Annotated in this window: 51 protein-coding genes; 25 read left to right on the plus strand and 26 right to left on the minus strand. The window is 66.0% G+C overall.

Annotation, left to right across the window (positions count from 1 at the left end; translation table 11 throughout):
* From NBRGI_RS46070 to NBRGI_RS03050, 8 genes are all read left to right on the plus strand, one after another.
* The coding region (locus tag NBRGI_RS46070; RefSeq protein WP_200882110.1) for a NucA/NucB deoxyribonuclease domain-containing protein at window positions 1-443 on the plus strand (443 nt) is incomplete at its 5' end.
* 73 nt (window positions 444-516) lie between these two features.
* Window positions 517-849, plus strand: coding sequence for a hypothetical protein (locus tag NBRGI_RS03015; protein ID WP_148310662.1), 333 nt, complete (start codon window positions 517-519; stop codon window positions 847-849).
* Window positions 850-2,008: 1,159 nt separating this feature from the next.
* Window positions 2,009-3,076: a DUF4192 domain-containing protein gene (locus tag NBRGI_RS03020; RefSeq protein WP_029892707.1), complete on the plus strand. Its 1,068-nt coding sequence runs from the start codon at window positions 2,009-2,011 to the stop codon at window positions 3,074-3,076.
* A 184-nt stretch (window positions 3,077-3,260) separates the two neighbouring features.
* Window positions 3,261-3,488, plus strand: a complete 228-nt coding sequence (locus NBRGI_RS03025) for a hypothetical protein (RefSeq protein WP_029892708.1) — start codon at window positions 3,261-3,263, stop codon at window positions 3,486-3,488.
* A 104-nt stretch (window positions 3,489-3,592) separates the two neighbouring features.
* Entirely contained in the window at window positions 3,593-5,281 is a 1,689-nt protein-coding gene (locus NBRGI_RS47965; protein WP_029892709.1) for a hypothetical protein, read from the plus strand.
* Between the two features lie 159 nt (window positions 5,282-5,440).
* Entirely contained in the window at window positions 5,441-6,424 is a 984-nt protein-coding gene (locus NBRGI_RS46075) for an NADAR family protein (protein WP_051727464.1), read from the plus strand.
* 222 nt (window positions 6,425-6,646) lie between these two features.
* Window positions 6,647-7,000 (plus strand): hypothetical protein, encoded by a 354-nt coding sequence (locus tag NBRGI_RS03045; RefSeq protein ID WP_029892710.1) that lies wholly within the window; start codon window positions 6,647-6,649, stop codon window positions 6,998-7,000.
* A 269-nt stretch (window positions 7,001-7,269) separates the two neighbouring features.
* Window positions 7,270-7,776 (plus strand): single-stranded DNA-binding protein, encoded by a 507-nt coding sequence (locus NBRGI_RS03050; protein ID WP_029892711.1) that lies wholly within the window; start codon window positions 7,270-7,272, stop codon window positions 7,774-7,776.
* A gap of 155 nt (window positions 7,777-7,931) precedes the next feature.
* Here the strand turns inward: NBRGI_RS03050 and NBRGI_RS49565 are convergent, their stop codons facing one another.
* Window positions 7,932-8,060, minus strand: a complete 129-nt coding sequence (locus NBRGI_RS49565) for a hypothetical protein (RefSeq protein WP_268808371.1) — start codon at window positions 8,058-8,060, stop codon at window positions 7,932-7,934.
* 59 nt (window positions 8,061-8,119) lie between these two features.
* On the opposite strand from NBRGI_RS49565, the gene NBRGI_RS03055 reads away from it, so the two are divergent.
* The 5 genes from NBRGI_RS03055 (at window position 8,120) to NBRGI_RS03075 (ending at window position 19,329) form a co-directional block, all read left to right on the plus strand.
* Entirely contained in the window at window positions 8,120-9,667 is a 1,548-nt protein-coding gene (locus NBRGI_RS03055; RefSeq protein ID WP_029892712.1) for a hypothetical protein, read from the plus strand.
* Window positions 9,668-9,985: 318 nt separating this feature from the next.
* The gene (locus NBRGI_RS03060) at window positions 9,986-11,128 is read left to right on the plus strand and encodes a hypothetical protein (protein WP_148310663.1); all 1,143 of its coding nucleotides are present in this window, start codon (window positions 9,986-9,988) and stop codon (window positions 11,126-11,128) included.
* Window positions 11,129-11,479: 351 nt separating this feature from the next.
* Window positions 11,480-17,440: a MobF family relaxase gene (mobF, locus tag NBRGI_RS43350; RefSeq protein ID WP_081877902.1), complete on the plus strand. Its 5,961-nt coding sequence runs from the start codon at window positions 11,480-11,482 to the stop codon at window positions 17,438-17,440.
* Between the two features lie 404 nt (window positions 17,441-17,844).
* Entirely contained in the window at window positions 17,845-18,702 is an 858-nt protein-coding gene (locus tag NBRGI_RS03070) for an SAM-dependent methyltransferase (protein WP_029892715.1), read from the plus strand.
* Between the two features lie 390 nt (window positions 18,703-19,092).
* Window positions 19,093-19,329 carry a hypothetical protein gene (locus tag NBRGI_RS03075; RefSeq protein ID WP_029892716.1) on the plus strand — a complete coding sequence of 79 codons (237 nt, stop codon included), beginning with the start codon at window positions 19,093-19,095 and terminating at the stop codon, window positions 19,327-19,329.
* A 443-nt stretch (window positions 19,330-19,772) separates the two neighbouring features.
* On the opposite strand, the gene NBRGI_RS03080 is transcribed toward NBRGI_RS03075, so the two are convergent.
* Genes NBRGI_RS03080 through NBRGI_RS03090 form a run of 3 tightly spaced genes read right to left on the minus strand, consistent with a single transcriptional unit; the run spans window position 19,773 to window position 22,896 of the window.
* Window positions 19,773-21,119, minus strand: coding sequence for a phosphomannomutase/phosphoglucomutase (locus NBRGI_RS03080; RefSeq protein WP_029892717.1), 1,347 nt, complete (start codon window positions 21,117-21,119; stop codon window positions 19,773-19,775).
* Window positions 21,119-22,165 carry a mevalonate kinase family protein gene (locus tag NBRGI_RS03085; protein WP_081877903.1) on the minus strand — a complete coding sequence of 349 codons (1,047 nt, stop codon included), beginning with the start codon at window positions 22,163-22,165 and terminating at the stop codon, window positions 21,119-21,121. Before NBRGI_RS03085 ends, NBRGI_RS03080 begins: the two co-directional genes overlap by 1 nt.
* Window positions 22,165-22,896, minus strand: a complete 732-nt coding sequence (locus NBRGI_RS03090; RefSeq protein ID WP_158439763.1) for a radical SAM/SPASM domain-containing protein — start codon at window positions 22,894-22,896, stop codon at window positions 22,165-22,167. Before NBRGI_RS03090 ends, NBRGI_RS03085 begins: the two co-directional genes overlap by 1 nt.
* 281 nt (window positions 22,897-23,177) lie before the next feature.
* Here NBRGI_RS03090 and NBRGI_RS03095 point away from each other — a divergent pair, with 281 nt between their 5' ends.
* The 4 genes from NBRGI_RS03095 (at window position 23,178) to NBRGI_RS03110 (ending at window position 25,227) form a co-directional block, all read left to right on the plus strand.
* A complete protein-coding gene (locus tag NBRGI_RS03095) occupies window positions 23,178-24,251 on the plus strand; it encodes a helix-turn-helix domain-containing protein (RefSeq protein WP_148310664.1) in 1,074 nt (357 codons plus the stop codon).
* A 191-nt stretch (window positions 24,252-24,442) separates the two neighbouring features.
* Entirely contained in the window at window positions 24,443-24,724 is a 282-nt protein-coding gene (locus tag NBRGI_RS03100; protein ID WP_029892721.1) for a hypothetical protein, read from the plus strand.
* Window positions 24,721-24,933, plus strand: coding sequence for a hypothetical protein (locus NBRGI_RS03105; protein WP_029892722.1), 213 nt, complete (start codon window positions 24,721-24,723; stop codon window positions 24,931-24,933). The genes NBRGI_RS03100 and NBRGI_RS03105 overlap by 4 nt, the downstream gene beginning before the upstream one ends.
* 6 nt (window positions 24,934-24,939) lie before the next feature.
* Entirely contained in the window at window positions 24,940-25,227 is a 288-nt protein-coding gene (locus tag NBRGI_RS03110; protein WP_029892723.1) for a hypothetical protein, read from the plus strand.
* 849 nt (window positions 25,228-26,076) lie between these two features.
* Here NBRGI_RS03110 and NBRGI_RS03125 read toward each other — a convergent pair.
* Genes NBRGI_RS03125 through NBRGI_RS03135 form a run of 3 tightly spaced genes read right to left on the minus strand, consistent with a single transcriptional unit; the run spans window position 26,077 to window position 27,778 of the window.
* A complete protein-coding gene (locus tag NBRGI_RS03125) occupies window positions 26,077-26,883 on the minus strand; it encodes a helix-turn-helix domain-containing protein (protein WP_235210836.1) in 807 nt (268 codons plus the stop codon).
* A 30-nt stretch (window positions 26,884-26,913) separates the two neighbouring features.
* Window positions 26,914-27,456, minus strand: coding sequence for a DUF6879 family protein (locus NBRGI_RS03130; protein ID WP_051727467.1), 543 nt, complete (start codon window positions 27,454-27,456; stop codon window positions 26,914-26,916).
* A gap of 4 nt (window positions 27,457-27,460) precedes the next feature.
* A complete protein-coding gene (locus NBRGI_RS03135) occupies window positions 27,461-27,778 on the minus strand; it encodes a hypothetical protein (protein ID WP_036557225.1) in 318 nt (105 codons plus the stop codon).
* Between the two features lie 204 nt (window positions 27,779-27,982).
* Between NBRGI_RS03135 and NBRGI_RS03140 the strand changes: the two genes are divergently transcribed.
* The 7 genes from NBRGI_RS03140 (at window position 27,983) to NBRGI_RS03175 (ending at window position 34,442) form a co-directional block, all read left to right on the plus strand.
* A complete protein-coding gene (locus NBRGI_RS03140) occupies window positions 27,983-28,225 on the plus strand; it encodes a hypothetical protein (RefSeq protein ID WP_029892728.1) in 243 nt (80 codons plus the stop codon).
* Between the two features lie 160 nt (window positions 28,226-28,385).
* Complete coding sequence (locus NBRGI_RS03150) at window positions 28,386-29,351, plus strand: SAM-dependent methyltransferase (RefSeq protein WP_081877907.1); 966 nt, start codon at window positions 28,386-28,388, stop codon at window positions 29,349-29,351.
* Window positions 29,339-30,130 (plus strand): SAM-dependent methyltransferase, encoded by a 792-nt coding sequence (locus tag NBRGI_RS03155; protein ID WP_029892730.1) that lies wholly within the window; start codon window positions 29,339-29,341, stop codon window positions 30,128-30,130. Before NBRGI_RS03150 ends, NBRGI_RS03155 begins: the two co-directional genes overlap by 13 nt.
* Window positions 30,131-30,241: 111 nt before the next feature.
* A complete protein-coding gene (locus tag NBRGI_RS03160) occupies window positions 30,242-31,033 on the plus strand; it encodes a hypothetical protein (protein ID WP_029892731.1) in 792 nt (263 codons plus the stop codon).
* Window positions 31,034-31,040: 7 nt separating this feature from the next.
* Window positions 31,041-32,102: a hypothetical protein gene (locus tag NBRGI_RS03165; protein ID WP_029892732.1), complete on the plus strand. Its 1,062-nt coding sequence runs from the start codon at window positions 31,041-31,043 to the stop codon at window positions 32,100-32,102.
* A gap of 388 nt (window positions 32,103-32,490) precedes the next feature.
* Window positions 32,491-33,408 carry a nucleoside hydrolase gene (locus NBRGI_RS44910; RefSeq protein WP_051727468.1) on the plus strand — a complete coding sequence of 306 codons (918 nt, stop codon included), beginning with the start codon at window positions 32,491-32,493 and terminating at the stop codon, window positions 33,406-33,408.
* Between the two features lie 167 nt (window positions 33,409-33,575).
* A complete protein-coding gene (locus NBRGI_RS03175; protein ID WP_029892734.1) occupies window positions 33,576-34,442 on the plus strand; it encodes a hypothetical protein in 867 nt (288 codons plus the stop codon).
* A gap of 156 nt (window positions 34,443-34,598) precedes the next feature.
* Here NBRGI_RS03175 and NBRGI_RS03180 read toward each other — a convergent pair whose 3' ends face one another.
* A complete protein-coding gene (locus tag NBRGI_RS03180) occupies window positions 34,599-35,267 on the minus strand; it encodes a hypothetical protein (RefSeq protein WP_148310665.1) in 669 nt (222 codons plus the stop codon).
* 536 nt (window positions 35,268-35,803) lie between these two features.
* Between NBRGI_RS03180 and NBRGI_RS03185 the strand changes: the two genes are divergently transcribed.
* Window positions 35,804-36,301, plus strand: coding sequence for a hypothetical protein (locus tag NBRGI_RS03185; protein ID WP_148310666.1), 498 nt, complete (start codon window positions 35,804-35,806; stop codon window positions 36,299-36,301).
* Window positions 36,302-36,338: 37 nt separating this feature from the next.
* Here the strand turns inward: NBRGI_RS03185 and NBRGI_RS46085 are convergent, their stop codons facing one another.
* The 18 genes from NBRGI_RS46085 to NBRGI_RS03270 form a co-directional block, all read right to left on the minus strand.
* Window positions 36,339-37,937: a flavin-containing monooxygenase gene (locus NBRGI_RS46085; RefSeq protein WP_081877906.1), complete on the minus strand. Its 1,599-nt coding sequence runs from the start codon at window positions 37,935-37,937 to the stop codon at window positions 36,339-36,341.
* Window positions 37,938-38,118: 181 nt separating this feature from the next.
* Window positions 38,119-38,283, minus strand: coding sequence for a hypothetical protein (locus NBRGI_RS47975; RefSeq protein WP_158439767.1), 165 nt, complete (start codon window positions 38,281-38,283; stop codon window positions 38,119-38,121).
* 119 nt (window positions 38,284-38,402) lie between these two features.
* On the minus strand, window positions 38,403-39,272 hold the full coding sequence (locus NBRGI_RS03195; RefSeq protein ID WP_051727469.1) for an MBL fold metallo-hydrolase: 870 nt from the start codon (window positions 39,270-39,272) through the stop codon (window positions 38,403-38,405).
* 226 nt (window positions 39,273-39,498) lie between these two features.
* Window positions 39,499-40,740 carry a hypothetical protein gene (locus NBRGI_RS03200; protein ID WP_148310667.1) on the minus strand — a complete coding sequence of 414 codons (1,242 nt, stop codon included), beginning with the start codon at window positions 40,738-40,740 and terminating at the stop codon, window positions 39,499-39,501.
* Window positions 40,741-40,758: 18 nt separating this feature from the next.
* Window positions 40,759-41,706: a hypothetical protein gene (locus tag NBRGI_RS03205; RefSeq protein WP_148310668.1), complete on the minus strand. Its 948-nt coding sequence runs from the start codon at window positions 41,704-41,706 to the stop codon at window positions 40,759-40,761.
* On the minus strand, window positions 41,691-42,632 hold the full coding sequence (locus tag NBRGI_RS03210; RefSeq protein ID WP_029892741.1) for a hypothetical protein: 942 nt from the start codon (window positions 42,630-42,632) through the stop codon (window positions 41,691-41,693). Before NBRGI_RS03210 ends, NBRGI_RS03205 begins: the two co-directional genes overlap by 16 nt.
* Window positions 42,629-43,486 (minus strand): DUF4913 domain-containing protein, encoded by an 858-nt coding sequence (locus tag NBRGI_RS44915; protein ID WP_051727470.1) that lies wholly within the window; start codon window positions 43,484-43,486, stop codon window positions 42,629-42,631. The genes NBRGI_RS03210 and NBRGI_RS44915 overlap by 4 nt, the downstream gene beginning before the upstream one ends.
* On the minus strand, window positions 43,483-45,360 hold the full coding sequence (locus NBRGI_RS03220; RefSeq protein ID WP_051727471.1) for a type IV secretory system conjugative DNA transfer family protein: 1,878 nt from the start codon (window positions 45,358-45,360) through the stop codon (window positions 43,483-43,485). Before NBRGI_RS03220 ends, NBRGI_RS44915 begins: the two co-directional genes overlap by 4 nt.
* A 43-nt stretch (window positions 45,361-45,403) precedes the next feature.
* Window positions 45,404-46,621 carry a hypothetical protein gene (locus NBRGI_RS03225; RefSeq protein ID WP_029892744.1) on the minus strand — a complete coding sequence of 406 codons (1,218 nt, stop codon included), beginning with the start codon at window positions 46,619-46,621 and terminating at the stop codon, window positions 45,404-45,406.
* Between the two features lie 254 nt (window positions 46,622-46,875).
* A complete protein-coding gene (locus tag NBRGI_RS03230; protein ID WP_148310669.1) occupies window positions 46,876-47,829 on the minus strand; it encodes a hypothetical protein in 954 nt (317 codons plus the stop codon).
* A 12-nt stretch (window positions 47,830-47,841) separates the two neighbouring features.
* The gene (locus NBRGI_RS03235) at window positions 47,842-48,756 is read right to left on the minus strand and encodes a hypothetical protein (RefSeq protein ID WP_029892746.1); all 915 of its coding nucleotides are present in this window, start codon (window positions 48,754-48,756) and stop codon (window positions 47,842-47,844) included.
* 64 nt (window positions 48,757-48,820) lie between these two features.
* The gene (locus NBRGI_RS03240) at window positions 48,821-49,720 is read right to left on the minus strand and encodes a hypothetical protein (protein WP_148310670.1); all 900 of its coding nucleotides are present in this window, start codon (window positions 49,718-49,720) and stop codon (window positions 48,821-48,823) included.
* A gap of 24 nt (window positions 49,721-49,744) precedes the next feature.
* The gene (locus tag NBRGI_RS03245; RefSeq protein ID WP_029892748.1) at window positions 49,745-50,728 is read right to left on the minus strand and encodes a hypothetical protein; all 984 of its coding nucleotides are present in this window, start codon (window positions 50,726-50,728) and stop codon (window positions 49,745-49,747) included.
* Window positions 50,725-51,264 (minus strand): hypothetical protein, encoded by a 540-nt coding sequence (locus NBRGI_RS03250; RefSeq protein WP_029892749.1) that lies wholly within the window; start codon window positions 51,262-51,264, stop codon window positions 50,725-50,727. The genes NBRGI_RS03245 and NBRGI_RS03250 overlap by 4 nt, the downstream gene beginning before the upstream one ends.
* Window positions 51,261-51,929 (minus strand): hypothetical protein, encoded by a 669-nt coding sequence (locus NBRGI_RS03255; RefSeq protein ID WP_148310671.1) that lies wholly within the window; start codon window positions 51,927-51,929, stop codon window positions 51,261-51,263. Before NBRGI_RS03255 ends, NBRGI_RS03250 begins: the two co-directional genes overlap by 4 nt.
* A gap of 106 nt (window positions 51,930-52,035) precedes the next feature.
* Window positions 52,036-52,917 (minus strand): hypothetical protein, encoded by an 882-nt coding sequence (locus NBRGI_RS03260; protein ID WP_148310672.1) that lies wholly within the window; start codon window positions 52,915-52,917, stop codon window positions 52,036-52,038.
* A 158-nt stretch (window positions 52,918-53,075) separates the two neighbouring features.
* Window positions 53,076-54,911, minus strand: coding sequence for an acyl-CoA dehydrogenase family protein (locus NBRGI_RS03265; protein WP_029892752.1), 1,836 nt, complete (start codon window positions 54,909-54,911; stop codon window positions 53,076-53,078).
* A gap of 312 nt (window positions 54,912-55,223) precedes the next feature.
* Window positions 55,224-56,339, minus strand: a complete 1,116-nt coding sequence (locus NBRGI_RS03270; protein ID WP_235210837.1) for a C40 family peptidase — start codon at window positions 56,337-56,339, stop codon at window positions 55,224-55,226.
* Window positions 56,340-56,605 lie beyond the last annotated feature (266 nt).

Raw genomic sequence — 56,605 nt, forward strand, 5'->3', positions numbered from 1 at the left:
TATCGCTCTACCCGGAAGCCGTCGGCCACGTAAGCGCAGCATTAGCGGCCGGTATCCCAGGCACGAGTTCGAGCCCTCTGCACCGCGAAGCCAACGTCGCCGCCCGCAACCAGAACCGGCGCGTCGCCTGCCCTGCCGGCACCACGATCATGCGGGATCGCCAGAACGGCATTACCGGACGAAGCTGCGACGAGTTCCCTTTCGCATCGACCAAGGAAGGCGCCAACAGTGCACCCAACTCCGGCAGAACCTTCAACCCGCAATGCCATGTACCGGACTTGAACGGCTCGACCGCCACGGGATGGAGCGTGTGCATGATCGACGATCCACAAAACCGATTGGCCGGCAGCTGGCTGGGTAGCTTCTACGGATCCAACCGAGTCATCGACAACGACAGTTTCTATGTACTCGCAGCCGGAGGACACCTCCCTAATGGGAGTTGATCGTCGAGCCCCGTCAGCCCACGACCTACAGTGGACAGAGCAAGCTGACCACGCCACAGCCGAGGAGCGTCAAATGAGACGAAAAACGTTGATTGCGCTCACCACAGTGCTCGTCGCGGCCGCCTCCGGCGTGGGAGTGGCGCTGATCGACAACTCCGTCAGCAAGCCAGCACCCAAACCGAAGGACTACACAGTGGTCGACCACAACAAACCCCTCGACGACCAGACAGACGGCCTCGACGATCTCGAGGAACCCACCATCGACGGGCCCACCCCTCGATCCGCCAAAGACTTCGTCGACGATTCCAAACCCGGCCCGGAAACCGGGCCCGAGGAACTCACCCCCCTCGGACCCGCTGTCACCCAGCAAGAAGGCGGATGGACCGCAACTGGCCCCGCCAACTGACCGCTCGAACAGCGTTCGCGGTGCGGTCCTACTAGAGCGCCGGGCCACTCGCGCACTCAGGTGACCTCACCGTAACGGGTTCTGGACTGCCGAAAGGGCAACGACCAAGGACTCGCCATATCCGTTGCTTTTTGCAGTCCGGTAACCCCTTGATCACCAGATTCGACTGACGGTTTGGCTCCCCGAATGCGGATCGCCGGGCAGCTGCAGATATCGCCGGTGGACATCAATGCACTGCTTGCATCGGCCATTGGATAGGCGGCGTTGCCAGTTATCGCGTGCGATCCGGATCCCGACCACGGTCAGGCCGGGTTGCGCTGCCGCGGCATTGAGTCGCTCGATGGGCTGGCATGCTCGGCTCGCGCGTCACTGGAGCGTGTGCGCCGGTGCACGATCTGGTGCGCCGCATAGGCAACCATGAGTCCGGCGGCGAGCACGGTCACGATGGCGCAGGGATGAGGCCGACCGGTTGGACCCTGCGCTCGACTGCCCGTTGCTCCCGCACCCATCGACAGCGCTCGATCCTGAACGCATCTACCCTGCCGCACGTAGGACGGCAGTCGGTAGTCCAGCCCTCGCCTTGAGGCGGTCGCTCTGACCAGAGCGAACAGAGAATTTCGGCACGTCAATTCGAACCTGGCTGTTCCGGCTGAGGTGCTGCGGTGATTCACGACACTGAATCGCGCGGTGCTGGATTCCCGACCGAGATAATGCCGGGCTCGCGATCAGAACCAGACGGCCAACAGTCGAGGTAGGTCTGCACAACTGCGGTGAAGGCGGCCAGGGTCGGCCTTCCTAGTTCCGGTAGTTAGCGGCGATGATCAACTGCCACGCTGCATCTGTCCAGCTCGATGCCACCGCCTTGAGACCATCAGCGATCACAGGTCCGGGAGCCTGAAGACCGGCATCGTCTCGACGACAACCGTGCCTCGCCACACGGCCGGTACCCCTGACGACGCAGATCGCTGCTACCAGCTGTGGCCCGCGTGTGCCTCTCTCGGCGCCCGGCGTCCTCCCGACAGCTATGCGGTCTTCCGCTGTCGGGCACCGCCGCATGCCGACACGTCCAGTCTGCCGACCCCCGCCGTGTAGTACGGGTTTCTCGGCCTTCACCCCGTTGTTTCCGTCCTCGCGAACCCATTCTGGCTCAGGAGGTTTGATGCCCTCGATCGAAAACCCCGCCGCTTTCATCGCCCAGGTACTCGCGGCTGTTGGCCGGCCACTGGAACGGTCGGTGGTGCTGGTCGGGATGCACTTGCTGGGTTGCTGGCCCGACACCCATATTCGGCCCAGGAAGGCGATCGTCACCGACCTGTATCTGACCTACGACGATCGACTGTCGGGGGACTATCTCGCGACCACGCCGATCATTGCTCGCGCGATCCGGTTCTGTCAGCTCTACAAGCCCGACGCGCTCGCTGCCGTCGTGGTCGACACACCTCGTCCCCACCGGCCGGTGCCGCGGGCCACCCACCGGGAGTTGATGGCCACCCTGCGTGAGTGTCTCGCCGAAGCAGACACCGATTTGCTCGACGCGTGGGTGTTGTCCGGTACCGGCGCCGGACAACCGTGGGCCAGCCTGATCGACGCGGACCACGGAACCCTGCCCGCCCTCGCCGGCGAGCACCCCGGCACCGCTGCCGCACACCCCGACCCGCCGACCGCCCCGCCGTCGGTGCTGCTGCATCCCGATCCGGACTTCACCCACCAGGTCGAGGGCCATCTCACTGCCCTGGGTACCGACCAAGGCGAAACCTCCACTGCCGCCGACGAAACGGCAGTCGGATCCGCCGCTGTTCGCCGCGAGCAATTGCGGTTCGTGTTGACCCGACTCCGCGCCGCCGACTCCGGCACCGACCTGACGGCGGCGGACCTCGCGCGGGTCGCGGTCATCCTCGACGATGAGGAACTGCGTTCGTGTTTGCTCGCGGTGTCCAGTGGTCCGCGCGCCGGGGCGTGCTCGTCTCTGTGGACCCAGCTGGTGCGCGCCCTGCCCGCGCCACGGCGCGCGCACGCCGCGACGCTGCTCGCGGTCACCGCCTACGCCCGCGGTGACACCGCCGGTGCCGCCAGCGCGATCGAGATCGCGCTCGCCGACGCACCGGACGATTCCTTCGCGGCGACCCTCGCGACCGCGTTCGCCTGCCCGATACCACCGGCCATGATCGCCTCGTTGTTTCGCCCCGGCCAGGCCACCGCCGCCGAACTCGGTATCGACCTCGACTAACCAGCCCGACAGACAACAGCCCTACGGCATCGACGCCACCGGTCACGGTCACTTTCCCTACCGGCTACGGCAACCACATTCCTGCTCTGGAGCGCATGGATTTTCCGGGTACCGAACCGGATCCGCTCGGCGCGACCAAGGCCGTGCTGTCTCGCACCCAACCGTTCTAACCAAGGAGATCGCTGTGTCCGATACGCCGGAGATCGAAACCATCACCCGCGCCCAGTACGAGCAGCGCCAGTACCGCGGTACCGCTGGGCCGAGCACTGACCTCGATGACCTCGAGGTGCAGCAGCGCTGGCGTTCGCAATTCCCGCACTGGCGCGGCCGCTACTGGACCCTGCGGCACGACGACGCCGAGGTGCTGCGGCTGCACCCGCTCAATCTCGCGCCGCGCCGCGCCGCGGCCTGAACCCGGCCGGGGGTGTCCCCGGTCGTGTTGTCCTGCACCCGTTCTCGGCGGACCAGCCCCCTCGTTGGTGGGCTGGCTCGCCGTCTGTCTTCCAGGAGCGATGAATGTCTGAGACCGAAACCGCCACCGCCGTCCTCGATCCCGCCACGGCCGGAGCCGAACCCGACACCCACACCAGCAACGACAGCGGTGCCGGGGTGATCGGCCAGGGCGCTGTGACTCCGGACCTGCCTGCCATCGAGGCGCGATGGATGGCACCTGAGGAGCTGGTCATCGATGAGAACGTCCGCAAGGGCTTCCGGGTCGAGGACTACCCCGATCAAGTCGCCTCGATCACCGAACGTGGTGTCAAGGACCCCATCAACGCCACCCGCGACGACGACGGATCGATCGTGGCCATCGACGGCCAGGTCCGGGTGCTGATCGCCCGAGCGGTCAAGACGCCGGTGGTTCCGGTGTTCATCGTCGATGAACCCGCCGGGCTCAGCGCGACCGAGCGCCGCATCGAGCGGACCATCGATCAGATCAACTTCAACGAGCGCCGGATCCCGCTCACCAAGGCCGACTTGGCCGGCGGTGTGGCGATGATGCTCGACCTCGGTGCCAGCCTCACCCGCGTCGCGAAAGGCCTGTCGACCACACGGGACAGGGTCAAGGGTTATGCCAAGATCGGGGCGTCGCCGACCGCGGCGGCGTTGCTGGACAGCAAGACCAACCAGTTCTCCTTCGACCAGCTCGCCGTCCTCGGGCACTACGAAGCCCTCGCCGACACCGAAGCTGTGGCGCGCCTCGAGAACTGCTCGTCCTTCAGGTTCCCGCACGTCGCTTCGTCGATCGAGGCCGAACGCGCCGAGCAACGCGCCCAGCTGCAGGCGTCGCTGCCCTACGCCGCCTACGGATTCGGGATCCTGACCGCCGAACCGGACACCAGTAGCGAGCAGGCACGATATCTTCCCGCTGATCTGCTGCTCACCGCCGATGATCAGCCGCTGACGTTCGACCAGATCAGCGCCGACCCCGCCCGGTGGGTGCTGTATCTGCACCGTGAGGAGAACGGGTATCTCGTCGAGAAGGACACCGGCGTGATCGTCGATGACGACGCCGTGGACTGGGACACCAGCGACGACCCCGACGCCGACGCGGCCGAGGGACTGCTGCACGCCGATCAGGTCGAGCACCGCGACCGGTGGATGCCGTTCTGCTACCTGCCCGCAGACCAGTTGCCCGACAGCGGCTATCACCTCGCGCCCCTGACGGTCGAGGAGAATGCCGATAAAGAGAAAGCGGCCGCCGAAGCCGCAGCCGCGGTCGCGAAAGCCGCGGCCGACCGGGAAGCGGCCCGGCTCAAGCGCGCCCGGGTCAGAAAGCTCAACGTCATCGGCGAAGGATCCAAAAAACGCCGCGACGAAATGCTGATCAAGTTCTTCACCGCCACCCAGCCGCCAACGCTGGCAGCGAAATTCGTCGCCGCATCGATCGCCGACAAGCTCGACCCCGCCGACCTTCAGAAGACCCTGCACATCCTCGGAGTCGGCGGCACCCGCGACGCGCTGTTGAAGGCGATCGAGGCTGCGACCCCGGGGCGGGCGTGGATGATCGCGACCGCCATGATCGCCGCCCAACACGAGACCGACCTCGGCAAAACGCTGTGGCGCGACCACACCACAGCCACCGGACGGTACCTGCACTTCCTCGACGCCGCCACACCCGAGGAGCTCGGCTACACCCTCGATGACGTCGAACGCGCCGCCGCAGGCGATATCGACTACCACGACATCGACCTCGCCGCCTGAGCACCGACCGCGGTACCCGGACAGAGCTGGCGGTCGAACACGACCGCCAGCGCGACCGACGTCGCTGTGTGCGCCTGTCGTCCTCCGCCGAACACGACGGCCGCTGGCAATCAACCCGTCCACCGGTGTCGGTGTCCTGCGACGAAAGGGTCTACTGCTATGGCGAATCCGGATCATCCGCTGGTGATCGATCGTTTCCGCGCCGCCTACGGGTGGTTGTCGAACTTCAGTGCTCACCCGGCCGAGTACGCCGGTGTCGAATACCGCAGTGCCGAGCACGCGTTTGCCGCGGCCAAAACCACTGACCGGCAGTGGGTCTCACGGATCGCGGCAGCCGCGGGGGCTCGCGAGGCGAAGGCGTTGGGCAGGCAGGCACCATTGCGCCCGAACTGGAACAGCATCCGGGTTCGGGTCATGGCCGAGATACTGGCCAGCAAATTCACTCGCGACCCGGCCTTGAGCAAGTTGCTGATCGGCACCGGCGACAGGTTACTCATCGAATCCAACACGTGGGGCGATGACTTCTGGGGCCGGTGCCTGCGGCCGGGAGCGACCACCCCGATCGGTGCCAACATGCTCGGGCGCACACTGATGCGGCTGCGCCGCGAACTCGCCGGAGTCGAGCCTCAGATCTGGCCCCGCGTCGCACTGACCGGACACCGTGAACATCTCATCGGGACCGCCGACCGCGCGTGGGTCCGCGCCGAACTCGATCGCATCGCCGTGAAACTGCGCGACCACCACCGCACCGAAACCGCCTCGACGGGGCTGGCCACCGGCGGCGATACCTGGTGGGCCCAGTCCGCGATGAACGCCGGACTTGTGGTGTGGGCCTATCAGCCCTTCCCCGAACAACCCGCGCGATGGAGCGCGCAGCAACAAGCTGAGCATGCCCGGCTCTGCCAGAGCGCGCAGCGTCTGATCCTGGTCGGCCGCCGCGCCGATATCAGCTTCTTCGATCTCCGCAATCAGCTGCTACTCGGCGACGCCGATGCCCTTGTGGCGGTCCGCGACCCACGGATCACCCGCGGCGGCACGGTATCGGCGCTGCGGCGCTACGCCGCCGGTACACCGGTGATCACCGTCGACCCCGCCCACCGCACAACGACCCTGTGCGCCTCCTACGACCCGAGCAATCGCTGATCCGCCCTCTGACGCAGCCGCTCGGCTCATACCCGACCCGCGGCCAACCACAGCACGTGGGCTGCCCGGCCGTGTTCCACGAGCCGAGAGGTTGCGGGTCCCCTGCAGTGGTCGAGCCCCCTCTCGGCCTTGTTCTTCGATCACCGCCGTGACTCGGTTTGCCGCCACGGTGCGCAACCGAATCGCATACCTACGTCCAAGTCCCAACGAGATAGGAGCGCCATGCAATTTCCTGCCACCCCTTCCCTGAAGTTCCTGAAGACCCGGCGCGGCTACCGCGCCACGTCGATGTGCACCGTGTTCGGCTGGCCTGCCAAGGTCGTGTTCGACCTCGATGACGAAATGCTGCACTATTCCACATTCGACATCGCGATCTTCGATACCAGCGACATGAGCTGGCGAACCGTGCATTCGCTGCGGTCAGAAGAACTCTCGCGGGTCCCTTCCTCGTTTCAAGCTCTCGACGGCGCAGGCAAAGCAGCCCTGCAAGCCGCGGCCGACGAACTGCACGAAATCGGCACCTGGATCGTTGCCACCGCGACCACCGCTGACCGCGAACACAGCACCCACTCCTGACCCTGACACCGCCGCCAGACCGATCCCGTCAAACGCCGAATGGGATCCATCCGAACCGGTGACCGTGACACCGCACTCGACGGTCGCGCGGTCACCACGTCCGGCTGCTCTGGCTTCCTACACCCGCGGTGTCGTTCCTGCCCGACCGACGCGGACGGCCACGCCTCGATCCTCAGGCGTTCAGCCCCCTGTGGCGGCCTGCCGGGCACGCCGCGGGAGCAGCCTCGCGCTCGCGGCCTTTTCTGTTCCAACACTTAAGGAGAAACATCATGGCTGGTGACACGCCGGTGACCATCATCGGGAATCTGACCGGGGACCCGGAGTTGCGGTTCGTCGGGGTATCAGGTCAGGCGGTGGTCAACTTCACCGTGGCCTCGACGCCTCGATATTTCGACCGCACCGCCAACGAGTGGAAAGACGGCGAGGCACTGTTCATGCGCTGCTCGCTGTGGCGCGAGCACGCGGAGAACTTCGCGGAGTCGCTGACCCGGGGTGCGCGGGTGATGGTGTCGGGTCGGCTCAAGCAGCGCAACTGGACCACCGACGACGGCCAGAAACGCAGCACCGTCGAACTCGACGTCGACGAGGCCGGCGCGTCACTGCGCTATGCCACGGCCACGATCAACCGAACCAAGTCACGGGCTTCTGCCTCTACGGCATCGGATCGTTCCGGTGAACTCGTCGGTGCCGGAGTCGGTGGGCAGGCCGGAGGTGATCCGTGGGCGGCCGCCTCGGGGTGGGGGCCGGTCTCGGCCGAGGTCGAGCCGACGTTCTGAGTTACCGGTTCGGGCGGTGGTGAGGGCTGATCGTCTGGCCGACTGCCCCGCCTGACGAGTGCTACCAGCCCGAGACCCCGCCACGGCTCCGGGCCCGCGCCCGAGCCCCACCGAATTCCCGGCGCACCGACACCACTCACACCCGGTTCTGGTGTTCAGCGCAGGAATTCGGCGCGCCTCGCCTCGGCGCGTTCCCTGCGCCGCGTCGGGGTCTCGGCCTGGTCGGCCGCACTCAGGCGGGTCAGTCGACCAGCCGCCCAGCCCCGTGCCGGGGTTCGTGTCACGTGCGCACGTTCCCCCCGGCGCGGGGCTGGCCCGTTTTCTAACAGACAAGGACATCGTGATGACTGCTACGACAACCGTTGCCGACGTTGCTGATCCCGCGGCCGCGACCCCGTTCGCTCGCTCGCTGGCCCAGATCGACTACCTGCTCGATGTCGACCCGGATCGGGCGCGCGAGGAATTCGCCGCCGTCCTGACCCTCGCCTCACCGGCCGAGCGCGAATTCCTCGACCACGCCGCCACGATCCTGAGCCAGCACCCCTTCCCGCTCGCGGCCCGCAAGCTGGGCTGGATCGCCAAGAACCGGCCCGAACTCCGGGGCATGGTCACGTATTTGACCGCCGACACCAACCCCGACCTGTACCGGCCCGCGATGCCCGACCCCACCGAGGTCCCCCTCGAGGCCGCCGAATGGGTGCGCCGCTCCATCCGCGACTACCGCAACCGCGACCGCTACACCGCCACCTTCAGTGCCGAGACCGACAACGCGCGCACCACACCCGATGCCGTGCTGCGTCGCCGCACCCGCCAGCCCTCCCCGTATCTGCGTCACCGCGAACGCGATCAGCGCACCCGCGAGCAACACCAGCGCGACGACGCCGAGTTCGCTCCCTACGCCGCGCGACGGCTCTTCGTCATCGAGACCGACGCGGACCTCAGCGCACCGGTCCCCCACCCTCGCAAACGCACCGACCTGATGTGGGCTCACGTCCAAGCCGAGCTGTGGGACCGCAGCTATTTCCTCTATGTCGCCCAGAACTACCTCGAACGCGACCGCGACATACTCGACGCGGCCTCACCGTCGGCTCGACCCAACCCCGACACCGCTCGGATCGGGCGCGACGCGGCCCTCGACAACGTTGCGCGCTCGTTCCTCGGTGAGCCCCAGGGCACCGGCTCCGGGCAGCACCGGCAGGCTTACCGTCGCCGGTGGGTCGGCCAGCCCAAGAAGCTCACGACCGCCGATCAGACACACTTCGCGCTCACCCGCACCGGGCTGCCGCAACCGCGCGACTACGACGAGTACCTGCCCTACACCCAACTCGATGAACCCGACGACACCTGGGGCATGGACTACGACCGCGTCGCCCTGACCTCCTACCGAGGCTGGCCATGTGTCGGGTGCTGGATCGACCGCCCCGACAGCGACCTGCGCGCCATCCATACCCGTGATGGTCGCCGCGTCAGCGACGACGGGCTGTGCGACATCTGCCGCGCCGACAGCCGCCCCGGCATCCCCGCGCTGCCGACCCCGTGGGGCCACCACGAGTTCGTCCTCTCGCGCTGCGCCTACATCGCCGCCGCTCATCCTGCCCAGGCGCGCCAGATCCTCGACCGGATCCGGGCCGCCTCCGCCAACACCGGACCCACCTGGCGCATCATCACCCGCTGGATGGCCATGAACCTCGACGAGCCAACCGTCGAGCGTCGCGCCCCACGGCGTGCCTCACAACGTCGCCGACGCCCCACCGCGCTCGGGGCCGGGCAGCGTATCGGCCGCTGCGATTCCTGCGCCCGCACCGGCGTCGTCCACTCCGACAACTTCTGCACCCAATGCCGCATCGACCTCGGCCTGGTAATCCGGCGCGTCCGCACCGACGCTGCCTGATCCAGCTCACCTGATCGCCGGTCCGCCGCGGTGTCAGCTCCCGCGGCGGACCGGAATCCCACCCTCGCCGCCCGCGCGGCCCATGACCATCGGAGGTTGCAGTTGACTGACTTCTTCGCCGACAACTGGGTCTGGATCATCCTCGTCGTCTGGTTCTCTCTCGTTCCCCTCCACTGCGAGTCCCACTGCGCGCGCTGCTGCCGCGCACCACGCAACGTCGCCTCCCGTCGGCTATAACGCCGGGCTGCGGCTCGACACCTCCCGCCATCGGCCCCGACCTCCCCGCTCACAACTGCAGTTCCATCCAAGGAGTCCCCGATGACCCCCGCACGCTTCGATGTGTACCGGCAACGTGGTGTCGCTGTCACGATGTCACTCGTCGACGCCCTCGACGCGCTCGATGCTGCCGTCGGCGACGCGGCCCGCCGCGACGGAGTACTGCGCGCCACCACCCCGTATCCGGTCTACGCGTGGAGTCTCTACTCCGACAGCGACCTCGGCTACAACCGCGTCACGCCCCATGACATCGACGACAACTACGCCTGGGCACAGTTGATCAACGCCCGCTTGCAACGACAGTGGCCAACCGTCGACTTCACCCTTCAGCCTCCCGAGTCCTGGCCCTTCCGCGAGTGGCGTCCTGACCTGTCTTGGACCGATGGCCCGACCCGCGCCGAAGTCGACATCTTCACCACCGAGATCTACCACCCGGACCGACGCGTCTCTCCACTCTTCGACCGCCGCCACTACTCACCCACCGCTTGGCGGATTCTCGCCGCCCTCGCCGAGACCAATCCCGACATCGAAGTCCCCCGCCTCGCCGACGGCGACCTCGACTGGCCCGCCGCTTCTCGCACCCACCCCCACACCCTCGGGCCGATCAGCATCTGCGGCCGCGTCCTCTCGACCCGCACTCCGCAAACCATCACCGAAATCCTGCACTGGATAGCGCCAACGGTCGACCTCACCCACACCACACCCGACACCCCAGCACGGATCACCGCCGCCACCCACCAACACACTCCTGCTCAGGTCCGATTCCAACTCACCGACGGCAGCGCGGCCCTCATCGCCGGATACCTTCACCTCACCCACAACCGCTGGCTCCACCGCGACGACACACTCGCCCGCTGCCGCGGCCTCGCCGTCGTGCCTACAGACCCCGGCACCGACCCCCAGCGCTCCGAGACCGCGATGGCGCTCATCGAACTCACCGATGATCCCCACCTCATCGACGTCGCAGCCGATGGCACTGTGACCCGCCGCAACGCAGGCCGCGATGCCGACCCCTGTCCGTCAACCCACTGGATACTTCACCCGATCGAGTACCGACCCGGCACCACAAACTACGCCCTCACCCGACAACCGGTCGCCTTGTCCGAGACATCCTTCCCAACACCCGCAGCCATCTCCCACGCGTCGGCGCGTGTGCCCGCGACCATCGACGCGGTTTACCGGTAGCCGTGCACCGCCGCATCGACACCACCGAACCGACTCGCCGCCCCGCCCCGTTCGTCGATCCCGCGAGTGTCAGGCTCTTCCCCAGCCCCCGCGCACCCATCGCCTGCGCATCTCCGCCTTCACCGCACCAATCCAACCCCCGCACCACCCACCTCAACCCGCCATCGCACCCTCCTCTTCTTCCATCCTCCCCCGCACCCCCTCACCACCCCATCCACTCCTATTCCCGCAAGCAGACCTCTTGCATCCAGGATAACGATTCGATAACAACCAGGGAGTTTGGTGGATTTGACACTATCGAGATGGGTCCGACGCCTGGATTAATTCGAGTCCGGGGTGCTTGCTGGAGGTATGACCGCGACGATTCATAAGGTCGCGGCTGGCAATGGGTATGAATATTATCTCCGTAATGTCGCCGCGAACGATGACTCTTCTCGTGGCCGTTCCAGCCTCGCCGACTATTACTCCGCGCATGGGGAAGCTCCGGGCCGCTGGCACGGCTCCGGTTTGGCCGCGCTAGGGCTCCACACGGGCGATGAGGTCACCGAAGAACAGATGAAATTCCTGTTCGGGCTGGGCCTTCATCCGAACGCTGATGCGATCGAGGACCGGGTCTATGACGAGCAGATCCGCCTTGGTGCCAAACACAAAGATGCCGCCCGCGCCGCCGAAAAGGCGGGTCGCTTAGGTCAGCCTTACCGGCTGTATTCCGACGTTTCTGAGTTCAGGAAACGGTGCGCCCGAGCGTTCACGGAGCACAACAAGGCGCACGAACATCACCCGGATGACGCAATTTCCGAGTCGGATCGAGCGCGGATTCGGACCCATGTCGCGTTCGATATGTTCACCGAAGAGTACGGTCGGCCGCCGGTTGATGCTCGGGAATTGTCGGGGTGGGTGGCGAAGAACTCGCGTCCCAATACCACTGCGGTCGCGGGTTTCGATATCACTTTCTCGCCGGTGAAGTCGGTGTCGGTGCTGTGGGCGGTGGCGCCACGTGCGGTGTCTGAGAAGATCGAGGCCGCCCACCATGCCGCAGTCGAGGACGCGTTGGGGTGGCTGGAGCAGCACGGGATCTTCACCCGGCTCGGTCGCAACGGGGTGCGCCATGTCGACGTGGAGGGCATCGTCGCCGCTGTCTTCTCCCATCGTGATAGTCGCGCCGGTGACGCTGATCTGCACACTCACGTGCTGATGGCCAATCGGGTCCGCACGCTCGATGGCAAGTGGCGCACTCTCGACGGCGCGACTATCTACGCGAGTTTGGTGACGGTCTCGGAGATCTACAACACCCGCCTCGAACACCACTGCGAGCACATGGCCGGCCTGGAGTTCGCTGAACGCCCCGGCCTAGACCCCGCCAAGCGCCCGATCCGCGAGATCGTCGGTATCCCAGCGGAGCTGATCAGCGCGTGGTCGCGGCGCGATAGTGCGATCAACGCTCGGCTCGGGCAGCTCGCCGCGGCGTTCCAAACCCGTCACGGGCGTGAGCCCACAGCGAAGGAAATCTTCGACCTGGCCGAGGCCGCCACCTTGCAGACCCGTCCGATCAAACATCTGTTGCGCTCACTCGCCGAGCAACGCCGCACGTGGCGGGCCGAAGCCGCGCAGCTGCTCGGTGGCCGCGACGCGTTGGCGCGCATGGTGAGCGCGGCGTTGAATCCGACCCCGATTCCTCGTGCGACGGTCACCGAGGAGTGGATCACCCGAACCGCCGAACGGGTGATCGAGGTGGTGTCCGAGCATCGCGCGACCTGGCAGGCGGCGAATCTCCGCGCGGAAATCGAACGCCAACTCCGCGGCCAGGTGGCCGGCGAGGAGTGGGAACGCGTCGCCGAAGCGATCTTGGCCGAGGCCATCTCCCCGGCACACGCCATCCGCCTCGACGATCCGGACCTCGCCGATCACCCCGAACTCCGCACGGTCCCGACCGTGTTGCAGCGTCGCGACGGCGCCAGCGTCTACTCCTCGGCGCTGTCGCAGCGCTACACCAGTGCGCGCACGTTGAGGGTCGAGGCGCAGCTGATCGAGATGGCCGTCCAGCCCGGTGCACGCCAGCTGCCGCCCGAGTTCGTTGTGGCGGCGGTGCGCGACTACAACACCGCCCATCCTGATCAGACGCTCAATGCTGGGCAGATCAGCGTTATCGAGGGATTCGCCGCATCGAGTTTGCGGGTCCGCACGACCAACGCGCCCGCCGGATCAGGCAAGACCACCGCGATGGCCGTGCTCGCCGATGCCTGGCAGCGCAGCGGCGGGCAAGTCCTCGGACTCGCCCCGACCGCCGCGGCTGCCGCGGTGCTCGGAGAGTCGATCCACGTGCGCGTCGAGACCGTCGACAAGGTCCTCGATGTCCTGAGCAACCACACACCAAGCCCCGACAACATCCTTGTCGACCGCGAATTCCCGCCGCCGTTACCGCAATGGATCCTCGATATCAGCTCCGAGACGTTGGTGATCGTCGACGAGCACGTCAAAATCGGCAACCGTAAACGTCTTCGCCTACTCAAGTTTCTGGCCGATCGCGGTGCCACGATCCGCTGCCTCGGCGATTCCCGCCAGCTCGCGGCGATCGAAGCCGGCGGCGTCGACGCCGACATGGATGCCGCCGCTCCCGAACCACTCACCCTGACCCACGTCGTCCGGTTCGATTCCACTGCCGAAGCCACGGCGAGTCTGCAACTGCGCGAGGGCGATCCGACCGCGCTGGGCTGGTATCTGGACAACGGCCGCATCCACGCCGGTCATCAAGGAGCTACCCACGACGACGCGTTCACCGCCTGGAGCGTCGATCATCTCGCCGGCCGCGACACCATCATGCTGGCCGCCAACCACGCCGTGGTCAGCGCGCTCAACGCGCGGGCGCGCGCCGAGCGCCTCGCCCGCAGCGGCACCGAGACCGGGCCGTGTTGTCTTCTGATCGATGACAACCTGGCCTCGGTCGGAGACACGATCCGCACGCGCCGCAACGATCCGCGGTTGCGTGTGGGTGCACGAGATTGGGTGCGCAACGGTTATGCCTGGACCGTCGCCGCCGTCCACGAGGACGAAAGTCTCACCGCCGTCCATCTACGATCCGGTGGCGAAACCGGCGCCAGTGTGTGGCTTCCCGCCGACTATGTCAGCGAACATGTGCGCCTCGGGTACGCGACAACGATCGATTCCGCGCAAGGAATCACCGCCGACACCTGCCACGTCGCGCTCACCGGAAACGAGTCACTGCAACAGCTTTACGTCGCGCTCACCCGCGGAATCTACGCCAATCATGTGTACGTGCCGACCGCGTTGGATGGTTCGGAAGGCTCGTTCTGGTCCGAACCGGCGGTCTATCCGCGCACCGCGGTGGAGATCCTGTGCCGCGTTCTCGGCCGCGACGGCGTCCAGAAATCGGCGCACACCATGCTGCGCGACGCGCTGGATCCGTATCAACGCCTCGCGCGCGCACTCGATGTCTACCTCGACGCGATTGGCCTCGCCGCCGAAAACGCCCTCGGCCCCGACGCTCTCGAACGTCTCGACGCCGACGCCGACACCGTCGTTGCCCACCTCACCGACTGTCCCGCCTACCCGGTCCTGCGCCAGCACTTGGCCACCATCGCGCTGTCGGGCCGCGACCCGATCACCGCACTGCGTGACGCCGCGAACGAACGCGAACTCGCCACCGCCGATGACGTTGCCGCCGTGCTGGACTGGCGCCTGGATTCCACCGGCAAGCACTCCGCCGGCTCCGGGCCGTTGCCGTGGGCCACCGGGATACCCGACGGACTACGTCACGACCACGACGGCACCCAGCTCGTTGCTCGCGCGCAGATCGTCACCGACCTTGCCCAGCAGATCCGCACCGACGCCCGCACCTGGACACCCGCGACCGCGCCGCGGTGGGCGCGACCGCTCATCGCTGTGGCTCCCTCGTTGGTCGAAGAGCTCGCGTTCTGGCGCGCCTCGCTCAACGTTGATGAGCGCGACATGCGCCCGACCGGGCGCCCCCGCTACAGCGTCCTCGAACGCGAACATCAGAAACTGCTCGATACACGCGTAACCGCGGCGCTCGGCGACCAGCACAACCCAGCCAATCGATGGGCACCGGCCGTCGAACAGATCGAGGCGCGCATAGTGGCCGACCCGTGGTGGCCGATCATCGCCGACAAAATCGAAGTCGCCTCCCGGGCCGGCATCGACATCGCCACCCGCCTCGCCGAGGCCGCACCCACCCGGCCGCTACCCGACGAGATGCCCGCCGCCGCGCTCTGGTCACGCCTGGACCTCGAACCCTCCGCCCTCGACACCCCGACCGGTCACACCCTGCGCCCGGACTGGATCCCCAACCTGCACACCGTCCTCGGCGAACCCACCGCCGAACAGATCATCGCCGACCCCGCATGGCCCCGCCTCGTCGCCGCGATCGACCGCACCCTCGGCCACGACTGGACACCCCAAGACCTGCTCAGCACCGCCTACGAGCTCATCCTCAGCGCCCAACCCGAGGACGCACCCGCACTACGCCCCGACCAACTCGCCCTCGCCCTCGCCTGGCGTATCGACGCCCTCCGCCACGATCACACCGACCCCCAACCCACCAACATCGCGGACTCGACCATGAACCCACACGACCCGACATCATCCACAGCGCACCCCGACCACACCGCCGAACGCTCGCCCGGCGGCCCGCCGATGCCTTCGCCGGCCGCCGATGCGCCACCGGCGATGTCGGACCAGATTGCTGGCGTCGCGGCGCTGCTCGGGACCGGCGATACGCGAGCGGCCCGCCGCGCCTTCGCCGCGTTCACCCGCAATCTGACCGACGAGCAACGCGACATCATCGAACGCGTCGCCACCATCCTGCACCGGTATCCGTTCATCAACGCCGTAGCTCGCTTGCAGTGGGCGGCAAGTCGATACCCCGAACACCGCGACCTCATCAACGCATGCACCCCCGCCGACGACCCCCGCACGTACCAGCCAACGGTCCTGCACCCCACACACCGGCCACCGCGCGACCACCGCGACGTCCCCGCCCACGACCATCGCGGCCACACCGACCCGACCCGGACCCGGCCGCTCGCCTCCGACGCCGAAGTCGTTGCCGCCCACCAGCACCAGGACTACCTCGACACCTACGGCAACGTCGACGACGACCCCGGCCACGGTGAAGACCAGCAGCAATGGCCGATACCTCGCGGCGTCGTCCATCACTACTACGTCGCCAAGGAACATCGAGATCTTCTCCCCCACCAACCCCGATATCCCGAAGGCGACCCGGACTACGACCGGTTCGCCCTCCGCACCACCCGAGCACTACCGTGCGTGACCTGCGGGATCGAGCGCGCCGTCAACGACACCCTCCCCAAACCTCCCCGCCGAAGCGACGACGGCCTCTGCGGAGAATGCCGCGACAACAACGCGACACCGATCCCCGACCACCACCCCAACGACCACATCCGCGCACGCTGCCACCACCTCGCCGCCACACACCCACCCGACACGCTGCGCGGTCTACTACGCCGCGACTGGCACGCCGCCCGCACCCTCGCCGAACGCCTCGCCATCAGCTCCTGGGCCGAAACCCAGCTCCCACCCGAGCCCACACAACCCGACACCTCCCCCGACCCGGTCGAGCAGAACCCGCTCACCTTGCTCGACGACACCCAGATTCAGCGTCAGATCGCCGACCTCGAACTCCGTATACCTCTCGTCGACGACGACAACGCTCTGTACGGCCCTGCCCCAGAATCGCACGACGTCGACACCGAGTCCGCGGACATGCTTCACCGCCACCGCACCGCGCAGGAAGCGATCCGGACCGCCCGCGCCGCCGAGAACGCACTCGAACAAGCTGTGCGCGACCTGCACGCCCTCACCACCGAAATCGAGGAAGCCCGTACCCGTCTGGACGCAATCCCTGGATACCGCCGCGGCGCACGCCGCGACCTGCAGGCCGACATCGAGGCCCTGCTGGCCCAGCAGGCTGACGCCATCCGAACGCGAGAAACGGCGCGCACTACCGCACGCACTGCACAACGAGAGGCAACCCTCCACGCCGGCACAGCCGACCACTGGGACCGAGTCCTGGTCAGCCCACCCCCAGAACGCACTGAGCATCGCCCCGTCCCGGCTCCCGACTCGAACGCCGATCGACAAGACCAGATCGATGACTACCGGGACCAGATCGCGCGACTCCGCACCGAGCAACAACGCCGCACCGACCGGCGACCCGACGAACAACCACAGCAAGCCACCCCTCAAGAAGACACTGCGCCCGATCTCGCCGAGTCATCATTTCCGCTGGAGCCTGAGGATGGCATGGGTCTTTAGCATGCCCAGCTGATCTGCGGCCGCCTAAGGCATAACGATTTGCTCGACAGCCCGCGACTGCCAGCAGGCGCCTGCAACCTGTAATTGGCCGCCGCGTCGGCGGCCCAACTGCGAACCTCGGAGACCTCGGACACGACCACCACCATGCACCCACTCATGCCACGCTCAACTCGGACAAATTCACGACCGCCGGCCTGGAGAGATGGTGTCCGCCGGGGCCGGAACCAGACTGGCCACCCCTCAGATTTCCCAATGAGCAGCCTCGCCGCAATCACGAGATACCGGCAATGCTCGGCTGCGATGAGCATTGTTGGCGCGCCTGGCCACCATGCGCGTTGCGGGACAACCAAATAGACTTCGAGGGAATCCAGCAGTGGTATCGCTGCTGCCGAAGAAGGACCTCGATGAATACCGTGGAGCCACTCCGGGGTGTCGGCGCCACCGCTATCGGTGTCGCCGGAATCCGGGCCAGGGAATCCGAGCGTAGTGATCGGCTGTACGACGATCCCTACGCCCGCTTGTTCGTCGAGGTGGCCCGCGGCGCCTACCTGGCCCCCTCCGCGCCGCCGGGATCTGCGGCGAACTGGGCGACGATCGAGGGTCTGATCGATCGCTACTACGAACGCCGCACCGTGGAGGTCCGGCTCGTCGACGATCGGGTGCACGCTGCGATCGACTCCGGCGTCCGCCAGGTTGTCGCGGTCGGGGCCGGGCTTGACAGCCGGGCATTCAGGATGAGCACGCCTGCGGATCTGGTCTGGTTCGAGCTCGACCTGCCCGACGTCTTCGCCTTCAAAGAACGTGTGCTGCAACAATCGCCACGCGCACCCGGTTGTCACCGCCGCGTTGTTCCCGCCGATCTTCGTCTCGACTGGGTCCGCCCGCTTCTCGGCGCCGGCTTCCAGCCAGTGGCACCAACGACCTGGATCGAGGAAGGCGTCATCGGATATCTGGCGAATGACGACGCCATCTCCTTGGCCACCATGATCACCAAGTTGTCCGCGCCAGGTAGCACATTCGATACGGCACACCGCCAGGTGGACGAGAATCACCCCCGCTACCGCGAACTCAAAGAACTGGCATTCGGTAACAAAACGCAGTCGCTCGCCGGGCTCGGCTCCACCGCCCAACAGTGGCTGGACGATCACGGCTGGGACACCGAATTCCGATCCTGGGATGAACTAGTTCGACCGCTGAATCGACCGGCCGCCGCGGGGACCGGGAACCCCACCAACGGCTTCATCCACGCCACGCGCACGTAGCCAACCGTGGCCCGTCCCGCACACGATGCGACCGGCTGACCTTCACGGGGCCCGGCGGGCCGGACCATGTCATGCTTCCCGCCTCTCAGGCGGCATCGTTCTGCAGGGCCACCGCCCTTCCCGATGTTTCAAGCCGTTGACTGCCAGACCATCGAACTGGCGGTCAACCCAACTACCCCGGAGCTTGCCACTGGGTCGACGCCAGACACGAGTGTGTCGCCTCGCCGCCATGGCAGGAAGCTGAATTAGGCCAGTTCCGCGTGGTCCGCCAACCCCTACCGTCGACCAAGCCTGCCAACTTCTGGACGCAAGACACGCCTCGCCTGTCGGGCCACCACCCGGTGCATACTGGTTGGTCTAGTTTGTTCTTCACCGACGAAGGGCACGTGGATGCTGACCGAGGCGGACGCAACTGGAGGGTGGGCGCTGCATGTGCATCCGACCCAGGGCGTCATGCTTACCCGGCAGATGTACCGGCGTCAGCTCACGGTGTGGGAGGAAGGGCCGTTGGTGTGGTTCGCCGTCGACAGCGACACCAAGACGTTGAAATGCGGCCGGCGCGGCACCGCTGCGGCGGCGAAGCTCGCGGCAGAGAAGGCGGCAAGGCCCACGCGCACGAACGACTGAGCGGCACAAGGGCATCGCCGAGGGACAGGTACGGACAACCCCGCGTCCGCTGGGAACCGTCCACACCATTCACCGCGTCCGAATCTGCATGACCCAACACCTGGACCCCGAAAACGACTGGACTCCGCTGCGCGATGGATGGACCGCAGAGGGGCTGCTGAGCCAGTGCCAACGCTGGCAAGAGTGGATGGACGGAACGTACTTCGCCAACGTTCGACCACCCCGGGCTGACCACCAGGACGCCCCGCGTTCCGTTTTGTAGAACATCGGGCGGTACCGGGCTCAGAGGTCCATGGCTTGCCGGTAGGCGGAGGCGTGCTCTTCCCTTGTCCGCGGCCTACCGGAGTATCGCCGTTCGAACCTCGATAGTGGGTGATCAGCCATGGCTCGCGTGGCTGTCCTGGACCAGTCAGCTCGCTGCTACGTCCGTTCGCACAGCGCTGTCACTGTCGGACCAGTGCAAGGACTTCGTCGCGGATTCGTGTCATGGCCGCGGTGTCGGGTGCTTCGACGTTGAGTCGCAGCAGGGGTTCGGTGTTTGAGGGGCGCAGGTTGAACCATGCACCGTCGTCGAGCTGGACGGTGAGGCCGTCGAGTCGGTCGGTGTGCGCGCCGTCGTAGTGCTGTTCGATGTGGCTCAAAACTGTTGGGACATCGTCAACTTCGGAGTTGATTTCGCCGGAGGCGACGTATCGGCTGTATTCGGCTACGAGTGCTGACAGTGGCTGTTCGGTCGTGCCGAGGGCGGCGAGTACGTGCAGGGCGGCGAGCATGCCGGTGTCGGCGCGCCAGAAGTCGCGGAAGTAGTAGTGCCCGGAGTGTTCACCGCCGAATACGGCATCGGTTTCTGCCATGAGGCTTTTCATGAAGGTGTGGCCGACGCGGGTGCGGGCGGGAACGCCGCCGTGTTCGGTGACGATCTCGGGGACGGCGCGGGAGGTGATGGCGTTGTACACGATCGCGGCACCGGGTGATTTCGCGAGTTCGCGCGCGGCGATCAACGCGACGATCGCCGAAGGTGGCACCGGCTGGCCAGTCTCGTCGACGACGAAGCAACGGTCGGCGTCGCCGTCGAACGCCAGCCCGATGTCGGCACCGGTCTCGCGGACTTTGGCTTGCAGGTCAACGAGATTGGCGGGATCGAGTGGGTTGGCTTCGTGGTTGGGGAAGGTGCCGTCGAGTTCGAAATACATTGGCACGATCTCGACCGGCAGCCCGCCGAATACGCGCGGCACCATGTAGCCGCCCATGCCGTTGGCGGCGTCGACGGCTATGGTCAGTGGTCGGATTTTGGTGAGGTCGACCAGCTCTCGCAGGTAGGCGGTGTAGCCGTGGACCAAGTCCGGGCGGGCGGTGATGGTGCCCGCCGGGCCGTCGTAGGCGGGGATGCCGTCTTCGATCATGCGGCGGATCTCGCCGAGGCCGGTGTCCATGCCGACCGGTGTGGCGCCGGGGCGGCAGAGCTTGATGCCGTTGTATTGGGCGGGGTTGTGGCTGGCGGTGATCATCGCGCCGGCGACGTCGAGGTGTCCGGCGGCGTAGTAGACCAGATCGGTGGAGCCCATGCCGACGTCGATGACGTCGTGGCCTTGGCTGATCACGCCCGCTGCGAATGCCTGTGCGTAGGGCGCGGAGGAGGGGCGCATGTCGCGCACTATCGCGACGGTAGTGCCGACCAGTTGAGCGAACGCCGCGCCGACCTGGCGCATGAAGTCCTCATCGAGTTCGGTATCGACGAGGCCGCGCACGTCGTATGCCTTGATGATGGTGGACAGTTCCCGCTCGGCCATCAGTTCCCCTCGTCGTCTTCGTTGGTCGGGGTAAACGCCACCCCGAGAGCATCAGTGGTGGTGAACACCATTACACGCACCGGCAGCCCGGCAACCGCGGCTCGTACTCGGTCCAGCCGGTCCCAGGGGACGAGCGCGAACAGGCATCCGCCGTGGCCGGACCCGCTCAGTTTGGCACCGAAGGCCCCGGCGTCCAGGCAGCGGGTCACGCACGCTTCGATCAGCGGTGTCGAGCTGTGTACGCAGTCGCGTAGCAGCCGGTGCGCGTCGTTGATCAGCGTGCCGATCTCGGCGTAGTCAGGGCTCGGGGTGCGCAGGAGTGCATGGATTCCGGCGACGAGCCACGGTGCCTGCTCGGCGTATTCACGCATCCCGGTGTCGCCGGCCCGGAATCGGTCGCGTTTGGAGGCCAGCACTCGTTCGGTGCTGTGGCGTTGCCCGGTGTCGATCAGGACCATCGGGACTTCGAGGGAGTCGGCGAGCCTTGTCGAGGTGGGTTTGTGCCCGGACCGGATAGCGCGCACCCCGCCGTAGGTGCAGGCCATGAAGTCCATCCAGCCCGCGCCGGTCCCCAGTTCGCTCGACTCGGCGCGATAGGCCGACTCACAGATCGTGCCCGGCAACGGAATCGACTGATCGGCCACGCACAACAGCGCCGCCGCTGTCGCCACGGTGACCGAGGCACTGGAAGACACACCGGCTGCGACCGGCAGGGTGGTGGTGGTCTCGATGGCGGTGGCGGCGAGCTGCCCGCCGCAGCGCCACGACAACACGTGGGCGGTGGCTTGCAGGTGATCGAGTTCATCGCTGCCGAAGACGCCGAGTTTGTCGATCGGCACGACACGAGCCAGGTGGAACGGTGGCCCGGCCCGCAACTCGACCGAGCCGGGTTCGCAAGCGGGCGCAGAGCGGACGGTAACGCGTGTGCGCAGCGGGATCGCCGCCACGATCGACTCGCCACCGGTCATCCAATCCAAACTTTCCCCGGCCAGGCAGACGCGTCCGGGAGCCGAGACGCTCACCGCTGGCCGGTATCCGATCCTCATCACTGTCTCGTTTCCGGTAGCGGCTGGGTACAGGATCGGCAGGCGGGCGACTGCGACCAGTCAGCGCTGGCGTGCGCGTCGCGGTATCGGGCCATCTGCTCGGAGTTCCACAGCTCCACGAAGGTCACGGTCCGCAGATCACCGATGACGTATCGGGCATGCTCGTCGACTTCGGGCACGACGCAGCAGCACATCTTCATCAGCCCGCGATAGTCGATGGACGCGCTCGTCGCGGTCATCAAACACGGGGCGGTCCGGCGCGCCGAGCCCAGCTCGAGCATCGTGACCGAACCGCCACGGGTGTTGTAGGTGCCCAGGATCTGCGGTGAGATCACCTCGATCCGTAGCCGCCCGACCTCGACTGAGGCCGACAGGCCCTGACGGACCTTGCCGAAACTCCAGACGAGCGTGTCGTCATCGAGCCCTGCCTGGGCGAGCCATTTGGTGATCGCCGTGTAGGAGGGGGACGTGTCGGCGCGGTGCGGATACCGGGTTACCCGGATATATTCGGTGCCCGCCTCGACCAGGCGGTCGAACAGAGGTCGGCGGAGCGCGTCGCCATTGGTGTAGATCGCGGGTTTCGCGTGCGGAAGTATCGATTTCGCGTAGGCGATCTCGTCGAGCAATCGTGTGTTGAGCAAGGGTTCGTTGTAGTTGTGAAACGCCAGCCAGCCGTCCCAGGCGAGCTCACCGAGCTGGTCGATGATCTGGGTGTAGAGCGGCCAGTCCATGAGTTGTTGCTCGCGCCGGGCCGGGTGCTCCCGTTGGGGCACCAACTGCAGGCACGGTTGCATTTTCGGGAGGTCTCAATTTCGACATATCGCGGCAGCAACGCTGCTGGTCGGCTTAGGGTTATCGGCATCGACCCCACCCGAGTGTCCGTCATGACTATCTCCTCGACGCTGCGAAATCAGTTGCAGGGCAATATGTCCCTGGACTCCAGGCTCAGCCTCGGAGCAGGATTGGGCCAGGGTTTGCGCGTTGCCTCACCGTTGCCTGGACGGGGGATGTCATGCTGGTAACAGGGACCATGCTCAGATCGGCGCGCGAAGCCAGCGGCATGTCCCTGCGGGAGATGTCGCGGCGCATCGTGATGGACAAGGGCTACCTGAGCCGGATCGAGACCAACACGTCCGGCGATCCCGCACCGGAGTGGATCGTCGACCGGTATGAGGAGCAGCTAGGCGTGGATATTCGCCGTCGTACATTGCTCGGTGGCCTGGCCGGGATCGTGGTGCCCGGCCTGGTGACCGACGCCGTGCGCGCGATGTTCGAAGACGCCGATCTCCCGATCGGTGTCGATGTATGGACCGAGCGCATGGAACGCCATGCCGCGGATTGCATGACCGTCGGTGCCGCGGAGATGCAGGAACGCATCGCCGCCGACCTGATCGTCATCCGCCCTCAACTCCTGAACCGGCCGATGTGGGCCATCGCGTCACGGCTGATGGTCCTGCACGGGGCTCCGCTCGCGGACGTGACCGACGCCGCTGCCACCGCCCGCTGGTACCAGGCCGCCGTCAATGCCGCCGACCGCTCCGAGGACCCGCCGACACGAGTGTGGGTGCGCGGGCGCTCCGCGCTGAGCATGGCCCACCCCAGCGCAGCGGTGTCCACGTGCCGCGAGTTCGCCGCCGCAGGCGCCGCGATCTCCGAAACCCCCACAGTGGGACGGCTCATGGCGCTGATCTCGCTGGCCAACGTCTCCGCGCTCACCGGCGACGACGACGCCGCCCATGCCGCGCTCGATGACGCGCGCCGGGTGTTCGACGTCGTCGGAACCACCGATGTCGCCTCAGATCTGGCGATGCCGGAGTGGCGGATGAATGTCGACACCTCGCTGGTGCTGGCTCGACTCGGCGACCCGGCCGCCGAGCAGGCCCAGCAACATGCCGTGGCGACGATGCCCGCCGAGTACGCCCGATACGCCACACATCTGGAACTGCATCGCGGCCTGATCCTCGCCAAGGCCGGCGGACGGGCCGAAGGCACCGCCCACGCCCGTAAAGCGTTGGAGTCCTTGCCGACTCAACGCCACAGCGTCGCGCTGCGCCGACTGGTCGCCGAGGTCGCCAGCACCCGATAGGCAACGCTGAGGCAACGCCACAACCCTTCCACCCCACCGCCGCGGTCCATAGCGTCGACTACTACCCGACGCCGGGAGTTACCAGACCCCTCCATGCACGCCATCCAGCGGTGCCACAGGCAATGGCGAGAGCCATGGTGCCGCGGGATGGCGGCGAACCCGGCGTCGGGTTCCGACGGCGGGAGGTAGCGATGGACATCAACAGCCAATGGCCCGAAGCAACACCACAAAGGATCTACTACTCGCTGCTGGCATGGTGCGACCAGCAGGGCATGACCGACAATGCCGAACGCTTGCGCACCGCAGGACCGCCGCCACCACAAGACGACGACGGCTACTTCGGCAAGCTCGCCTACTACCAACGCCACCCAGACGATCCCGGATGCGCCCGACTCCTGGCGGAATTACAAGCCCAAGGCCCACCGCACGGCGAACCCGCACCACAGCTCGTGACGCCGGATGTGCTGCCATGACCGGCCCCGACCACACCCGCCGCGAGACGACCGATCTCTGGGCCGCCGAGTCACGTGACTGCACCACCCCACCGATATTTCGCAGTCATGACCACGCCTTCTTCGTGCGCGCCATCCACGCCGGACACGCGGGCTGTGCACAGTTCGTCGGCGCGCAAAGCTACCTCACCGGCTGCTCGACACCGATCCAGTTCCGGCCCGTGCAGTGATCCGCGATGACGCCCCACCGCGAGCGGCCCGAGGAACAGCTGGTGCACATCCGATTCGACTACCATTTCGACGGCGCGGAGGCAGCGGTGATCATCGACGATCGCTGCGCACCGAGACTGGTCGCGACCGAATTCCTGATGGCCTTCTCCCGCAGCCACGATCCCCGCATGCACGCCTACCTCGTCGAGGACGGCATAACGACCTGCCGCCGACTGTGCTGCGAAGGACTGTGGGGGCCACCGGAACGCCAGCCCTCCGACCGTCGGCGCGACGGCGTCAGCGACTGGAGGTGAGCCGGTGATCGTCGTTGCTATCTCCGCCGTTGTCGTGACCGTCTTCTACGCCTTGTTCTTCGGGTGCCTGTGGTTGTTGTCACGACTTGACCACGGGCGACCTGTCCCGCCACGGTCGAGCAGAATCGACAGGCAGGTAAGGGAATTCGATCCGCCGACCAGGCCGCTTCCAATCGTAATCGTCGCAGGCGCACTGAACGCGGGCAATTACCGCAGCTACACCCGGTAACGACTGTACAGAGCTGATCCCAACTCCCTTTTCGTAGCACGAGGAGCGAATTCGATTGTCTACCATGCTCTTTCTGGCCGGAATTGTGGTCATCGTTTGCACTGCGGCCGGGCTCATGCTTTTGGCCTACAGGTCTCGCCGACGCGGCCGGGCGCGGGTCGGCGGGTTGGATCGCCCATTGCGCCTGGTCGTCGACGCTTCGCGCGATGAGCCGAGGCGGCCGTCGACGGTCCTCACCGCCTGCTACCACCAGGATCAGAGGCCCGCGTTCCGCGCGTCCGTCCAGCGCGACGGCGACTTCCGATGACCGCCACAGTCCGAGGGACGGTCCGGATGTATAACAGGGAGAATGGGTGGGGATTCGTCCGGCCGGATGGCAGACAAGACGATGTGCTTCTCCGAGGAACCGAGTTACCTCCAGAGACTGAAAATGCTTGGGGGAAACGGCAAACCGCCGTACACACGCGAGTCCGATTCGAGATAGCGCTGGAGCCGATTGGCCCCTGCGCGAAACACGTTGTACAGCTGCGCGAAGGCGACCGATGACATCTGAATGTGTACCTCGGCCTGCCGGTCGAATTGCTGTCGATGCCGGACGTGCGCTTCTGCCGCTTGGGGATTCAGCCGATTCGCCGATGGCTCAGCGCCGGGGCAATCAAGGCTCGTGCGTCGTCGCCGTATACGGCATGCCGATGCAGGGCTGCCCACGCCTTCTCGTAGTACGCCAGTTCGGATGGGCTGGTGACGGAGAGCTCGGCGCTGACGGTTTCGACCATGACGAGCCGATGGTCGAACGCCGCGAACGAGGTGGTGGTGTAGATGAATGGAAAGGTGCGCGGGACGATCCCCAGCGACAACCGCGGCAGGGCCATCACATCGATAAGGTGCTGGAGTTGGCCCGCCATGACCATGTTGTCGCCGACCGTGGTGTACAGCGCCTGTTCGGCGAGCAGGATCGTGATTCGGCGCGTGCCCGCATGCAACACGTGCTGCCGTTGCATGCGAGCGGTGACTGCTTCGTCGAGATCGTCAGTGGTGCTGAGGAATTCGATGCATGTCGACAACACGGTGCGAGCGTATGCCTCGGTCTGGAGCAGGCCGGGGACGATGAGCTGGCACCAGTTACGGATGGTGCGGGTAGACGCTTCGAGTTCGATGCTGCGCCGTTGTCGACGGCCGTGCCCGCTGGCGGCAATCCGCTTCCATTCCGCCCACATGGATTCGATGTTGGTCAAGGTGGCGAGCAGGTCGGGCAGGACGAGGGTGGCGGCGGTGATATCGCACCACACGGCCAGATCATCAGCGCTGGGAGTCTGCTGGCCGAGTTCGATCTTCGATACCTTCGGCGACCCCCATCCGGCGCGTTCGGCCAGTTGCACCCCTGTGAGCTGCGCTGCTTTACGGAGGTCGCGAAGGCGAGTCCCCAAGACCTTCCGCGCCTGTTCGACACCTGTCATCTACAGCGAGCCCGCAGCGTATTCGTCATGACGAATAGCCCTGGGCCACAGGGCGTTACGGATCGAGACAGCTCGGCCTACCTCGATGGGATCGCGGGTCACCGCGAGGCCGGAGAAGTCCCCCGAGCGATCGAACAGTGTCCACGCGAGAATGCTGTCGTCGAGCAGCCACCACTCATCGGCGGTGAGTTCAGACGGATCGGTGCGGTGACGGGGCAGCCACCGGACGTCCTCTCCGTGGGCGATGTTGTGACCGGCGGTGACCGTGTGCAGAAATTGGATGTACTCGGTGTGTGGCTCGGTGACCACGCGCAGCCGTTGCATCGTGATGCCGCGAGCCGTCGTGGCAGTGCACAGATCGGCCCAGCGTTGCCAATCGGGCGGATAGTTGTCCGGGTCCAGCGGCACAAGCCCGGCACGCCATCGCCGGATCGGCTCATCCTCGTTGCTCAGCGTGTGGTCGTCCTCGACCTCGATGTGGAACGCCTGCCGCGTGGCCATCTCCAGCAGGTCTGACGTCGTGCCCGGCGGCAGATAGAGCATCCGATCACCACCTTCGTTCCGTGGCCGCCGCCGGAATCTCGATACAAATCTCGTGGTCCGGAGTCTGGATCACCGCCTGGCGCTCATCGTCGACCACAGGCAGCCCGGCGAGGGTGAACGTCCCGCGGCCAGTGTCGGTCAGCGTAGCGCCGAGGTGGGTATCGGGTGCCAGCCAGGTGAGCAGCATGTGCGGGATCTCCACGTGATCGGGCTGGCCGGGGACCTTCAAACCCTGCGCGCAATAGACGCCACGGTCGTCATCAATCCACAGCCGCGGCGAGCCTTCATTGCCGGTCGGCCCTCCGAGCAGTCGCAACACCATGACCGTCCTCCTTTTCTAGCAACTCTAGATATGGATCCTCATTGTCCAGTTCAAAGGCCTCAATTGTCACCACTTCAAGAAAACTGGAGAAAAATTGTTGCTCCGTCACCAAGCCGGTTCCTAATGTCCGAAGTACGCCACTACCGGCGGCGGTAGTCGTCGTCGCGGCCCGCAGGCTGTCCACCATCGATGACGGAGGGGGAGATGACGCACACGGACGAGGTCCGTCAGGCGACCGTTCTCTCCGATTGCTCGGCGGCGTGGCATGTCGACGGCGGCACTGTCCGTGTCGACACGTTGTGCAAGGGCCGCTTGGTGATCGACCTCGGCGGGCTCGAGCTGGGCAAATGCCTCGACGCAGGGATGCCACGGCGGCTGTGGGAGCGTGTCCGCTTCGAGTTCGAAACACGGTATGTGACAACGAGTCTCGGACAGGAGCTGTGGTGACCGTGGTGTTCGAGGCCCTCGCTGTCGGCTGCGTTGTAGTCACCGGACTGCTCAGTGTCACGGCGGTGGCGATGGCGTTGCGGCAGGATGCCTCGCCCGATGGTCGCCGGGAAGAGATCCGCTGTCGCGCGGCAAGAGAGCGTGATGCGAGGTGACGGGCTTGGATCGTGTTCCCGTCTACAGGCCGTACGTGCCCAGCTCGGCACGGATCTGGGAGTACTTGCGGGACGGCAAGGACTTCTACGAGCCCGACGAAGAGATCGCGAAGCGTATGCTCGCCCTCGAGCCGAACTCCAGTCACGTTGCGATGCTCGTCCGCGTATTTCTCTGCCGTGCTGTGCGATTGGCCGCTGAGGCAGGTGTGCGCCAGTTCATCGACCTCGGCACCGGCCTGCCCGCCCTCGCCAATGTTCACGAGGTGGCCTGCAAGATCGAGCCCGCGTCCCGTGTCGTCTACATCGACAACGACCCCATGGTCTGCGCGCACTGCGACGCGCTGTTGGCGCACCGGACGGTGGTGCAGGCCGATGTCCGGCGCCCGGCCGAGATCATCGGCCAACTCAAGGACCAGGGGCTCATCGACTTCCGCGAGCCCGTCGCCGTGACCATGGTCGGCGTGCTCGACCACGTGATGGACGAAGAAGACCCCGCCGGAATCGTTGCTGTGTTTCGTAACGCCATGGCAGCGGGCAGCTATCTCGCCCTCGCCCACGGGTCCACCGAGACCGACGCCGAGTTCATCTACCAAACCCAAGCCGACACCGTCGCCACTCCTGCACAGCTGTGCTACCGCTCTCCCGCCGAAATCGAAAAACTCATGGCGGGCTTCGACCTGCTTCCGCCCGGCATCGCACCGATAAAGGCGTTCCTCGCCAACGGAAACTACCTGCCTGAAACGAGGTGGGTCTTCTCCGGCGGCATCGGCCGCCTATGGCACCCGGACCGCCGCACCCCAGTGTCGGCCAACTCGGTTGCCAGCCACGTTGTTAGCGGTTTGCCCGACCAGCTGGAACCTCCCCCTCCCCGCATGCCAGCCCGGAACTACCAAGCCGGTCAACGTAGGTGGCGGCGCCATTTTCCGTTGTCGTACACCCGGATTGAAGGATTAACCTCGTGTCCGGCATAGATCGTGCGCCCGGCCTCGATCCCTCGGTTCCCAACTCCGCACGGATCTACAACTACATGCTCGGAGGCAAAGACAACTACCCGATCGATCGGCAGGTCGCCCACCGCTTGCTCTCCGTCGCTCCTGACACCAAGATCCTGGCGTGGTTCGTCCGTAAATTCATGGTCCACGCCGTCGAATTGGCCGCCGACGCGCGAGTCAAACAGTTCATCGACCTCGGGTCAGGCATTCCCGCCTCACCGAACGTGCACGAGGTAGCGCGCGAGATCCACCCCACCGCACGGGTCGTCTACGTCGATAACGACCTTGTGGCGTGTCGCCACTGCGAAGCGCTGCTCGCTCGGCCGCGCGGCGTGTCGGTCGTGCAGGGCGATATCCGCAGCCCGCAGCAGATCATCGACCAGATCGACGCCGAATCGCTCATCGACTTCAGCAGGCCGGTCGCGGTGCTGATCGTCGGGGTCCTGCATTACGTGATGGACGAGGAGTATCCCGGCGAGATCATCGCGGCGTTCCGCGACGTCATGGCACCCGGCAGCTACCTGGTCGTCGCGCATGCGACGGACGACACCCATCCCGAGTTCCAGTCGCAGACGCAGTCGGAGACTGATAACACCTCTGCGCAACTGTGTTACCGATCCACGAGCGAGATCGAGACGCTCATGAAGGGCTTCGAACTCCTCTCGCCCGGCATCGCGCCGGTCCAGCAGTTCCTCGGATCGGATCTGCCCACGACCCGACTCGCGATGCATGGCGGCATCGGCCGCCGAACGGACTGAAAGTCCGAAAAGCCGTACAGGTCAACGACAATGACTCGCACACCTCGGAGGATCATGGGACGCCGAGCCCGTTCCAGACGCGACAACGAGAACACCGCAGCACGACTTCGAGTGCTCGGGCACCTGGCCGACACAGGCGGTGCCGCGACGACAACCCAGATCGCCGAGGCGATTTCGCACAGCTCGCTGCCCACGCTGACACACATCCTGGAAACGCTGACGGCTGACGGGCACGTCTTCGGAGAGAACTCACGCGACGGCCAACGGCAATGGACGATCACCGACAAAGGGCGGCGAGCGCGCGACCATCCAGACACGGCCGCGGCTGCCGGGCTGGCTCCGCTGCCCGACGTGGTTCGCCTGCTCACCCTGTGGGACGGCCTATTCGAATCATCGACCCAGCTCGAGCACGCAACACGTGTCTGTGTCGGGCTATGGATGGAGCTACTCAAGCATGTGGTCATCCGCGGCGCTGACGACCTCGCCGTGTATCACCTCGAAGGCGATGCACTGGACCTCTACACGGCCGTCGTCCGCGTACTCGATGATGAGGTGACCTGGCATCTGGGCAACGATCCCGACTCGGTTGTCCTCATCGACGATGACGATCCGGACCTGGCCACAGTCGGTGAACTCATCGCCGAGATCGCCTGCTACTCAGTGCTTCTCGACAAATGGCCCAAATCCCTGCCGGACTGCCCGCTGAGCGCCCCGTTCAACCACGTCGGAGCACTGTACGACGCGCTGGTGACAGACCTGGTAAGCGGCAGCGCACGACAGCCCCGCCGCCGATCACACGGCATGCCGCCGATCCAGCCACCGCGGCGTATCGATCTGGGACGTATCGCGCCCGACCTCGCACCCGACAGCCCCGCGACAATCATCGACAACCCGAACCGATAGGGGCGACATGAGCAACGACGAGCAGATGATGATCGATCTCGGCCAGCTCGACCTCACACCCGTCACCCGGCGCACACCTCCCGGCCCGGCCGACTGGGTGCGCTGGTTCGCTCAGATGGACGCCGAGCTGCGCAGATTCGCCACCGAGACGATTCCCGGTCTCCCGCACCCGATCTGGTCTACCGAGGCCATCGATCGGGTCGGCGAGGTGTTCGATCGGATTTTCCCTGATAGGGAAACCGTCGCCGACCCGGCCAACGCCGATCTGGTCGATCAGTTCCTGCGGTGGTTCGGTGAGTGCTACACCCACTACACCGACGACGAATGGTGCTACTCCACCTACGGACCCGCCATCTACAACGCCGCCGACGACCCGAAAGGCGAAGGGCCGACCGCCGTACGGTTCTGGCTGAACTATGCGGCCGAGTACGGCTTCGACTACATCCGCAGCCATTTCCGGCCCGAGTCCGAAACCGAGTACGTCGATGACGAATACCGCCGGCGCCAACAAAAACGCCATGCTGCGGCCACCGCAGCACTCCAGCGATTCCTGAACACCAGCACCGAACCCAGTGCAAACTCCGCGTGGGACGCATGGGTCGCCCCGTACCGCCGCGTGCGGCAGCTCCGGGCATTCCTCGATCGCATCGGATGGGATGACCTGCCGCCCGAGCCATGGAGCGACGACAGCGACGATGTCGAGAGGATCGGCGCGCTGCTCACCGACTGGTTCCCGAGTCGCAAAGCCATGGTCGCCGCCGAAAACGCTGACCGCGCCGACCAAGTCGTGTGCTTCCTCGGCGAATGCCTGATCCGCTACGGACACGGCCGCTGGTTCGACCGCCGCCAGTACGACGATATGCACTTGGTCCATATGGGTGAGAAGTCGATCCTGTCCCTCTACGACGGATTCGAACCCGCGATCGTCGTGCCATACGAGACGACCAACTACGGCGTGCCGTTCTTCACCTACGTGGCAGGCGAGCTGCTACCGCGGGCGGTCAAGAACTTCGCGGACATGACCCGATTCCTGCAAGGGTTTCACCGGATAGACGCGCGACTGGAATAATGCTGAGCCGACGCACGCGCTGGAGCCTCCAGATGAGGATCTCGGCGAATGCCCTTATCCGCCTTCTTGTCTCGGGCGTTTGGATTCACGACGGCCGGAGATAGCGCTCAGCAGCAGATGCCAAAATGGCAGTTCGGGGGCGGAGACGGGCGCGCATGCGGTCTCCATCACCGCCTCATAACGTCTGGTTCGAAGGCAATCGGATCTCGGGGTCCAGAAAACTCAGAAACCCGGCTACGCCACTGTCGCGTTTCGACACCCACTATTCGGATGGGCGGTCATTACACCGGATCCTCGATGACCGTTCCACAGGACCAACACCCGTTCCGCGCTCGCCGCACAGCAGCACTTGACCACTTGGATCCGATCGCCCGAAAGGATGCCTTCTGTGATTTCTGCCCCGTTCCTCGCGCCCGACGCACCGGTGGTGCTGCTGGACACTCAGATCGGTTTCGACCTCGACGATGCCCTCGCTTTATGGCTGGCGACGCGTTCAGTCACCAACCTCGGTGTCCTCACTACCGACGAACTCTCCGACTACGAGCGCGCGCACTTGACTCGCGAGGTCCTGGACGGTCTGGGCCGCCCAGAAGTACCTGTCATCGCCGGGCGGCGGGTGCCCGACGCGCAGGAGCGTTTTGTCATGGCCGGATCGGTGCCGTGTACTCGGCCGGTCCGGACCGATCTGATCGACTATGTCAGTGCTGTCTACGAAGGTTCGACTCAGCGGGTGATCTGGACCTGCTTGGGTCCGGCATCCAATCTCGCGGACTTGCTCGTCGTACGCCCCGAGTTCGCCGAGCAAACCGATCTCGTGATGATGGGCGGCTGGCTCGACCAGTATCGGCGACCCGATCGAGCCTCCCATAACCTGCGCGTGGATCCACGCGCGTTCGGGCTGGTCATGCGGACCATACGACGGCCCCGGCTCGTGATGAGCACTCACACCAATGCGCCCGCTCTGGCGATCACCCCTACCTCGCACCTCGCTACCTGGCTGGCAATGCCGCAGGCACCAGCTGACTTCGCGCTGATTGCGGAGAACGCGACTCGATGGTTCGACTACAGGCTTCGCCGCACCCCCGACGCTGAGCCGAGTAGCTGGATGAGCGACCTGGTAGCGCTTGGCGCTGCCCTCGATGCTCCGGTCGTCGATTTCGCGACCGAAACCGTGCGCATCGAGCGGGACGCACGCATGTACCGCGACCCGAACGGCTGCGAAATCCAGGTCTCCACCCGGGTCGACTACGACGGGTTCCTCAACTGGCTCTCCGCCGTGCTGCCTATTACTCCGATCGGTACCTGAGCATCCGAAAACACCAGCGCACCATCACCGTCGAAGTCATCCGTGCGGAAAAGAGCTCTCTCCGTCGCGACATGGACAGCAGGCCAACGGTACCGAGAGTCGCTCTCCGGGGTGGGCATTAGGGTTTGCGTCGAAGTACGTGGCTGCGGTGGAGGGCGGGAACTCGAATGGCCGATGACGTTCAGATCCGAGTGGAAGAGTTGGTGAAGCAGCTGCGCCGCAGCTACTCGGACTCGGTAGCCGTCTGCGGTCGGCTGGCTCAACGCAAGCACGATGACCTGGACTGGCCGGACTGGTGTTGGTTGCCCATGGGCGGTGTGTACGACTACGTGCAGTCCAGGAATCCACTGGGAATCACGGACCTGGCAAAGGTCGCGGCGTTGACTGAATGGCGACTCGGACGCGGCATCTACCGGCCGGAGGTGGAGGTGGTCGAGGCCGCGATCGGACGGCTGTACGACTCGGCAGGCATCGGCCCCGGTGAGACCGAACTGTGGCACCGGGGCACGCTGCCTCCTCTCGAACAGTGGGAGGGGCTCCCCGAATGGTGCTGCTATGTCGCACACCCATACGGAGATCAGCAACCGGAAGGCCCCACAAAAGCTCTCGGCGCTTTCGTACATCTCGAACACGACATGAACAACGGCCGCCCGGAACTACGGTTGCTGATCGACACCGATGGCAGCTGGAACGGGCTACAGCCCATCCCGCTCTACCTCGACCGCCCGAACCTCGGTGCGGCTCTTGCCGACGAAGAGCAATCGATTGTCGCGGCTCTGCGAGGTGTCAACGCCGCCGACGTGCGCTCGCTGAGCGGGCCCGGTGTAACCGGAACCATCCAGGGATACATGGCGTGGGCGGTACTGCCGCTGATCCTGACGCTGATCGATCCCGACGTGCACTTCCGCGGCCGCGACTCCGCCACAGATCAGCCCAAACGAGCCGAGCAACGTGATGGACAGTGGCGGCCCGCGACGGCAACCCGGAATTGGGCCGTCACCTACCAGAAGCCATCGAGGCTGCGCGTGGTGTAGACAACCGGCCTCCCGACACGGGAGTCGACGAAACCTGTTCTCACTGCGGCTGATTGGCCGTCCAGAATCCGGGCCGGCCGGTCCCACGAATGGGCGCTGGCCAACCTACGCTGTAGGCATATCCCATTGTTGGTGGATTCCATGCGTCGTGCTCGCCTAACCTTGCTCGGGATTGTCCGCCTCCGGTCGCAGACAGATTTCGAGTTCGGCAACTGAGAGACGGGCGAGGTCGGCGAGGACGCCGGCGGCGATTCCGCCCGCTTCCCAGCGGCGGGTCACTGCGGTCTCGCGCAGCGGGCCGTCCAGCGTCGAGATGAGGTCCTCCCCATGGATACGCCACCAGGCAAGGGACAGATCAGGCTGGTACAGCTTGAGTTTGTGCGACATCCAGCGGGCCATACCCCCGGCCGCACCAGTCATGTTCTGCCCGATCAACCAATTTCCCAGCAGCCGGACCGGCGACGCAGACGGGTCGCCGGAGCTGCCCCGCAGCCCGCTGATCAACCCCATTCCCACTAGCCGGCGGCGGACAGGGTCGGTGCTGTCGATCGCCGCCGCAGTGCCGTCGTCCAGGATGCCCACACGCGACGCTGAACCGCAGGCCCACACCGGGACGCGCGCGCCCGGCGCCATGAAGTGAATGCGCATCGCGTGCGCAACCAGCCGCGCGACCTCCCGCGGCCGATCACCGCCTGCGTAGACCGGGTGGATACCGTCACGCTGAACCCCGGCCGCAGTCGCCGCGATCACCGCGTCGAAAGCACGTCGATGCTCGACGACAGCTGTGCCATGGAGTTCTCTGCGAGGGACCTCATACACGTGCATCTCAAATCCTCTTCGTCTGGTGGGCGCGCAGTACACGAAGCGCGGAAGCCGCGGCCACGTCGGCACGCGCTCGAATCGGTCATCGCCACACGCAGAAAGGCCGGAACAGGCGGCGACCACATCCCCGCTAGCACGAGGAACACCCGCATCGCGGGGTTGAAGACCCGGCCGCAAACGGCAGGGCGCTATCGGGATCGTACAGCCGAGCCTCCCGGCCCCGCCTCGAATTCGGGCGACGGTGCACATCAACCCCGACAACACACTGACGGGCTAATTCAGACGCGGCAATCGACAATGCTTCACATCAACGCACCACAGCCGTGCTGTGCCAGCGGAGCCACTGCGGATCCGACCGCCGTAGCCGCCGCTACCAGAGGTCATATTGCTAGCGTTGAGCCATCTTCCCCGCGCACGCGGGGCTCTGCGGGCGGCGTGCCTGCAACCATGGAAGGGGCCGAACCCGTCTCTCCAGCAACGGATTCGGCTCACGCTGCTTGCTTGTTATCCCCACTTGTCCTCGCTGTCAAGGAGTCCTTGTGCCTGACGATCCTCGCCGGATCACCGAACCCGCTGCCTCCCACGGGATCAGCTCCACCCCGCAAGTAGGACGGTTGAATGCACAGTCCGCCGAACTGCCCCCCGGCAACCCTGTCATCATCATGATCCAGCCCGAAACCGTGTCCTACGTCGACCCGATCACCGGCAAACAGCTCGCGCGCGACACCACCGAGTTCGCTGTCCGTGAGAACGGCGGCCAGCCGATGGGGCTCCCGCCGAACTTCTCGACCACCCCGACCCCGGGATGGCGCGCGACGCTGCACCTGGACAATGACCTCTTGCAGATCTGGTTTCCGGGCGGGCGGGTCTTGTACGACGGGACCATGCCGACCACCGCGGCATGGCGCACTGCGGCAACGGCAAGCACCAACGGAATCGTGATGATCACCGGACCGTTCGCCACCGTCGCAGACATCGAACCAGCCATCCGCCAAGGCCGAGCCACATGGACCCGAATCCCGATCGTCATCACCTGAACCAGAGCCAGCGGCGAACCGGATCAGTTCACCGGCGTTAGTCGTTGCCGCAACCGCTGTCGGACCGAGGGTCGCCGGGCTCCAGGACGGGGCTGCGGATTGTTTGGCCCCGCCAGCGTGCATGAGCAGCGGCGGTGCCCTGCTCAAGGCTAGACGTGAAAACCTGCGATGGGTGGTGTCGCAGCATGCGCGCGAAAGTTCGAGCAGACGATGGCCACGGGTTGGTGGTACGCCCACTCGGGTGTTTGTACCAGCTCCGCACCGAGGAGGGCCAGACTGTTTTGGACAGAGTGGTGCACATCCACTGCTGGTGGTGTCGCATCACATCGGCCCTGACTTCGATTGCTTTGGCTCCTGTCTGCTCGCGCCAGCGGAGGCATTTCAGGATGTAGTTGATCTGGAGTTCCTTGATCTCCGGGTTGCTGCCTGCGGGATTGAACGAGTTGGGGCCGGCGATGAGAAAGGCGTTGGGATACCCGGGTATTGCCAGGCCCATGAAAGCTTCTGCGCCCGTGGACCATTGATCGTTGAGACGTCTGCCCCCTCGGCCATGTACGATGATCGGCACTAAGAATTCAGACGCACGGAATCCGGTGGCATAGATTATCACGTGGTGACGGCGTTCTCGGTCCTTGGCTTCGATCCCCTGCTGAGTGATGCGAACGATGGGGGCAGTGACCAAATCGACATTGTCACGTGTAAGGGCCGAGTAGTATTTGCTGTCGAAAATGATCCGTTTCGCGCCAATGGGATAGTTAGGGGTTAGCGCCTTCCGCAATGTCGGGTCGGAGACGGTGCGGCGCAGGAATTTTCGGGCAGTCCACTCTGCGGGGAGCGCTGGCCAGCCGCGCCGCATGATGGGTGAGAGCAGTATGTCAGCGCCGTAGTGCAGTGCCCAACGATACAGCTGGTGAGCTCCAGGCATTCGTAGTAGCCCTCGACTGACGGCACCGAATTTCGTGGCTGGCTTCGGCAGTACCCAATGCGGCGTTCGCTGGTACACGCTCACCTGCTCGGCCTGCGAGGCGACGTAAGGTAGCATCTGTGCGGCGCTCGAGCCAGTACCTATCACGGCGACATTCCGTCCTTGCATGTTCTGCTCATGATTCCATCTGGCCGAATGAAATGCCGTTCCCGCGAAATCAGATCGACCGGCCAGGTCAGGAATGAAGGGGCGATGTAGCTGTCCCACTGCAAAGATCACGACATCCGCGACGACACATTGCCCCGCATCGGTGATCAGCTGCCATCGGCCCGTTTCGGCACCGAACCTCGCTTCTGTAATCGATGTGTTCAATCGCAGGTGCGGTAGCAGTTGGTGGCCAATTGCTACCCCGCGTAGGTACTCGAGAATCTTTTGTTGGCCGGGAAACCGAACCTCGCGGCCGCGGTACGGGGCGAAGGAGAACGAGTACAGATGGGAAGGAACGTCACAAGAGCAACCAGGGTAGGTATTGTCACGCCAAACGCCGCCGATGTCCGGGCCTTTCTCTACGACGATGAAGTCATTGATTCCAGCCTGTTTCAGCGCGACCCCCATACCGATACCACCAAATCCTGCTCCGACGACGACCACTTTGAAGTGCGAAAATCCGCTAGCCCCTTCATTGTGGTCTTCTCTCCCTTGAGGGAACATGCTAGCTCGATTCTTTGTGTTGAATGGGGTCACGCAGTCGGCAACGGCGCAAAACTAATTCATCTGTTCGGCAATCCTCGGCGGAGGAAACCGTCGCGCTACGGCGGGCGAGCGCGGGACCGCGCGTTCGTGAACGTGGTCGATCCATGCCTTAGGTACTCCGCCCGCGCGTGGGCGTTGGTCAATTCTTCGTGCAGGATCGCGCGGCCGCGTACCAGGATTGTGGCGGGCTTTGGCCGGTCTGCCGCTCGCGCTCGGTTGCGGTGGCCACCGCGTTGTTCAGCCACACGGTCTGGTTCTGTAGCGTGCGGAGCACCTTGACCTGAGTGCGGGCCGGCGCGTTCACGACCCTGCTCCCGGCCACGCCACACTGTGGCTCAGGACTCGGAAGTCCGGCTCCCATCCGAGAATTTCAATGAAGTTCCTCGCGCGGCATCTGATGCGGCCCGCCCGAGTCTGCAAGCCTTACCACGTCGACTCGGCTTCCCATCGGTCAATTTCTGTGGTGCGGGTGACGCGGCCGAGTTGGACGTCGCCGAAGTGGATGCCGATGCCGAGGGTGTCTTCGTGGCTGAGTTCGTCGATGAGGTGGTGTGCGGTGGTGATTGATCTGTCGGGGTCGTCGTCGGCGGCGGTGGTCAGGTGCGGGTGGGTGATTTGGATAGGGCAGGTCATGGCGTCGCCGAATGCGATGAGCCGGCGTCGCCGGGAGGTGATCTGGTAGGCCGTGTGTCCGAGGGTGTGTCCAGGAGTTGCGAGTGCCTCGACTCCAGGGAAGATTTCCTCGCCGTCGTTGATGGGACGTACTTGGGGTGCAAAGATTTCCAGCATTTCGGCAGCGATACCGTCGGTGGCGGCGAGTTCACGATGAGTCCATTCGGTCGTGCTGATGAGGATCTCGGCGTGTGCGAACGGTGTCTTCGATCGGCTTGGTGCGCGTTGCCACAGCCAGCCGAGATGATCCAGGTGCAGATGCGTTAACGCGATCAGATCGATGTCTCGTGGCGTTTTACCCACGGCTTCAAGGCTTTTCAGCAGCATTCCGCCGCGAAGAGTACCAAACGCCGACGGCAGCGCCAGGGGACCGAGTCCGGCGTCGATGAGCATGGCGTGCTGGCCGAATTCGACCAGGAGCGCGCCAACGCTGGCCACGAGATAGCCGTCGGGGTTGAGCAGGTGGCTGTGCTCGATCCAGAGGTTGTCCTCGGAACCGGGAAACCAGGTGCGGGGCTCGAGCAGGGCAACGCCGTCTGGCAAATAGGTGATGCGATGCTCGCCGAGTTGGTGGCTGCGAATCGGGGCAGCGTCGGCGTGCCGGTTGAGGCCGAGGGTCATGGGGATATCTCCTGATCTGGGAAAGGGTCTATGCGTGGTGGTTCTGCCCAGCGGGCGGCCGGTGGGCCTGGCCGTATTCGGGCGGCAGGGGTCTCGACGGTTTCCTGGGCCGGCCATTACGCGAAGGACGGCCGCAGTTGCGCCAGCATTGCGCCTGCATGGCTGTGTCTCCCGGAATTCGCGGGTTCGGGCATTGGTGCTCGTGGGGAGTGCCGCCGGTCCGCGCTCACCGCCGACTCGCTGGTGTCTGACCGTGGACTTCGTCGGTTCCGGCGGGCGCTTTTCGCGGAATGGTGGGCAGCCAGTGGTCGGAGAACGCGACGGTGGCGGCGATGGTGGCGGCGGCTTGTGCGGCGCCGGCGAGGGTGCATCGCCCGAAGCCGCAGGCGGTGGTGACGGCGTGGGCGGGCCGGTTGGCGGCTCGTTCGAACAGGCGCAGGCTGATCATGGAGTCGAGCAGGCTTTTGGGTCCCACCACGCCTGCGCTCAAGGTCCATTCCGGGTCCAGGTGTCGCAGTGGCGTGTAGAACTGGGAGTCCAGCGGCGCAGGTTCTGCCCCGTAGGCGCAGGGAATATGGGCCATCGGCAGGGGTGTGCCGTCGCGGCGCAGGTACCGGGCCAGGGGGTTGAGCAGGGCGACCGCGGGGGCGAGACCGCGGGGCTCGAGCATGGCGGTGTGGCGGTAGTCGCCGTAACACAGGTGCAGGCTGCTGTGCGCGCCGAGCCGGTGCAGGCGGGCGAACACTCCGGCGAGCTGGCGGGCGATCATGTCGGCGACCATTCTTTCGGCATTCAGTTCGGTGGCTTTCACCACCGCCAGAAGCGCGACCGGGGATTCGACTTGCCAGGTGATGATCGGGCCGTGGCTTCTGGTCAGGGTCGCGATCTCGTCGAAGACCGCTTCGGTGAACACCGGCACATGGCGCAGCGCGGTGGTGAGCGCGCCGAGGTGGCCCAATGCCTTCAGGAGCGGCAGCCCATCAGCGGTGGCAGCGCCTGCCAGCGCGAACAGACTCAGGTCAAGCGAATTAGGTTGGCTGAGTTGAAGTTTGATGTCGCCAATCCCCGTCCGCTCACGGCGAAGCGCGGTGTAGTCCGTGATGATGTGTTCGATCTTGTCGAGGCGGCCCATCGTGAGGTGTTCGGGAGCCAGGGTGACACCGGGACGGATTCGCCCGGAAGGCATGTGGCTGTAATCGGCGTAATCGTCTGCGCTGCTGTCGAATTCGAGGACGTCGGTGCGGGTCTGCAAGTCGCGCAGGTAGGCGATGATCCAGTTGGGATCCAAGTCGCAGGGCAGCGCGGTGAGTGGTTGTCCTCCGGTGTGGTCGAGGAACCATTCCATCCCCTGACGCGGACTGCTCATGAGGGTTTCGGGCAGGCTGCCGACGAAATGCACGTGGCGCTTCATAGTCGTTCCTTCCAAGGGGGGAGATGTGAAGAGGGGCATCGGGGTCGGGTGCGGCATCGTTGCGCCGCCGGGCGGTCAGGGGTCGTGCCCGTGTTCGGGTACGGCGGTGATCGCAGTCGAACCGGGATCGGTATCCGGAGCTGTGTCCACGAGGTCGGCGCCGTCAGCGAGCGTTGCGTCGGTGATCGCGGCGTCGATGTCAGCTCCGGTGTCTGATTGCTCGCCCAGCAGGGTGGTCAGGGCTTGGCGGGCTCGCTGGATCAAAGACGCGGGGTCTGGCGGTTGCCGAGCCGCCGGATCGGGCGCCGTGACGCCTCTGTCCGAGTTGGCCCGGCGCAGGTTCTTGAGGGAGCGTCGTACGCTGGCGGCGATCGAGCCCGCTGCGTGGCGTCGCCACACCATGTCGAGATCACCAGGGCTGTAGCCGAGGAAATCGCTGACGCGGTCACGCAGTTCGACGTCGCTGACAACGAAGATCTCGCCGCGGTCACTCGCCGAGATGGCGACCGAGTCGGCGGTGCGGGCCGCACGCGTCCACAGCGCCTCGAGGTTTCTGCTGAACTGATGCGCCTCCGCCGGATTCGGAGTAAGGGCGCCTGGCATCTCGGCCAGCAGATGTTCGCGCACGGCCTGGACTGCGGCCATTTCGGTGATTTGGCGGGTGTCGGTGATAACCCGGCTGGCGGTGCGGCGCCGCGGTGGTGTGCTGGCGGCGGGCAGGCGCTGCTCGGGGGTCCATTCGTGAGCGTTGTGGCCGAGCTGGCGTGCGTGTTCGACCCAGCTGGGCGGTATACCGTCCCTGTACGCGCGCGCCTCGGTCAGTTTCCGTTCACGCTCGACCACTGACAGCCGCGTGAACCCGTCGTTCTCGTAATGCGCACCGCGTTGGCCGGTCGAGGCGCCTGCGCGCAGATATCGTGCCTCACTGGCTAATTCATGGATCCGGCCCAGGATCTCAGCCTGATGGGCGGGTAGATCGCGAACCCGAAGCTCCCGTTGCGGTCGGGTCATCGCCCGAGCCATTCGGCCTCGGAGAACTGCGGCTGCGGAACCTTCCGGTCGGGATCAGCGTCGTAGCTCCACATACCCGGCTCGGGACTGTCGCTGAATAGTGAAGAACCCGTCCACGTTTCGACGACCTCAATCGCTGCCGACTCGGATTCGGCGGCCGCGACGGCAGAGGCGATCTCCGCTCCGCCGATTGCATCCTTGAACGGTCGCACCACACGTGGCAGTAGGCTGTCGATCGCCGCAGCCAGACTTTCGACCGACGCTACGGCGTCAGCAGTATCGACAACGATGCCGGCGACACCGAGCGCGACGGCTTGCAGTGCGTAGTCGCGGGTATCAATTTCGGCAGCGTTGTTCCACGGGTTAGGCGTCCTGTCGACAGACAGTCCCATCACCCATTTCGCCCCGGGGTACGCCCAGTCCGCGGGGGTACCCCACAGCTGTTCGCCGAGTTCGGCGTCAAGTCCGAGCAGGTTCGCAATTCCGTTGGTCCGAGCCCGCAGTGCCCGCAGATTTCGCTCGAGAAAACCGGGCACGGATTGTTCCGGTATCCGGCTGCGCATCCGCTGGGCAATGTCGAAGACAGTCCATTCCTGGAGAAGTTGCACGTCCGCGACCAGATCGCCCAGGACTCGGTCTAGATCGAGCGGTTCGGCAGGACGCATGGGAAGATTGGCACGCCAGCCGATGCCGTTGCTTCCGCGTTCACGGACCTGATCAATCCACGCCTTCGACACTCCGCCGGCATAAGCTGCCTTTTCCAGTGCTTCTCGCTGCGTTGCGCGACTGTGGTAATCCTCGTACCAGAACCGTGGCAGCCGTTCGCCGGTTTCGGCTGTGCGTTGATTTGCCGTGTCGGTCATGGCGGCGAGCTCGACGGCCTGATTCTGTAGCGCTCTGAGCACCTTTCGTTGTGCGAGTGTCATCGGTTTGGTCATGGGGTTGTCCTTCGGGCGGAGGGTTCGGTGAAGGAGCGGAAGTCGGGTCCGAAGCCCAAGCGCTGGGTGGTTGTTTTCGCCCCTGGCGGGCCGAACCAGGCGGTGGGGATCGGTGTGCTCGGCAGACCGGGGCATTCGGTGTGCTGATCGGGGGTGCAGCGATATAGCGGGCCTTTGGCTGCGTCGAGGACCTCGCGCAGGTGCACGTCGATGTGGCGCAGGAACAGCGTGCTCATCGCGGCGGGGTCGTCGGCGCGGACTGCGGCCTCGAAGGCGCGATGAACGGCTGCGAAGCGCAGGACCACGTTGCGGTGCCGCCACCACTGTCGGCACCAGCTGTACTGGCCTTCGCGGTTGTTGGCCGCGATACGTACCGAGGTGACCGGCAGCAGCCACTCGTGCACGAAGTCGGAATAGTGGGCGAACAGCCTTGGCGGGGGCGGTTTTTCACCGGGTGGTGTCGGTGCCGGTGTGGGAGGCTGCCCGAACCAGCCCGCCGGCACCGGGTCGAACGGCAGCGACGGGGTGCTCACATGGGTCAGGCGGGTGCAACGGTAGAGCGGGCCGTTGGCGGCATCCATGATCGTGCGCAGGTGACCGTCGACTGAGAGCAGCCATGTGCTCAAGCTGGTGCCCGCGCCGGATCGGCGTTGGCCTTCGAAGGCGGTGTGCAGGTGCGCGATGCGGACCGCGACGGCCCGATGTGCCCACCATTGCGGGCACCAGGTGTAGGTGTTTTCCCGGTTCGCCTCGGCCAGGCGCACGGTGACGTAGGGCAACAACCAGTCCTCGGCGAAAGCGCCGAAGTGGCTGTAGCACGGTGCCTTCGACGACGATCCGGTGCTGGTGCTCATAGGCCTTCCCCGTCGTCGGTTTCTGTGAGAGCGGGAGGGAGTGCGATCGTCGCGGCGGCGGCCTTCTCGAATCGAGCCAGCGAGGAGTGGATCAGTGGCGCGTATTCGCTGTCCTGCCACCAGTTCTTGCGGACCACGACCGGCCCGTAGCCCGGGAGCCGCACCAAGGCGCGGTCTTTGGGCAGCGCCGCCAGCAAGGAGGTGTCGAGGATGGGCTCACCTCGCCAGGTCAGTGTCCGGTTCGTGCCCCCGGCGCCGTGGCTGCGGGAGCGGTCGGCCACATCGTGCGGGCCGGCCATCGCCGCCCAGTGTTCGAGGTAGTCCACCGCGGCGATGCCGCCGCCGTAGACCTCGATGCTCTGCGCGCGCATGGTCTTCAAACCGTTTGCGCCCCAGAGGTCTTCGCCTTGCTCGAGCACTTGCAGGATGGTGATCAGGACGATGCCGCACCCGCCGGCGTAGGTGTAGTAGGAGGGCAGCTCGCCGATGCGTGCACAGTTTGCCGCCTCGTCGAGCACCGCGAGCAACGGCACTGTCAACCGGCCATCGGGTCGGGCGCGGGCACTGATGAGGGCGGCCTCGAAGATCTGTCCGACCAACGCCGCAGTCAACGGTGTGGCGCTGTCGGGTCCGGCCATCGACAGCGCGTACAGCGTGTCGGTCGAGGTGACGAACTCGCGCGGCCGGAACTCCGGCAGGTCGTGGGTCGGCTTCTGTTCGGTCCGGTCGATCACCACGCTCGTGCCGCTGCCGGTCTTGGATGGGGCTTCGCGCACGCGCAGCTGGTAGCGCTGCGGTGGTGTGACCATGCGGGCGTAGCCCTCATCCGAGAGTGCCCCGAGGAACCGCCGGGCCATGTCATAGAGCCCATCTCGTTGACGAGCGTAGAGGGCTTGGGATTCGGCGATGCGCTCGGCGGCGCGCTGGTGACCGTAGTGGCGCAGGATCAACGCCGGGGTCAGGTCTTGGTCGCGACCAAGCCATTCGGCGACATGGAGCAGGTCGCCTTGCACGCAGGCCGCGGCGTAGATATACAGCGCCAGCAGCTCTTGCGCACCGCCGTCGAAATAGCTGTCCACCTTCGCATTTGCTGCTTGTGCGGCAGATCCTGCGGCGGCGGAGACGAAGAAGCTCGCCAGTTTCCGCGCGGCTGGCAGGTTTTCCACTTGGGCGAGCAGGTCGACCCAGAACCCGCATACGGTGTGCCCGGTAACCGCTTGCAGGTCACACAGCCACACTCGGCCGGCACTCTCGCGCCCGAGCGCGGTGTGCCGGTACAGATCCGGTTTGTTCGATGTCGCCAGGCACGGCCCCCACGCCGACAACACTGCGGGGATCGCCCAGGCCATCGTTTTGCCCGTACGGGTACCCGCGGTGATGGTCACCCCGAGCTCGGCAGGCACATACAGCCCTACTCCCCCGATCACGGTCGTGCCCAGCGGTGGACCTTTGAGGGCCCGGATCTCCGGAGCGGCGTCACGCAGCAGCCGCTGGTTGGCGATCGCGTTATCGCGCACCCGCCCCAGCCGGATCTCGCGGGGCCGCTGCATGGTGCGCGCCGCAGCGTCGATCTCGCTGCCCGCGTGCAGCATCCGCCAGCAGCCCAGCCCTACTCCCACGCCGACAGCGAAGAACAAGACCACCACCACCGTGGATTGCCACGGCCACGATTGCCGCCCTGACACCACCCCCAGCAGCGCGGACACCGGATGGCGAGCAACCGGCACCCCGGCCCACCAACACCCCACACACAGCGCCGCCCACACCCCCAGCACGGCAATCACCAGCACCGCGAACGCCAGCAGCAGCGCGGTCTCCTCCCCGATCCCGCGTTTGGTCCGGCGCCGGGTCTCCCGGGTCGCGATCATGGTCATTTACTCCTCTCTGTGGATGAACGAGGTTGACTGGCATGGGTTTTCATAGATCCACGCCTTTGACGACCTCCTGAGGCGGAGACGACCGACTCACCTCGGCGCTCTCGGGGCTCTGCCAGTCGCCGTGTTCGGCGGCGGCTGAGGCGGCGTCGACGGCCTGGCCGATAGCGACTCCGCTATTCGAAGCGTTCGTTGCAAATGCGGGCGGGTCCGGAGCGCCTGGGCCGTCGTGACGGTCGGGTGTGTGGTCGACGTCCGTCTGGCCGATCGCGGTGGGATCCACGCGTGGATCGCCCGGTCCGTCACGCCAATAAGTGCCGCCCTGTCCGGCCGCGGAGACACTTTTGATCACCTCGGTCGGGGCACCGGCCAGTGCGGCGGCCACGCGAGCGCTCCGGTACTTCGCGCTGATCTGTTCCAGCGCCGCAACTTTGGTGAGGTTGTATTTGACCGAATCAGCGGCCAAGTCGTTGGTCGCCTCGACCGTGCGTGTGTGCTCGGCATACAGGTCTTGTAGCGCCTGTAGCGCGTCACGCTGTTGCCTGGCGGTGGGTGCGGCGACTTCCGGGGCCGTTCGCTCGTGTTCAGCTGTGGCGGCGGACACCTCGTCATCGGAGGTGCCGAGTTCTTCGGTGTTATCAAGAGCGCGATCGATGCCGGCGATGACCGCGCCGACCTCGTCGAGGTTCAGCAGCGACTGCGGGATTCCCAATGCACGATCGAGCACGTTTGGTGGCGATGGTGTCGACTCCGGAAGCTCCCCGGCTGTCGTGCCGGTGCCGCGGTCCGTATTCGCCTCGGCGGTCGTGCCGGGTGCTTGAGTGAGCGGTTGCCAGCGAGCGCTGTCTTGTTCGGAACCGGTGATGCCGCGTTCTAAGCGGCCGGTCTGTTCACCGGCCTGGCGCAGGCACCGCAGCCCGAACTCGTCGACGCCTTCCCCGCCCGCGACGTGGGCGCGCTCGAGGTCCCGTAGGTCTCGGGCAGCCTTATCAGGATGATCGCGCCACAGCGCGAACGCGTCGCGTTGCCGAATCCACTGGTGCTGGCGCACCAGCGAGGGGTGGCGGCTCCATTTGGCCGCTAACTGGCTTGCCTGGGTTCTGAATTCGGCGCCTTGCTGGGAGGTGTCAGCATGGCCGGCGATCTCGAGCAGGTAGTGCCACTGTGCTGCGTCGGCGTGGAGTTGGGCCTCATCAGGATCGGCGGCATCGGAGTAGTACTTAGGACTGCTGGGACCGCTTCGCCGCTCGGGCCAGCTCATGACGCTGACTTCTCGGCGAGGGCAACGCGCTGAGACAGCGCGGTCGGGATTGGATAGGTGTGGGTGGACATCGTCGACCTCCTGCGGAGGGGGTGCGCGCCACGAATCGTCGATGCGAGGTGGCGGCGGTGTTCGGATGTCCCCGGCGATCGGGTTCGGCGTGCTGGTCGGTACCCCGTGACCAGCGGCCGACGAAAAACGCAGGCGAAGTGGTGTCTTTCGGTCAGGTAGCGGCGGCTCCGTTCGTCGGTGGCTCAGTTGTCCGGACCCAGGTCGGGGTAGGAGATCTCAGGGCGGTGGTTTGTGTCGTCGCGGTCGCTGGACCAGTGGGGCGCGTCGTCGGTCAGGGCGTCGTTGACCGCTTGCGTCATGGCCGCCGGGCCGCCGCCGAGGCGGTGGTCCGCGGTGGCGTCCACGTCGGCGAATTCCCCGTGCACTGTTGCCGCGACGAGGTCGAACATCTGCTGCGGGGTCGGTGGGCTCACCCCCGCCTCGGCCAGCACTGCGGCGACATCGAGGTCATCGGAGACATAGGGTGGGCGGGCAAGTTTGGGGCTTGCCATCGCGTATTTGCTCCATTCGCTGATCACGCTCATCTCATCGACACGCTCGCGGGTGTCGGCGCGCAATTGTCGGAGACTGTCCGCGGTGGCGCCCCAGACGGTGGCGGCCTCGGTCGTGGTGATCCGTGCCCCCGCCGCCAGCGCGGCGACCCGCTGGTATTGGATGTGGGTGTTCTCGGCGAATTTCCAGACCGCTAGCGGGTTTTGTCCGAAACTCCAGCGGCCGGCCGCGATCAGTTCGCGGCGCAGGACTTCCAGGCTCAGCATGCGCTCGAGGTCCCACCGTTCGATCTCGATCATGCCCAGGCAGAACTTCTCGAAGTAGTCCCGCGACGCCGGCCCGGTCGATGAGTCGGGACCTGGCACCGGGCGAGCACCGCCGAATCCGACCCTGCGGACATCGTCGATCACTGTGGGTGGGACTTCGGCTTCCAGAGCGTGCCGCTCGATGTGCTCACGTTCGTGTTGCAGATCCGCCAGCGTGCCGGTCAACTCCGCCAGGCGCTGTTCGTCCAGCCGTGGGTCACCGCTGCTCTGGTAGTTGGTTAACAGGTGTCTGACGTGGGTTTCCTCTGCGGCCAAGCGCTGAATGCCGCGCAGCTGGTCGAGCATTCTGTCCCAGGCTGAGGGGGTTGGGTCGGTCATGGTCTTCACCGCTCACAGCTCGGGCTCGACCGGGTGACCGGGATCGCGGGGCACCGGGCCGTCATGGCCGTCGGGCTCGTTGATCCAGCTCGCCTGCACTGCGCTCGCCAAGGCCGCCTCGACCGGGTCTTCGGCACGGGGATCATCTGCTCGCGTGGACAGGGCTTCGCGCGCACGGTCGATGAGGACTTCCGGCAGCGGTGGCTGGGGGCCGTCGGTGCCGGTCGAGACACCGAGGTTGTCGGTGGTGCGGCGGACGGTGTGTTCGCGCCCGCCCCAGGCCAGGGTGCGCCAGCGCTCGTAGAGGTCGACGTCGCTGTAGGTATGCACGGTCACCGCGCTCAGGTGGCGCCAGCCGTGCGCGTCGCGCCCCCAGATCTCCTGGGCTTCAGCGCCGGTCAGCTCGATGACCGCCGCGCTGGCAGCCGCACGTTCCCACAACGCGGCCATGTTCCGGTCGAATTGTGCCGTCGCCTCGGGATCGTGGGGGAATCGACGAGTGTGGTTGCGCAGCTCGTGTTCGACTCGGATCACCGCCATGTGCTCGATCTCCCAGACATCGTTGGCGATCCCGTCGACCATGAACGAGCGCACAGGTTCTTCGCTACGACGCATCAGCGGGGGTGAGTGCACGCTCTCGCCCCACCGCAAGCCCCACTCCCCTGCCTCGCGGACCGCTTCGAGCGCGGCCTCCGGCACCCCCATCGCGCGGGCGTGCCGCTCGAGTTCGTGCAGATCGGAGGCGAGTACCAGCAGATGAGTGCGCCAGGTCTGAATCTTGAGATCCCCCGCGCCGTCGGCTCGTTCATATCGCGGGAAGCCATGCTCGGATGCTTTGGCACGCTCGGCGGCTATGTTCTGGATCCTCTCGAGCAGCCGCAGCTTCCAGCTGGGCAGATCGTGTGCCCCGGGTAGTGGGTGAGTCATCGGTGATGCTCCGATCGGGAAATGATGGTGACAAAGAAGTGAGTGCGGCACCGTTCGCGGCCGGTCATGGCTCGCTCCCGTAGTCCGGAACCTGTGGCGCAGCCAGTCCTGCATCGCCCCAAGCGGATTCGTCGGATATGTGCTCGGTACCGGACTCCTCGCCCAGCGTGGTGGCGGCGACCGCGTCGTGGACGGCGAGCCCTTGGGGGTCGCGCGGCATGGCATCGAGTGCGACGCCGACCAGCTCGACCATCCGATCCGAGGAGTCCGGCATCTGTTTGGTGATGTCGTCCAGGGCTATTCCGGACCGCAGGCACACGATCAGCGGCGCCGCTACCATCGAGATGTCCGCATCAGCGACGGTGTGGAAGCGTGCAGCCAGTTGTTGATCTGTGTGGCCGTTCAGCTCTCGGGCGACGATGTTGGCCCAGTGTCGGCCGCCGTGGCGTGACCAGATCTGCTCACGTTCGCGGTCGGTCACAGCGAGTTCGTGGGAGACAGCGCCGAGGCGCTGCCACACCACGCCCATCACGGCTTTGAAGTTCGCGTGCTCGCCACGGTCGAGATCTGGGTTTCGCAGCGTATGGGCGGCCAGAATGCCTGCGCCGTTCTGCAATTCGTGGATTTGCCGAGTTAGTGCCGCGATCAGCACGGGACGGGGAACTTCGTCGGGACTGTAGAAGGCTCTCTGCGGGTCCGCGGGCTGGCCACGTTCGCCTGCTCGGCGGGCGTAATTCAGCCACGAATGCGGGCAGCCCACCAGCGACGCCAGCTCTTCGAGCTGGCTCAGCGTGCGCTCATTCAACGCTATCTGCTCGTCGGTCTCCGCAGACGGTGTGCCATGTCTCGCGGCGACAGATCTCGTGATCCTGGTCCAGTTGTCGCAGGCCAGGTTTTGAATACCGTTGAGCAGCAGAATGTGTAGCGGGGTCGGAGTCTGCATGTCAGCGCCTCCTGCCGTCACGCGACGCCGGTATCGGTGGGTGGTTCACGGGCCGAACTCCAGATCCGGCGCGGCGGGCAGTGCCAGTGGAGGGCCGAAATCGATGTCCAATCCCGGATCTCTGTGCACTGTGGTGTCCGTGGATAGCGGACCTGCGTCGGCGAAGGCGGCCTCGAACCCGATCCCATCGGCGAGCGGCGCGGCGGAAGTGCCTTCGGCGCTGGTGAAGTCGTGGTCGAGGTAATTGAGCACCGTCAGCGTTTCGGCCAGCCCGTTGACGTCGGCGACGAACACCCTCGAGGCCGCACCCGGCTGCTCTGCCCCGGTAGCCGGATCGAAGTCCTCGACGATCTCGGCATCGATAACGTCCTCGACCGGGGCCTCGGCCTCGGGCACAACCCCGGCGTCGATGAAATCATCGGGGTCGACACCGGTGTCCTCGGCAAAACGCCGGTCGAACGCTTGCCCGGCTTCGGCGTTCTCCTCGGACAGTCCTGCGCTGGCCTGCGCTGCCGCGTAGGCCGCCGACGACGCTCCCGCCACCCCCTCCTTGCCGCCATGGTCGGTGAGCGTGTCGGTCAGTCCCGCTGCGCGGCGGCGGATTTGGATCAGCAGGTTTTTTAATTCTTTGTCGAGCTTGTGGAGCTCGTTCTTGTGCTTGCGGGCGAGCTTGTCAGCCTTCTCACGGCGCTCAAGATCTTTGTCGGCGCGGTCGATCTTCGCTGTCGTTGCCCGCAGTTCTTCCTTGTGCCCTTCGATGCGTTGCTCGACTTCGTCGATCTTGGCTTGAGCGAGAGCGACTTCGAGCGGATTGACCGCCAAGTTCTTCTGCACCCGCAACCAGTGCTCGAACGCGGAGCGCTGCTCCCTGCTCTCTCCGACGCGCATTCGCTGGAGGAACTCCGTCTGCGACCGTGCTTCCCCGGCGCGCCGCCCGAACAACCCCGACACCATCGCCGCGGTCTGCATCGCTTGCATGAAGCTCTGCTGCATCGCTCGCCCGCCCTGCTCGACCGGGTCCTCGCTCATGCGATCACCTCTAATCCCGTGAGCTGCCATGCCGCCGAGGTCGTGGTGCGGCCGGCGCGGGCGTAGACGGCGAAACCGATCGGTGGCTGGTCGGCGGGCCGGAGCTCGACCGACAGGACCCGGCCTGTCGACGTGGAGGTGTCGGGTGGGTGGTCGTCGCGGGTGAGGCGCACCAGGGTGGCGATGTCGATGCCGTCGCGGTGCCAGTGCTGCCATTGCTGGGCGCTGATCGGCGCCCACACCAGCGCCGACGGTTCTGCCTGTTCGGCGAAGCTCGGTGCGATCAGGTCGCCGGCCGCGCGGAATGCGGCACGCTGATCGGGTTGGTCGCTGGGCCGGTAGCCGAAAATCGTCTCCACCGCGGCGAGCAGGACCGACTCCGCCGAGCACACGTCGGTCCGGCCGGTCGCGGATTCCAGGCCCTCGGTGCCGCACTGGGCGACGTTGCGCGCCTGGGCATCTGAAGCCTGGGCACATCCGCTCAGCAGCGCGGTGACCGCGACGCTGGCGAAGACTGCGGTGATCGGCTTGTTCATGCCGACTCCCGGTCTTTGTCGAACAAATAGCGAAGGTCGAGTTCGGACCAGCCGACGATGTCGCGTCGGCCTCGCTGTTCGGCGGCGGGGTTGTGCCTGCCACTGATCGACAGCTCCAGCATCAGTCCCGCGGTCTCGGCCGCGTGCTGGAGTCTGCGCGTGGTGATGTCGTAGCTGTGAGCCATGACCAGTCGCAGCGTCGCCGCGGGCGCTTTGGCGTGGGTGCGGGCCCGCCAGGCGAGCCAGATCGCTTGCCGTGCCGCTGCTTCGGCAGCACTGGCCGGGGTGCCGATAGTGGCCGGTCGCCGGAAGTGATCGTGCCAGAGCAGGTGGCCGTCGCTGCGGCAGACGGTGAAGCTGATCATGGTGGCTGCGGAGAACAGCCGCAGTCGTGGCCCGCCTGCGGCCAGCACCGCCAGCGTGCCCCCGGCCCGTTCGGCGGCCCACCGGGCTTCGGCCTGGCGCAGCGCGTCGTAGTCGATGCCTATATCGAGCAACGCGAACACGTAGCGGTCGAAACTGGGCGCGTCGTGGAATCGGTGCTGGGCCGCGATACGGTCGAATTGGCTGGTGCGGGTATAGGTGTGGAGTTCTCCGGCCCGCAGACGGACGACCATTTCTGGACTGACCATGGTGTCCGCGGCCGGGGACCGACGTGATTTCATCTCGACCTCCAGGCCTCGACGGGAATCGGTATTGGCGTTTGCTCGGTTCGCCGCACACCCTGTGAAGGTGAATCTCGTTGTTGGACAGGTCTTTCATGTATGGCGCTCATGGTTCGATCTCCGTGTTCAGCTGGGAAATCTCCGGTGTCGCGGTCACCGCCGGGTTGTCGGTGTCGGCTACCTCCGCATCGCGCTGTTGCGGGGCGGCCGCATCGACCGCTTCGGCGATCCGTGCGCCACGCTCCCAATCGGCGGTGGTCGTCGATCCAGCGCTGCCCGTCGTGACGTCCGAGTTGGTTGTGCGCCATGCGGTTTCGGCGGCGGAGTTGAGTTCGTGCGGATGTGGCGGGGCGGGTGCGCGGTCAGGGTCGAGGCCCACCGTCCGCAGCGCCTGGTACCGCGTGCGTGCGTGGGCGACCGCGACTGCGCTCGTGTAGGACTTCCACCGTTTCGACAGCTCCGGCGCTGAGTACGAGCGGGTTTTCTCCAGTAACGCCGTCCATCGCCGGGGCTCGCTGGACCAGCGCGTGCCGACCTCGGCGCCGGTGATGTTGAGTGCTCGTGCGACCAGCCTGACCCGCAGCCACTGCAATCGCTGGAACTCATCGAAGCGCTCCGCGAGCGGCGGTTCGATCCAACCGCGGTTGTCGCGGTAGATTGTCTGGACGGCCGCCATCTCGAACAGCTGGTCTACTTGAGCGTGCAGACGCGCTAGCTGCTGTTCGCGCGCTTCGGTCCGGCTCGCCGGCAGCTGCTGCCGCGCGCTCCAGCGAACGCCCGTAGTGCCTCGCGCACGCACGTGCGCGATCCATCGCTCCGGGATGCCGATCTCGCGGGCCTGCTCTTCGAGCAGCCGCGCACAAGCGTGCAGATCGCGCAAAGTCCCCCGGTCCTGGCCTGTGGCCTCGGACATGCGGTAGATGTCGGCGGTCACGTTCTGGAGTTGTTTGAGCATCCGCTGCTGTATTTCGGTGGGGACTGCGCTCACGCCTCGCTCTGATCCGAACCTCGCCATGTCCTCATCCCCGATTCCGCAGGCGGGAGACAGGGTTCGCGTTCGCTGCGCGCGATCGCGCGCACCGGCGCCGGGCGGGCTGGGTGTCCCTGTGAGGGCGCGCAAGGGCGGCGTCTTGGGCGCTGCGGGGATCAGTCATCACGGACCGCGCAAGGGCTCGACAGCGATCGGATCGGTAGTTCCCATCCGGCGAAGCCGATCCACCGTGCGGTGGTGTCTGCGGCGATCGGTGCGGGAAGCTCCTCGGGCAGGGCGAACGCGCGTGCCAGGATCGGCAGGCGCAGTTCCACGGTCGCTGTCCGGGCGGCCATGGTGCGGCCCAGACCCGCAGCGCGGCCCCGGCCCTGCAACCCGTGCGCGTTGTACCAGTTCGCGTGCTCGCTGACGTACCGCATTCCGTACAACGCCGCGAGATCGTACAGGATGTGTTGCGCGGCAGGTTCATTCGCGTCCGTTGCGGCGGTCCACATGCAGTCCACAGCCGTGCGGACGGCGACGGCGGTGGCGAGTTCTATTGCCGCGCTATCGGATCGGCGCGTCGAGTCGGCCTCCTTGGCCAGGATTCGCTCGCGTGCGACCAGCAGCCGGTACCACGACTGGTGTGGGTGTTCATCGATGCCGGTCAGGTGCGGGATGCCCGTTCGATGCAGGGCCCGTCCGGCCGCCCCGAGCATCGCCCAGGTCTCCCCTTCGGCGGTCAAGATGCCTTCGCAGAGCGCGACGTAGTCGGGGAGGTAGTTCGCGCGCAGCATGCCCTGAGCTGCCAGCCGCTGCCGGCACATCTCGATCACCTGCCAGGACGTGTAGGAGGCCACCGGTTTGGTGAGCATCGCCCACAGCGCCACTTCGCCGGCGTCGGTGCTCTCGTGCCCGCAGTGGGCGCGAACGGCGTTCACCAGGCACGTCATCGCCCACATGTCCGACATGGCGTGCGCGAGCTGGCCGGCCACATGGTCGTGGGAGATCATCGCTGCTCCCTCCGGACCGACCCGGCGGTGGCGGGCGTAGCCGACAGCCAGCGCCAGCCCGGCGCGCGCCGCGGACACCGCCGCCCCGGCCGTGCACAACCGTGCCGAGTGCAGCGGGCTGGTCGTGCGCGCGAAGCGTTGCCGTTCAGTCAGCGCACAGTGAAACCGGCCTTGGGCATCGAAGCTGGCGACGTCCCCGCCGAGCAGGGCCGACTCCGGCAATCCCGCGCCATGAAAAAGGGTCATGGCGTTGTCCATCCACAGCCCGTATCCGTTGTCCGGCAACGCCTTGACCTCCACGCCGTCGACCAGTCCTTCGGTGGTGCGCAGCCGCATCAGAAACGGCCAGACCCCCTCGTCGGCGCCATCGGCGATCAGGCGGGCGTACACGACCACACAGCGGGGCACCGCGGCAGCGGTATTGGGCATGAACTTCACCGCACCGGCCGTGGGGGTATCGAGTCGGAAGGCGCGCTGCTCGGGCAGCCATGTGGCCGTGGTTTCGAGGTGGATCGCGTCGCTGCCGTGGTCGAGTTCGGTCACGAGTCCGACTCCGGTGGCCGCGGCGGTATCCAGATCGCGCAGGCACCGCTGCTGGAATGGGGAATCGCCGTCACCGAGGTTTTCGATCGCGGCGATGGCGAGTTTGAGATGGCCTGGCAGCAGCACCATCAGCCGTGGAGCCAGCGCCGCGGCCCAGTCGAACACCGCATAGCACGTGCCCTCGTCGGCCGCGATCGTGCGTGCCGATCCGCCCAGCTCGCCGATGACGCGTTCGAGCAGGCGATAGCAATCGCGCGCTTCCTCGGCTTGGGTTTCCCCGTTGCCCGGGATATCTCCCAGGGCGGCGATCACGTCGCGGATCCGCGCCTGATTCCGGTAGTCGCCGTCGCCGAACACCGTTGCTGTCAGCGACGCGAGTAGATCATCAGTACGGGGCGTGGGCAGCGCTGGGGCCGTGTGGTCTTCCAGCCGGGTTGTGGTGTCGATCGTCGTCATGGGAGGGGTCCTTTTCGGGGTGTCCGGCAGCACACAGCTGGCCGTGTTCGGTGCTCCTGGGGTCGAGTCCTCGGATCGGTGCAGTGGCCGGTGAGGGGCGCAGCCCTGGGTCGTCGTCCCCGCCACAGCGGCTGTTCAGCGATCGCTACTCCGGTCGGGTCGCTCACCGCCCCCACCTACCTGGGCAGGGATCCATCCGGCGGGCGCAGATGCCCGCCGCCGTGCCCATTCCGAAGGCCGCGCCCGCCGGATGGGTCGACCGCGGGTGGGGCAAGGGCCCACGTCCGTGGACGTGAGATCGGTCCAGCGCGTTCAGGATCGACTGGCCGGTGGCTGGTAGCGGCGGATGTCCATGTGCTCGCCCTGCCACGCCGATAGTGGGGTGAGGGTGACGGTTTGCCCGGTCTGTGGTGCGTGTAGCACCAGATCGCGGCCCTGTTCGTCGCGGCCGTAGTAGATCCCGACATGATGGGAGTCGCTGCCGGGGGCCGCGGTGAAGAAGATCAGATCCCCTGGTGCCTTCTGCGGGAACGGGATCTGTTGCGCGCTGGGGTGATCCTGTTGGGCTTGGGTGTAGTGCGGTAGCCGGATCTGTCCGCCTGAGGCCTGATAGATCGCGTACAACGTCAACCCGGAGCAGTCGAACCCGCCCATGGTCGGCCCCGTGCTGTCGCCTCCGCCCCACACGTACGGGGTGCCCATCCAGCGCGCCGCGTGCTCGATCACCGCCCGCCCGAACCCGCTGCCCGTCACCGGCATCGGTGTCCCCGACCCGCCCGGCCCGCACCCGCCCGCCACCGCGCCGGGCTCGGTGCGTGGCATCGAACCCACCTCGATCCCGGCGAACATCGCATACAGCCGATGTGCCAGATCCAGTTGCGACGCATACGCATTCGGGCCGGAGACCTCGATCGCCTGGGCGAGCTCGGCCGGTGACATCTGCTGCGCGCGGGCACCGAGGCGTTCGGCTTTGTCGTAGAACCAATTGATCTGGTAGATCGGATCCATCAATGCCGCGATACCGACCGCCCCGTGGATGCTGACGCGGATCTGGTGCGGGCCCACCGAATCGTGGTCGTAGCCCAATCCATCGTTGGCATAGCGCAGCGATTCCGGCACAGCGGGATTGGCGAGATTGCGGAACGTGGACTCGGTGGCTTGGGCGGCGAGTTCGGCGATGATCACCGACTCGGACATCCCGCGCTGCCGCCCGATCGCGACCCCGTTGCGCGCCAACCGCAACTGAGCCTCGCTCAACCCGGCGACACTGTGGCCCGTCGGGCCGCTCACACCCGAAGCCGCGCCCGCCGGCAGTGGCGTCGCGCACGAGGTGGCAGGGTCGGCGCCGACGATCATCAGCAGTAACAGCAGCAGCCCGATCGGTACGGCAAACGCTGTCGCGGCAACGGTTTTCGTCGACGAGTCCATCTGTGTTCACCGCCAGCTCACGGGGCCGCGGTCGCCGGCGGAGAGGAACGGTGTGCTGAAATGCTGTGAGTCCGTGACCGTTCAAGGCAGTTGAGGAGGCGTTGTTCGTCATTGCGCACCGGCCTCACCATTCGGGCCCGGGATCGAGCTGCGGTGGCCGGGCCAGTGGCTCACCGACCGGTTCCCCGCCCCAACTCTCGGCTGCGGAATCGAATACGGCCTCAGGTGCGTGAATCGGGATCTCGGTGCCATCGGGCCCGTAGATC

This window comes from Nocardia brasiliensis IFM 10847, from assembly GCF_000710915.1.
GTDB lineage: Bacteria > Actinomycetota > Actinomycetes > Mycobacteriales > Mycobacteriaceae > Nocardia > Nocardia brasiliensis_A.

What these genes read in the sequence shown, in the direction of transcription:
- NBRGI_RS03015 (WP_148310662.1), top strand. Translation starts at nt 517, where the DNA reads ATGAGACGAAAAACGTTGATTGCGCTCACCACAGTGCTCGTCGCGGCC.
- NBRGI_RS03020 (WP_029892707.1), top strand. Translation starts at nt 2,009, where the DNA reads ATGCCCTCGATCGAAAACCCCGCCGCTTTCATCGCCCAGGTACTCGCG.
- NBRGI_RS47965 (WP_029892709.1), top strand. Translation starts at nt 3,593, where the DNA reads ATGTCTGAGACCGAAACCGCCACCGCCGTCCTCGATCCCGCCACGGCC.
- NBRGI_RS46075 (WP_051727464.1), top strand. Translation starts at nt 5,441, where the DNA reads ATGGCGAATCCGGATCATCCGCTGGTGATCGATCGTTTCCGCGCCGCC.
- NBRGI_RS03045 (WP_029892710.1), top strand. Translation starts at nt 6,647, where the DNA reads ATGCAATTTCCTGCCACCCCTTCCCTGAAGTTCCTGAAGACCCGGCGC.
- NBRGI_RS03050 (WP_029892711.1), top strand. Translation starts at nt 7,270, where the DNA reads ATGGCTGGTGACACGCCGGTGACCATCATCGGGAATCTGACCGGGGAC.
- NBRGI_RS03055 (WP_029892712.1), top strand. Translation starts at nt 8,120, where the DNA reads ATGACTGCTACGACAACCGTTGCCGACGTTGCTGATCCCGCGGCCGCG.
- NBRGI_RS03060 (WP_148310663.1), top strand. Translation starts at nt 9,986, where the DNA reads ATGACCCCCGCACGCTTCGATGTGTACCGGCAACGTGGTGTCGCTGTC.
- mobF (WP_081877902.1), top strand. Translation starts at nt 11,480, where the DNA reads ATGACCGCGACGATTCATAAGGTCGCGGCTGGCAATGGGTATGAATAT.
- NBRGI_RS03070 (WP_029892715.1), top strand. Translation starts at nt 17,845, where the DNA reads ATGAATACCGTGGAGCCACTCCGGGGTGTCGGCGCCACCGCTATCGGT.
- NBRGI_RS03075 (WP_029892716.1), top strand. Translation starts at nt 19,093, where the DNA reads ATGCTGACCGAGGCGGACGCAACTGGAGGGTGGGCGCTGCATGTGCAT.
- NBRGI_RS03080 (WP_029892717.1), bottom strand. Translation starts at nt 21,119, where the DNA reads ATGGCCGAGCGGGAACTGTCCACCATCATCAAGGCATACGACGTGCGC.
- NBRGI_RS03085 (WP_081877903.1), bottom strand. Translation starts at nt 22,165, where the DNA reads ATGAGGATCGGATACCGGCCAGCGGTGAGCGTCTCGGCTCCCGGACGC.
- NBRGI_RS03090 (WP_158439763.1), bottom strand. Translation starts at nt 22,896, where the DNA reads ATGGACTGGCCGCTCTACACCCAGATCATCGACCAGCTCGGTGAGCTC.
- NBRGI_RS03095 (WP_148310664.1), top strand. Translation starts at nt 23,178, where the DNA reads ATGCTGGTAACAGGGACCATGCTCAGATCGGCGCGCGAAGCCAGCGGC.
- NBRGI_RS03100 (WP_029892721.1), top strand. Translation starts at nt 24,443, where the DNA reads ATGGACATCAACAGCCAATGGCCCGAAGCAACACCACAAAGGATCTAC.
- NBRGI_RS03105 (WP_029892722.1), top strand. Translation starts at nt 24,721, where the DNA reads ATGACCGGCCCCGACCACACCCGCCGCGAGACGACCGATCTCTGGGCC.
- NBRGI_RS03110 (WP_029892723.1), top strand. Translation starts at nt 24,940, where the DNA reads ATGACGCCCCACCGCGAGCGGCCCGAGGAACAGCTGGTGCACATCCGA.
- NBRGI_RS03130 (WP_051727467.1), bottom strand. Translation starts at nt 27,456, where the DNA reads ATGCTCTATCTGCCGCCGGGCACGACGTCAGACCTGCTGGAGATGGCC.
- NBRGI_RS03135 (WP_036557225.1), bottom strand. Translation starts at nt 27,778, where the DNA reads ATGGTGTTGCGACTGCTCGGAGGGCCGACCGGCAATGAAGGCTCGCCG.
- NBRGI_RS03140 (WP_029892728.1), top strand. Translation starts at nt 27,983, where the DNA reads ATGACGCACACGGACGAGGTCCGTCAGGCGACCGTTCTCTCCGATTGC.
- NBRGI_RS03165 (WP_029892732.1), top strand. Translation starts at nt 31,041, where the DNA reads ATGAGCAACGACGAGCAGATGATGATCGATCTCGGCCAGCTCGACCTC.
- NBRGI_RS03175 (WP_029892734.1), top strand. Translation starts at nt 33,576, where the DNA reads ATGGCCGATGACGTTCAGATCCGAGTGGAAGAGTTGGTGAAGCAGCTG.
- NBRGI_RS03180 (WP_148310665.1), bottom strand. Translation starts at nt 35,267, where the DNA reads ATGCACGTGTATGAGGTCCCTCGCAGAGAACTCCATGGCACAGCTGTC.
- NBRGI_RS46085 (WP_081877906.1), bottom strand. Translation starts at nt 37,937, where the DNA reads ATGTTCCCTCAAGGGAGAGAAGACCACAATGAAGGGGCTAGCGGATTT.
- NBRGI_RS03195 (WP_051727469.1), bottom strand. Translation starts at nt 39,272, where the DNA reads ATGACCCTCGGCCTCAACCGGCACGCCGACGCTGCCCCGATTCGCAGC.
- NBRGI_RS03200 (WP_148310667.1), bottom strand. Translation starts at nt 40,740, where the DNA reads ATGCCGCACCCGACCCCGATGCCCCTCTTCACATCTCCCCCCTTGGAA.
- NBRGI_RS03205 (WP_148310668.1), bottom strand. Translation starts at nt 41,706, where the DNA reads ATGGCTCGGGCGATGACCCGACCGCAACGGGAGCTTCGGGTTCGCGAT.
- NBRGI_RS03210 (WP_029892741.1), bottom strand. Translation starts at nt 42,632, where the DNA reads ATGACCAAACCGATGACACTCGCACAACGAAAGGTGCTCAGAGCGCTA.
- NBRGI_RS44915 (WP_051727470.1), bottom strand. Translation starts at nt 43,486, where the DNA reads ATGAGCACCAGCACCGGATCGTCGTCGAAGGCACCGTGCTACAGCCAC.
- NBRGI_RS03220 (WP_051727471.1), bottom strand. Translation starts at nt 45,360, where the DNA reads ATGACCATGATCGCGACCCGGGAGACCCGGCGCCGGACCAAACGCGGG.
- NBRGI_RS03225 (WP_029892744.1), bottom strand. Translation starts at nt 46,621, where the DNA reads ATGAGCTGGCCCGAGCGGCGAAGCGGTCCCAGCAGTCCTAAGTACTAC.
- NBRGI_RS03230 (WP_148310669.1), bottom strand. Translation starts at nt 47,829, where the DNA reads ATGACCGACCCAACCCCCTCAGCCTGGGACAGAATGCTCGACCAGCTG.
- NBRGI_RS03235 (WP_029892746.1), bottom strand. Translation starts at nt 48,756, where the DNA reads ATGACTCACCCACTACCCGGGGCACACGATCTGCCCAGCTGGAAGCTG.
- NBRGI_RS03245 (WP_029892748.1), bottom strand. Translation starts at nt 50,728, where the DNA reads ATGAGCGAGGACCCGGTCGAGCAGGGCGGGCGAGCGATGCAGCAGAGC.
- NBRGI_RS03250 (WP_029892749.1), bottom strand. Translation starts at nt 51,264, where the DNA reads ATGAACAAGCCGATCACCGCAGTCTTCGCCAGCGTCGCGGTCACCGCG.
- NBRGI_RS03255 (WP_148310671.1), bottom strand. Translation starts at nt 51,929, where the DNA reads ATGAAATCACGTCGGTCCCCGGCCGCGGACACCATGGTCAGTCCAGAA.
- NBRGI_RS03265 (WP_029892752.1), bottom strand. Translation starts at nt 54,911, where the DNA reads ATGACGACGATCGACACCACAACCCGGCTGGAAGACCACACGGCCCCA.
- NBRGI_RS03270 (WP_235210837.1), bottom strand. Translation starts at nt 56,339, where the DNA reads ATGGACTCGTCGACGAAAACCGTTGCCGCGACAGCGTTTGCCGTACCG.